Source organism: Sphaerisporangium sp. NPDC049457, assembly GCF_055586705.1.
This window is the reverse complement of the sequence record NZ_JBVJHR010000031.1, coordinates 1-57010: the sequence shown is the minus strand read 5'-3', so window position 1 is coordinate 57010 and position 57010 is coordinate 1. Positions and strand designations below refer to the sequence as shown.

Below are 57010 nucleotides of genomic sequence, written 5' to 3'. Positions count from 1 at the left end.
ACACGCTGGGGTGGGTTGGGTAGTCCGCGCCCGAGCGTCCCGCTGGGGTGGCAGAAGCCGCAGTCGGGCCGGGGCCTGCTGAGGATATGGTCGCGTTCTCCGGCACGGGGGCGGTGGAGGATCCAGGCCGGCGGGCCAATGGATTCGTCGTGAAGGCCGGTCACGGAGTTCATGAAGTGGTTGACGGCTTCGGCGGCGGTGAGGGTGTTGAGGCCGATGACGCTGGCCGCCGGGACTTCGGCGACGTAGCGGGCTACCTGTCGTTCGTGTTCAGGGTGCAAGTCGATGGCCAGGTCGGTCGAGTTGATGAAGCCGGTGCACCACAGGCAGCCCTGTCCGGGCAGGAGGGGTCGGGTCACGGCGTGAATCTGGCCGACGTCTCCGGTGTCGGGGTTCACGGGGATCTTCACACCCATCTGGGTGACGGGGATGAGGTACCGGCTGCCGATCTCGGTGGCGATGTCGCGGGCAGCGGGTCCGTCGGCGGCCAGGAAGATCCAGTCGACGAGAGCGAGCTCGTTCTTCGCGGACGGGCGTTCGACGCGCTCGTTGATGACGGTGAGCTGGATGTCGGGGTTGGCCCTGCGGGCGTTGCGGATGGCCGGTTCAGTCTTGGGCTTTCCGATGTCGGCGAACTCGGCGGCGATCAGGCGGGGCAGGTTCGTCTCGTCGACGAGGTCGTTGTCGATCAGGACGAGGTGGCCGACGCCCAGGCGGGACAGGAGCTCGACGACGACGCTGCCGACCCCGCCGAGGCCCACGACCGCGACCCGCAGACGATTCAGGGTCTCCTGCCCGGCGTCTCCGAACAGCCGGGCCTGCCGGTCGAAGCGGCTGTTCTCGTGTCCGGCGGACTGTCCCGCAGGGTGAGGCCGCAGCCTCAGCAGATTGGAGGTCAAGACGTTGACCTCCGCGAGGGCGGCCCGGGTACCGTCGGGGAACCACAGGTCTCCGGCGGCCGCGTGCGGGGTGAAGACGAGCCCGCCGACGGCCCGCCCGGTGAGCTGGGCGAGAGCGGGATAGCCGCGTTCGTGGGAGTTCAGGTCGACCTCGGAGAAGCCGACCCGGTTCCCGGGGCGATGGTTGTGGACCGAGAGGTACACGAGCCCTTCCCGCTGAGCGCGGTCGGCGGCGTCGCGGACGAACGTCGCGGTGAGGGTGTGGCCTCCCCGGGGGCCGGCCATGTAGTGCTTGCCGTCCCCGGCCAGGAGCAGCTCTCGGACGAGGAGACGCTGTCCGCGGGGGCCGGGCGCGGTTCCCGCCAGGAGGACCGCGCCGTGCCCGCAGCCGTCGGAGAAGAGATGCTCGGACAGGGTGACCCACTGGCGGTGGGTCATGGTGACGGTCCACCCGCTCGCGGGCGGGTTCATCGGTCGCGAAGCCACTTGATGATCCGTTCTGCCTTGTTGGCGGCGTTGTCGACGTCCGGGTTCCAACTGTTCGACCTGCGAGACAGCTGGAGGGCCGGACGCCCCTGGAAATTGCACACGGTGATCGCGTCGCCGAGGTCCGCACCGTCGGAGCGGGTCAGCCGCCCGACGTAGTGCGGGTAGACGTCGGCGCGCGGGTAGGCGGAGCCGATCTGGAAGCCCAGCCAGGTGATGTCGGGCATGTAGAGAGGACCGACCTCGATCTCCTCGACGATGACGTGGGCACCCCCGACGCCGTCCGGGACCACCTCGACCGGCTTGCCGGTGAAGTGCGCCCGAACGGCGTCAATGGCCTCGATGACCTCGGGATTCATCGAGGTCAGGAGTTGTCGTCCGGAGCGACGGCGAGGAACTCCTCGTCGCGGTGGACTCGGATCACCTCGTTGTCGTCGACCTGGACGTAGTGGTTGCCCTGCCGGACCGACAGCGGGAAGTTCGCCTGGATGAGAACCCCCTGCTCGATCGCCTTGAGCTTGACGCCCATGCCGGTCGTCTCGCGGTCCGGCAGCACGACGGCCTGCCCGTTCACCTTGATGTGCACCGGCTCCGGCCGACGGGCGGCCACCTTCTCGACCAACTCGGTCATGTCTTTCCTTTCGAAAACGCTGATGACGCCGGCGTCCGTAGACCCCGAGGCCGGTGTCCTCTCCGGACCCACTTCCCACTCTAGCACCAACCTCATCACCCTAAGGGTGATGAGGTGTTGCGCATGTAGAATTCCGTTCGCGGGACCTGAGGGGAAGGGGCCTTGTAGCATCCACTCGAAGCGGGGGGCGAGCGCGTCATCAGCCGATGGGTGATGGAGAACAGATACGTGGACCGGGAGTACATCGATGAGGAGCTTCGTCGCCTGGCCACTGATCTCGCGTTCCAGCCGGCGGGCTGGAGCGCCCAAGAGGTCTCGGACTTTCGAATCCTGGTCCAGTGCGCGAGGGCGGCTCAGGTCGATACCGACCTACGAAACTCCCGCATGCTCCGCATTCAGCACGATGGCGCCCGTGACTCGAACAAGGCGCGGGCGACTCTAAGCTCCGGACGCGTTATCAACCTGACGTTCAAGAACGCGGAGAGCTACGGCGCCGTGGTCTTCGAGCTCTTGACTCCAGAGATGGAAACCTCGCGATGAGTAACCGTCCACATGACCCGCTACCGATAGCTCAAGTTCCGGTTGGCGAAATTCTCGCGATGGAGCTTGAAGCGAGAGATTGGTCCCAAGCTGATTTTGCTGCGGTTCTAGACCGCCCTACTCAGTTTGTCTCTGAAATCGTCACGGGGAAGAAAGAGATCACCAGGGAGTCGGCGGCTCAAATTGGTGCTGCCCTCGGCCATACGGCAGAGTATTGGCTCAACCTCCAGGACCAGTACCTGCTAGCCGAACAATCTAAGAACGAAAAGACCAGGGTCAAATTGGACGAAGTGCGTCGCCGTGCTCGCCTAAACGAAAAAGGACCCATCCAGCTACTTAGGAAGCGAGGGATTCTGGCTGGAGCGACCCTGGATGAACTTGAGGCTGAGGTCAAGGAACTATTCGAACTAGACTCTCTTGACGATGAGCCTGGATTCGCTGCGGCGGCAAGGCGCACCAATCTTGTCGAGGACATCAGCCTGGTTCAGCGAGCATGGGTCGCCTGTGTAAGGAGAGAAGCTCGCAAGAACCCTCCGAGGAAAAACTACTCGGAAAAGGGTCTGAGGGGCCTCGCTGCTACACTCACGCGAACACTAAAATCGGCCGCTGATTTTGAAGGCTTGCCCGAGCGGTTCGGCTCTGTCGGCGTGCGGTTGGTCTATGTTGAGGCCCTTCCCGGGGCCAAGATGGACGGGTGCGCCATGTTCGTCGATGGTTATCCGGTCATTGGATTGTCCGGTCGAGGAAAGCGGCTCGACAAGGTCCTCTTCACGCTATTGCATGAAATTGCACATATTCTGCTCGAGCATGTCGATTCCGACAGGCTTATCGTCGAAGAGCTTGATGGTGCTCAGGAAGACGAAACGGGCCGGGAGGAAAGCGCTAATAGGGAGGCTGCCAGCTTTGCCTTCCCGGGCGGCTTCCCCAGTATTCCGCCCCGTATCAGTGCGCCGTGGGTCAGCCAGACAGCCGCCGCGCTTGGGGTAGCACGCATTGTGGTCATCGGCCACCTTCAACACCGCCGCCGTCTCGACTGGAGAACAGCGATGGCAAAGAACGCTCCATCAGTGACCGACGTCTTGGAAGGGTGGGACTAGCGATTGGCCTCCTGTCCAGTTTCTCCCGCGCGCTTGATTCTGGCGGCCCCCTCGGGTGGCCGCCGATCATGGCTGGGCGAACGAACTGGACCTTTCGGAGGAGCGGGGGCGGAACGTCCTGGAAGAGTCTGGTCTGGCGTTCCCAGGCGGCGGCGAGGTCCATGAGGAAGAAGTCGTCGTGGTCAGGGGCGATGACTTGGAGGCCGATGGGGAGACCGTCGGAGAAGCCTGCGGGATGGCGAGGGTGGGGGCGTTGATCAGGGCGCCGATGTGGCGACCTCCATCTCTCGATGCCTTCGATGGTCGTGGGCCACTGGGTGGTGGCGTCGAAGGGCATGACCTGGGCGGTGGGGAGGACGACGTAGTCGTAGGTCTGGGAACAGGACGCGGAAGGCCTCATAGAGGCCGCTGCGTTTGAGCGAGTTGGTGTAGACGTCGACGTCGCTGATGGGGCCGTTGCCGTCGGTGCCCTTGGTGAGGCCTTCGTACTCGTAGATCCTTCGGGCTTGATCAGGGCGCGCAGGGGTGAGTCGTAGGCGGTCTTGACCGACATAACGGCGAGCCGGTGGCGGTAGGTGAGCCAGGTCGGCCGAGGTCGGTGTTGCCGTTGAAGCCGTCGGCGGTGGGGAGCGCGTCGAGGGTGGTGACGGTCATGCCGAGGGCGGTGAAGTGCCGAAGCGCGGCCTTGGTGGTGGTCAGGACGGCGGGCTGCATGGGGCGGTAGCCACCGGGGTTGCCGAGCCAGGCGATCTTCTTGCCGCGCAGGCGGGTGTCGCTCAGGTCGGTGAGTTCGGCGGGGTCGTCGGTGTGGGATCGGGGGGCGCGATCGTCGTAGCCGGACATGGTGCGCAGCAGGAGGGCGAGGTCGAGGGCGGTGCAGGCGATGGGGCCGTTGACGCCGCCCTGGTCGACGAAGACCTCGCCGCCTGCGGGGACGCGGCCGAAGGAGGGGCGCAGGCCGAAGACGTTCTTCCAGCTGGGCGGGTTGCGCAGGGAGCCCATGAAGTCCGAGCTGTCGGCGACGGGCACCATGCGCAGGGCGACGGCGACGGCGGCGGCTGGTTCAGCTGCGCGCCCTACCTCGCCAACGAACCCACCCACCACCTCCTCGACATGCTCAACAGCAGCTCCCCGCGCACGCGGGGATGGTCCCGAGTGGCTCAACGGTTCGGTCACCGCGGTCCGGTGCTCCCCGCGCACGCGGGGATGGTCCCACGTCGGGGGCGTGGCAGACGGCCGCCGGGTTGTGCTCCCCGCGCACGCGGGGATGGTCCCAACGCTCGTGAGGGCATCAACACCGTCGCTCAGTGCTCCCCGCGCACGCGGGGATGGTCCCGACCCGCAACTGCACATCCACAACGCGATCCTGTGCTCCCCGCGCACGCGGGATGGTCCCGCCAACATGGGCGCCCGCCGCGTCCGGGAGATGTGCTCCCCGCGCACGCGGGGTGGTCCCACCGCGAGCCACGCCAACGAGGGGTGGCCGGCGTGCTCCCCGCGCACGCGGGGATGGTCCCAGCTTCGCGCCGGGCACGGACAGCCGGGCGAGGTGCTCCTCGCGCACGCGGGGATGGTCCCCTCGAGTGGCTGGTCTGGTCGTTCCGGATGCCGTGCTCTCCGCGCACGCGGGCATGGTCCCGCGATCAAGCAGGGTCTGGGCTACGTCCCGCCGTGCTCCCGCGCACGCGGGGATGGTCCCCGCGACATGGTGACCTGCCCGAAAGCCGGAGCGTGCTCCCCGCGCACGCGGGGATGGTCCCGAAGACGGCGAGGCGAACCTGGACCCTGTCCGGTGCTCCCCGCGCACGCGGGGATGGTCCCGCCGTGACCCCGCCGGTGGCCGAGCTGCTCGTGTGCTCCCCGCGCACGCGGGGATGGTCCCGGTCTCAGTCAATTCGGGATTGACGTCAGGAAGTGCTCCCCGCGCACGCGGGGATGGTCCCGCGACCAAGGAGGTTGCCCTATGAGAAGCATCGTGCTCCCCGCGCACGCGGGGATGGTCCCCGCCGACCGCCGCGACGGCGGTCGGCGTCATGGTGCTCCACGCGCACGCGGGGATGGTCCCGGGTCGGGTGTGTGCCGGGCCTGCATCAGGTCGTGCTCCCCGCGCACGCGGGGATGGTCCCGCCCGGCAGGTCACCGACGCCGAGAACGCGCTGTGCTCCCCGTGCACGCGGGGATGGTCCCTGGCCAAAGCGATCGGCTGCGCCGAAAGCCTCGTGCTCCCCGCGCACGCGGGGATGGTCCCCAGGACTACACCCAGCGAATGCGTGACGACATGTGCTCCCCGCGCACGCGGGGATGGTCCCGACGCGAGCGGAAGGGGACGTGATGGAGGCTGGTGCTCCCCGCGCACGCGGGGATGGTCCCAGTTCGCGCAGTTAGGCGCGGACGCCGTCGTCGTGCTCCCCGTGCACGCGGGGATGGTCCCGATGCCGACAACCGGCCACATCGCCCCACGAAGTGCTCTCCGCGCACGCGGGGATGGTCCCGCTGAGGTGAACCTGTGAACCCTGAGGACTACGTGCTCCCCGCGCACGCGGGGATGGTCCCCGCGGCGTTCAAGACGTCGCCGGCGATGTAGACGGCGGCGGCGTACTCGGTGGTGCGGCTGGTGAGGATCACCTGGTCGCGGCGGGTCAGTGAGTGGTTCAGCGCGGTGATGACCTGAGCACGGGCTGGGGCGGGCAATTCGTCTAAGCCGTCCATGGCGGGCAGGATGTGCCCGTGAGTGGCCAGGGCCATAGGGGTGGCGATGCCGCCGCATTCCTCGGTGCGCAGGGCCAGGTAGTCGGTGGCCAGCCAGGCCGCGAAGAGCTGAGAACGCTGAACGCCCGCTCTCCCCGTGTGGAAGGGTGGTCGCTTGTGTGCGTCTGCGGCCTACGGTACGTCTTCCGTGTTGCCCAGCGTCTCCTGCTCCTTGAAGCGCAGGAGCGCGACATTGGCGATGGAGTGCCGGTTCCTGATGCTGCCGTAGAGGGTAAGAAATGCGTCCTGCTGAGCGAGGGACAGGGGGGATTGTGCGAGCGCCTGCTCCACGGGGTCGGCCGCGTCTGACAGCTCGGAAAGCGCTGTTGCGTGCGTGATGCCGAAGGTTTTCGCGAGGTCTCCTAGCTTGGTGAGGTAGGACTCGCCGTTCTCCCAGAGCGATACCTTCTTCTGGTTCACGCCAACTTTGGCCGCTAACTCCGCTTGAGTCCATCCCTGCTCGGCGCGCTTCATCCTGAGCCACAGGGCTAAATCTTTCACAGGTCCTCCTCGCGAGATGTGGTGGAAGGAGGGACGCTGGCGGTAGGCCGCGGGTTGTCCTCCAGGGGCACTTGTTCGTCGTACCACTCCGGCCGGATCGTCTGGCCGACGCCGGAGGTCCACTCCACGTCCCGCTCCAGGTCGATGTCCATGCCGCACATGCTTGCGTGCCCGGCCGGTCACCCGCCGGAGGACGGCGACTTTTGGTGATCCGCGAGAGATGCGACCTCTACCAGGTCCGTCAGATCCACGTGCCGCATCAGCGCGGCCACGCTCAAGCAGTACGCCAGGACGACTCCGATCGCAACGCCCGGATTCTGTCGGTGGGGACGGCTATGCTGGTGCCGCATTCAGGCCCGATGCCTGATCCACTTCCTGACTCCCAATGGCGGTCTTCCGCCGGGGGTGTCCGCGATGCTCGCTCTAGCCCCGCTTGTTGGGGACGGTGCGGGCGCGGCGACGGAGGTCGGTGACGGACGGGATCCGACACGCGTGCCATCGGTTGATGGGGCGTCGCCGGGAGCTGGAAGCCTCCGAGAGCCGACGGAGGTCCGGGCCTCGCTGTCCTGCCCGGACCAGACCTGGTCCGGCAGCCCGACCCTCGTCGGCGACTGCCGACGTCTTACTCGGAGGTCCCCCTGACCAGCACGAGCCTGCCCCCCGACGACAACCCGTTCCCGGGCGCCGACAAACGCGAGTGGACCAATCACCTGTCGACCGCCCTCGCCGCGGAGATGAACCTGCCGCTGCACATCACCAACGCCATAGCGGCGTACTTCGTCCGCCCCAAGGACATCCTGATCAAGCCGCGAGGTGACAGCCAGCATCGGCTGAGGCCCGAGGCTATTACTTACGAGGGTGGCCTCAAGATCCTTCACGGGGTTGTGCACGGGTTCGCCGGCAGTCCGAGCGAATACAACGAGCGGATCCGCTCGGCCTTCCACTCGCCCGTGCGCCCGGACGCCGACCCCTTCTTGATGCTGCCTGCTCTGGAGACCGGCCACCTCGCTGGGCAGCCCGCTCCGTTCCTCACCACCAGCCCGGTCACGCCGAACCACCTGGCTAGCCTGTTGGAGACGATGGAGAGCGCGCTAGACGAGGCCGACGGAGACCGCGGCTACCGGCTGGCCGAAGATGTCGCCGCTCATGGCCAGCAGACTGTGACGCTGCACGTGACGCTGGTTCGCCGGATCCGCGAGGAGGGTTCCGGCGGTGTGGGAGAGCGGTGGGTCGTGGATCTGATGGCGATCAAGGGAGCGAATCGGTCTCGCGCCCGTCTCATGCTCCACGGCCTCAAAGCCCGGAACAACGTGTTCGGGATCCGGCCGCAGGAGGTGTTGCGCGACAAGAAGGAGCGGAACGAAGCATGGCGCGATGATCCAATCAGCGCCGACCCGTACTACTGGGTTCCGATCTTCGCTGACCTCCTGCGGATGATCTACGCCGACCCTAACCACTCTGAGCACGAGGCCGTGCGGCGGGCCGCGAAGGTGGCCACCGTCCCGTTCCAGCTCGTCATCGGCGCCGACGACCTGACCAGCTTCCACAACACGGTGTTCGACCTCAACCGCATCGACCACCGCCGGCCGCCCCTGGACTACGGCCTCGCAGACAAGGCGGCCTCGGACGTGCGCGCGCTACTGCGCGAGCTGACCGCAGCCGGACGCTTCACCGAAGCCGACCGTGCCTGGCTCGCTGGCGAAGGTCCCGATCCCTCTCCTCGCCCCGGCGAGTCCCTGGTCGACGTCCGGGACCGCCGCGATGTCGCGATCTTCAACGCGGTGTTCCCGGCGGACACCGCCGACCGGATCCGGGTCCGCGAGGTGATCGGCGAGCCTGCGCCGTACGCCACCGGGAGGCGCCACGTTGAGACTCGCACCCGCATGATCTCCGCAGTGATCAGCGACGGCTACGGCCAGCGGTGGAACCCGCGCGTGCTCGACGGGCTGCTGCCCGCCAGCGCCATTAAGAACGGCGGCTTCCACGCCTCCCCGGACAGCTGGTCCACACTGCTGGACCGGGCGGAGAAAGGTGACAGCGACGCCCTGGGCACCTTCCTGGTGACGCGCGGCATCCATTGGCTCGCGGAACACAAGATCGTCGAGGCGGACCGCGGATCCATGGGAGCGCAGACCCATGACGGTGCAAAGGGCGAGGAGCATGCTCCACGGATCCGGCGCGGGGCCGCCAACGTCCGTGCGGCCCTGCTGCTCGCCCCCGTCCGCGCTATCGCCTTCATGCGGGAATTAGCCCACGCTACCAACGCCGGCACCCATCCCCGCCAGATCGACGAGCATGGATACCCGGTCCCGGGCACGGCCGCGACCCGCACCTGGTTCGACGAGGTCTTTCCCAAGACCGCCACGCGGCGTCCCAAAAAGCTCACACCGTCCCCCGACCCAGGCGACACCCCCACTCAGCCCGATCCCACTCCCCAGCAGCTCGGGATCTGGGCACTCACTAACTTCCAGGCGGCCATGACCGAGAGCTTGCCAACGCAGGTCGCCAGGGCCTTCCAGGCAGCCCAGGAGTTGCACGACACGGCGATCGGCGCAGGCCTGCCAGCTTTCCCGGCGAACGTCGCCGACACCGTCATCCCCGCGCTGACCAACGCCCTGAACGCGCTGCGCACCGACGTCAAGAGCCTGAGCACGCTCCTGATTGCCCTGCAGGGAGGCACGGCCGACACCGACGACTTCAACTCCGCTTGCGAGGCTTACCTCAACCAGAAGGCCGACCAGTGACCCCGATCACCTCGCTGCCCGCCGGCCCCGTCCTGACCCGGCCCAAGCTCGCCGCCCTCCCCCTGGCGGCGGGTCGTCACCTCATCGCCCCGCACTTGGCGCTCACCCGCTTCAGCGACTACGAGGTGTTCACCGAGCTCGGCATCATCACCGCCATCTATCTGATCACCGACTCCGACGGCCGTATCCGCTGGCTGGGCCAGGCCAGTCGCGATGACGGCCTCGCCGCCCGCCTCGCCGAACATCACCGCGACCCCGGCAAGCGCGCGGTGTTCGCCACCATCCGCGCGCTGCACCTGCACGACCACACCCCGCCCCGCGTCCTCGACACCATCGAGGGACGCTGTGCCGACCAGCTGCAGCTGCGATCGGTGATGGCGCCCCGCCGCTGGCCAACCTCCCGCGCCTGGCAGCACGAGGTCGCCTGACCCTCGGACATCACCGTGGCCCGCTCAGACCGCCACGAGACGGTCTGAGCGGGGCCCATAGCGGCGTGGGTGCCCCGCTCTCGGTCTGGCCGGCGTCGCCCGCGTGCGCCGGGGGGCGGCGACGAACAAGGGCGTCAGCGTCGTCGGCCTGGTGCTCGGTCTCGTGGCCACGGCGCTGTCAATCTGGGGCGCGGTGACTTCTTCACCGCCATGAGCGACCTTCCCGACAACCTTGACAAGATCGGCACGAAGGCGTCGCAGGACGCCGCGCAGTTCTCCAAGTGCCTGGAGGACGCGAAGGGGGACGTCGAGGCCATGGGAAGTGCAAGCCATAGCCTCGATCCTGGATAGCACTCGGTCCCGTGCAGCGTCACCTGCGCGTGGCCGAGGCGCGCCAGGTGGCTCTACCTGATCAATAGCGGGATGGCGACGCCCGAGACGCGAGATCACGGCAATCGCAAGCGCCGTGACCTGAAGTCGTGTCGCAGTGCGATCAAGCTGCTTGACCGTGGCTTCCAGGTTCCGCGTTGCCAGGATCAGGCAGGCGGCTTGAGCCATCTGCCCGTTTGAGCTGTCCCAGTTGGTTCCGTTCTCGTGCAGGCGGTTGGCGATCGCCTCGACGCTCTCGAGGTCGAGGTAGTACTTCATGTTCATGCTGGACATCTTTGACCAGGCTGTAGCGAAGTGCTCCCCGCGCACGCGGGGATGGTCCCGCGCGGATGCGGTCGGTTTCGCTGTCGACGGTGTGCTCCCCGCGCACGCGGGGATTGTCCCAGGATGGCGATGAGCAGAATCCACAGCATGGCGTGCTCCCCGCGCACGCGGGGATGGTCCCGCGACGCCGAGCGCAAGGCCGCCGAGCGGGACGTGCTCCCCGCACACGCGGGGATGGTCCCGCGGGAAGGTCGGGCTCCGGGCCTTAGAACCGGTGCTCCCCGCGCACGCGGGGATGGTCCCAACACGCCGAACTTCATCACTGGCAGATTGGAGTGCTCCCCGCGCACGCGGGGATGGTCCCGCGACGCCGAGCGCAGGGCCGCCGAGCGAGACGTGCTCCCCGCGCACGCGGGGATGGTCCCTCCTGGAGGCCCGCGAGCGCGCGCAGCTCGACGTGCTCCCCGCGCACGCGGGGATGGTCCCGGTCCTCAGCGGGTTCAGGCCATCCCGAGACCGTGCTCCCCGCGCACGCGGGGATGGTCCCACCGACACCGCGCCGGGCGTCGGCGGCGGCCAGTTCTCCCCGCGCACGCGGGGATGGTCCCTGTCAGGAAACCAGGCTGGTTCTGACCGGCAAGTGCTCCCCGCGCACGCGGGGATGGTCCCGCGCTGGGCTCGCTCGACCGCGGGGGTGACACGCGCACCCGCGGTCGATAGGCAAGATCCTTCCTCCAGGGGGAAGGATCTTGCCTCTCTGGTGTCCGTGTTGGGACATGTTCTCCGGCTCTCGACGTATTGCCGTGAGCTTTGCCCTTTAATGGCCCCCATGCTCAATGACGAGCCGATGTTCGAGCAGTTCGGTGAGGGGTTGTCGTCGGAGGCGTGTTCGGCGTGGGCCAAGCACGATCGGGACTCGGGTGGCTGGTTGCCCCTGTGGCGGCACATGGCCGACAGCGGGGCGGTTGCCGCGTTGCTATGGGATCGATGGCTGCCTTCCCAAGTGCACCGGGTGATCGCCGCGGATCTTCCCGATGGGGTGGAAGACGCGCGTCGGCTTGCGATCTGGCTGGCGACCACTCACGACATCGGCAAGGCCACACCGGCATTCGCCTGTCAGGTGGACGTGCTCGCTGATGGCATGCGAGCGGTGGGGCTGGACATGCCGTCGTACAAGCAGATGCCGGACCGTAAGCTCGGGCCACACGGCCTGGCCGGTCAGGTGCTGCTTCAACAGTGGCTGGTCGAGCGATATGGCTGGGCACGGCCCGCCACGGTGCAGCTCGCGATCATTGCCGGGGGCCACCACGGTGTCCCGCCCGCTTATGAGGACATTCGGCAGCTCAATGTTCACCCAGAGCTGGTGCGTACGCCGAGTTGTGCGTCGCTGTGGCAGTCGGTGCAGTGGGAGATCCTCGACCGCTGCGCGCATGCGTGCGGGGTTCGCGATCGCCTCGCCGATTGGCAGAAGGTCAAGCTCTCACAGCCGGCGCAGGTGCTGCTGACCGGCCTGGTGATCGTCGCCGACTGGATCGCAAGCAATTCGGACCTGTTCCCGTACTTTCCGGATGCTCCCCGTCATGGACACAAGGAACGGGTGGAAGCGGCTTGGCTCGGTCTCGACCTGCCATTGCCCTGGAGAGCGTCGGAGTTTGCGGGGGATGCTTCCGCTCTGTTCGCGTCCCGTTTCTCGTTGCCGCCTGGTGCGCGGATCCGTCCCGTTCAGGAACGGGCGGTGGAGATGGCACGGGTGATGGCTTCTCCGGGCCTGATGGTCATCGAGGCGCCGATGGGCGAGGGGAAGACCGAGGCGGCTCTGGCGGTCGCCGAGATTTTCGCGGCTCGTTCGGGAGCGGGTGGGTGCTTTGTCGCGCTGCCTACGATGGCGACGGGAAATGCGATGTTCCCTCGCATGCTGGGCTGGTTGCGTCGGGTTCTCGACGTCCAGGGCGAGCGTGGGACGAGGTCGGTGTTGCTGGCGCACTCCAAGGCGGCGCTGAATGAGGACTACGCCGGCTTGATACGCGCAGGCCGGCGGGTCGTACGGGGCGTGGAGTCCGACGGCGTGGAGGATCGGTGGGGTCACCGCGGTGACCGCCGGGTCTCGTCGGCCGAGCTTGTGGCGCATCAGTGGCTGCGGGGCAAGAAGAAGGGGATGCTGGCCTCCTTCGTGGTCGGCACGATCGACCAGTTGCTGTTCATGGGGTTGAAGAGCAGGCATCTGGCGCTGCGTCATCTGGCTCTGGCAGGCAAGGTCGTCGTCATCGACGAGGCGCACGCCTACGACACGTACATGAATTCCTACCTGGACCGGGTGCTGTCGTGGCTGGGTGCCTACCGCGTGCCGGTCGTAGTGCTTTCTGCCACGTTGCCGGCGCGACGCCGGCGTGAGCTGGCCGAGGCGTACGCGCGCGCGTCGGCAGAGGACGTGCACTTCGACGATGTGGAACGTGCCGACGGTTATCCGTTGTTGACAGTTGTCGAGCCGGGTCGCCAACCGGTCACCGAGACGGTCAAGTCGTCGGGCCGTGGTGTGGAGGTGCATCTTGAGCAGATACAGGACGACCTGAACGTCCTGGGTGATCGCCTAGCAGAGGAACTCGCGGAAGGCGGGTGCGCACTGGTCGTGCGCAACACCGTGGACCGCGTTCTGGAGACGGCCGAATATCTGCGCGAACGTTTCGGCACCCAGCGGGTCACCGTGGCACACGCTCGCTTTCTCGATTTGGATCGTGTGGAGAAGGACGACGACCTGCTGCGGCGGTTCGGCCCGCCGGACAAGAGTCATGGCGACAGGCCGACGGATCTGCACATCGTCGTGGCCAGTCAGGTGGCCGAGCAGTCCCTCGATATCGACTTTGATCTGCTGGTTTCCGATCTGTGTCCTGTCGATTTGCTGTTGCAGCGGATGGGGCGGCTGCATCGGCATCTGCGAGGGGACGGGCAGTGTGAGCGGCCGCTACGGCTGCGTACGGCTCGCTGTCTGTTGACCGGTGCCGATTGGGAGGCGATCCCGGTTGAGCCGGTACGCGGATCGCGTCGGATCTACCGGATGCACTCATTGCTGCGGTCGGCGGCCGTGCTGGAGCCGTACCTGTCGGGAACGGCCGAGACGGGGCACGCGGTCCGGCTTCCTGAGGACATCAGCCCGCTCGTCCAGCGCGCATACGGGTACGAGCGCATTGGTCCAGAGGAGTGGCAGGAGGCGATGGACCGAGCGTGGGCCGAGCAGGAACGGCACCACGCCGATCAGGTGGATAGGGCCGAGAGGTTCCAGCTCAACGGCGTCGGTAAGGCCGGCCGAGCGCTCGTCGGCTGGCTCGACGCGGGTGTGGGCGACGCCGACGACAGCCGCAAGGGACGAGCGCAAGTTCGCGACAGCATCGAGACCTTGGAGGTGCTGGTCGTCCAGCGACGGGCCGATGGGACGTTGGTGACCATGCCGCACCTGAGCAAGGGACGCGGCGGGCTGCCGCTGCCTACAGACGCGGCGCCGGAACCGCGTCTGGCGAGCATCGTGGCGGCGTCCGGCCTGCGGTTGCCGTTCCAGTTCTCGATTCCGCAGGTCATGGACCGGGCCATTGACGAACTGGAGGCCGAATGCGTTGTGGCCTGGCAGGGCAAGGAGAGTCACTGGCTGGCCGGAGAGTTGATCTTGATGTTCGACGAAAACTGTCGTACTCGGCTGGCAGGCTACGGGCTGTATTACACCGAGCACGATGGGCTGAGGGTGACTCATGTCGAGTGAACCGAACGGGTCCTTCGACCTGACCAGCGTCAAGTGGCTACCGGTGCTGCGCGAGGACGGAACCGGGGATGTACTTTCCTTGAGAGAGGTCTTCGAGCAGGCCGGCAGCCTGCGACGGCTGGTGGGGGACGTCCCCACCCAGGAGTTCGCGCTGTTGAGGTTGCTGCTGGCCGTCCTGCACGATGCGCTCGACGGGCCGGAGGACGTCGAGGCGTGGCAGGAGCTCTGGGATGGTGGGCTGTCTGTCGCGCGCGTCATGGAGTACCTGGACGAGCATCGAGAACGCTTTGATCTGCTCCACCCGCAGACGCCCTTCTTTCAGACTCCTGACCTGCGTACAGCTACGGGGGAGTACACCTCCCTGGATCGCATCGTCGCTGATGTGCCCAACGGGGCAAGGTTCTTCACCATGCGGGCCCACGGCGCCCCGCGGCTCCCCTTTGCCGAGGCCGCCCGCTGGCTGGTGCACGCGCATGCCTTTGACACCTCCGGCATCAAGACCGGTGCTGTGGGCGACCCGCGGGTCAAGGGCGGCAAGGTGTATCCGCAGGGGGTCGCTTGGGCCGGCAACCTCGGCGGAGTGTGCGTCGAGGGCCAGAACCTACGCCAGACGTTGCTGCTCAACCTGATCGCCTTCGACACCGACACCCTTCGTGTCGGTCCTGGTCCTGATCTACCGGCTTGGCGGCGGCCACCGACTGGTGCTGAGCAGATGGACCCGGTTGCCTTGAGCCGCCGTCCGGCCGGGGTGCGTGATCTGTACACCTGGCAATCTCGGCGGGTGCGTTACGTGCACGATGCCGACGGCGTGTACGGGGTCATCCTCGCCTATGGCGATCCTCTGGCACCGTCCAACCGGCATGACCGCGAGCCGATGACCGGCTGGCGGCGCAGCGAGGCGCAGGAGAAGAAACTCGGCCAGGCGCAGGTGTACATGCCGCGCGAGCACGATCCGAGCCGCAGCGCTTGGCGCGGGCTGGGAGCGTTGGTCGCCGGACGTACTCAGTGGAGCGAGCAGCGTGGCGAGGCGGCGCGCATCGTGCGTCCCCGCATCCTGGACTGGGTCGCCCGCACGACCATCGAAGGCGGCCTGCCTGCGGACTTCCTGGTCAGGGCTCGGCTGTTCGGTGCGGTGTACGGCACCCAGCAGTCGGTCATCGATGAGGTGATCGATGATGGGGTGACGATGCCCGTGGTGCTGTTGCATCACCGTGACACCGGCCTGGGGGAAGCCGCGATCGGCGCGGTCAGAGATGCCGAGGACGCGGTGACCGTACTCGGTGATCTCGCCGCCGACCTCGCGCGCGCCGCTGGAACCGAGCCCGGTCCGGTTAAGGACACCGCCCGCCACGTCGGGTTCGCCACCCTCGATGAGCCTTTCCGTCTCTGGCTGGCCGCGCTGCGCTCCAACGATGACCCGCAGGAGCAGCGCGCCAGTTGGCAGATGCAGGTTCGCCACATCGTCCGCCGGTTGGGTGACGACCTCCTACGGGACGCCGGTGATGCCGCCTGGGCAGGCCGGATCGTTGAGACCCGTGACGGCCGGAAGGTGTGGATGAACGACGCACAGGCCAATCGAAGCTTCGGCGCCCGGCTGAACAAAGCCCTGCCCTCGGCCGCGATGAACGGAACCTCGGACGAGCCGCAGCACGACGAGAAGGAACAGCATCAGGTGGAGGTACGGGCATGACGTCGATCCCTCCGGCGACTGAACGCCGGCCGGTCGCCGAGGTGATCGGCGAGATCACCGGGGCGTACATCACCGAGCTGCAGCGCGGCTACCTTCAAGACCGATCGGCTGCGGTCGCGGCACTGGCTCAGCTCAGGCGGGGAGCCGGCAGGATTCCCGAGGACATGCCCGAGCTTTGGGGCGTGACCGGGACCGAGCACCTGTTCACCAGTGATGAGGTGCCCGAGCGTGAGCGGGAAAGGGCCGAGGCGGCTCACTTCCTGGCGGTGACGCTCTATGCACTGCACCAGCAGTCACGGCCCGAGAAGGCCATGCACCGGCGGCACCGTGACGCCCAACTCGGGGCCGCGGTGCGCCAGTTGATGCCCAATGACGCGATCGACGAGGCGATCCGGCGCCGGTTCGTACGTGTGGGAACCGCCTCTACCCACGACGCGCTCGCTGGTCGTCTGCGCGAGATCGTCTCACTGCTCCGAGGCAAGTCGATTCCGCTCGACTACGCGCTCCTGGCAGGACAGCTCTACCAAGCTCAACTCCCGGATGGAATGCACAAGGTACGCCAGAGCTGGGGCCGCAGCTTCCACGCGTACCGACCCAATACCCCCGCCACAGCCGGTGACGCCGGATCTCCCGATAAGGACGTGTGATGACCCGTACTCGTACGATCCTCGAAATCCACGCGCTGCAGACCGTCCCACCCAGCTGCCTGAACCGCGACGACACCGGTTCCCCGAAGAGCGCCACCTACGGCGGCGTGCCGCGAGCGCGCGTCTCCAGCCAGGCATGGAAGCGAGCTACACGGCGTGACTTTCATGACCTGCTGGATCCGAGTGAACTCGGCGTCCGCACCCGCAAGGTCGCCGAGCTGCTGGCCGAGCGCATCACCCGCTTGGACGGCTCGATCGAGCAAGCGCAGGCCTGGGCGCTGGCCGCCGAAACGATCCAGACCGCGACCGGCTCCAAGATCGAGCCGCCCAAGCGCAAGGCGGACACCGCCAAGGACAAGTCGGCCCCGGCGCCGGAGTCCAAGTACCTCATGTTCCTGAGCGCCCACCAGCTGGACGGGTTGGCCGAGCTCGCCGTCAAGGCTCACGGCTCCGGCAAGGACTTCTATAAGGACAAGGCCACCAAAGACCTGGCCAAGCAACTCGCCAACAGCCGCCACTCGGTCGACATCGCCCTGTTCGGACGCATGGTCGCGGACGGCGCGGACATCAACGTCGACGCCGCCGCGCAGGTCGCCCACGCCATCAGCGTGCACCGGGCGGAGAACGAGTCCGACTACTACACCGCCGTGGACGACTACAAGACGCGCGAGACCGACGACCTGGGCGCCGGCATGATCGGCACTGTCGACTTCAACTCCGCCACCCTTTACCGCTACGCGGCCGTGGACATCGACCTGCTCCGCCGGAACCTTGGCAAAGGCCTCCGCGAGGACGAGCCGCTCACTGAGCCCGTCCGGCGAGCCGCCGAGGCGTTCGTCCAGTGCTTTCTGACCTCGCTGCCCACCGGAAAGATCAACACCTTCGGCAACCACACACTTCCGGAAGCGGTGGTGGTGAAGCTGCGGTCCACGCGGCCGATCAACATCGTAGGAGCGTTCGAGGAGCCATGCCGCACCGACCCGCACGTCGGCGGGTACATGCGTGAGGCCTGCGAACGACTGGCCGATTACATTCCCGACATCGAGCGGGCGTACGGCGTCTCTACGGACACGCCCTGCTGGGTTTTGCGAGTAGGCAAGAACACTGGGGCGCTGTCCGGCATCGGGACCGAGCTGCCGTTGCGAGAGTTGGTGACGGCCATCGGTGAGGAGATCGCGCGGCGGCAGGAGGGCGCATGAGCGTCCTGATGCTTCAGCTCGCCGGGCCGTTGCAATCTTGGGGGGCATCATCACGCTTCGCCCGACGCACCACCGAGCCGGTTCCCACCAAGAGCGGAGTGATCGGGCTGCTGGCCGCCGCTCAGGGACGCCCCCGCACGGACGACCTGTGTGGTCTGCTCGATCTGCGTTTCGGTGTCCGGGTCGACCAGCCCGGTACGCCGCTGCGCGACTTCCAGACCGCCCACCGGTTCACCACCGATGAGGCGATGCCGGTGTCAGAGCGCTACTATCTGGCCGACGCCGTCTTCGTGGCCGCCGTCGAAAGCCCTGACAGCGATCTGATCCAGGATCTGCATCGGGCTGTGCGTGAGCCGCGTTTCCTGCCATACCTAGGCCGCCGATCCTGCCCGCCCGCGCGGCCAGTGGATCTCGGCGTTCACCACGACCGCACTCTGAGCGAGGCACTGCAGCAGGAGCCGTGGCGGGCGGCCCCCTGGTACCAGCGCCGTCGCCGCCACGAGGCCGCGGTCAACCTGACGATCGTCGAAGAGGCCACACCGGCAACCGGGCCAGTGGACACCGTGCGAGACCAGCCCATCAGCTTCGACCCGCAGCACCGCCGGTACGCGCTGCGCGGCGTACACACCAGACCATGGACCGTGGACAACCCCGCATACCGTGCCGCACGAGTTGCGGTCCCCGACCACGACCCGACGTCAGTCCTGGGAGACGCGTGATGCACCTGACCCGATTCCGGTTCAACACCGCGCGCATCGGCGCCCGTCGAGTGCTGTCCTCCCCTCAGATACTGCACGCCGCGGTGATGTCCTCCTTCGCTGAGATTCCCCAGCCTGGTGAGGACGGTGCGCGCGTCCTGTGGCGGATAGACCGCAACAGCAAGGCTGAGACCTACCTCTACCTGGTCAGCCCGGACAAACCCGATCTCACTCACCTGGTGGAGCAAGCCGGCTGGCCTCAGACAGGCGGCTGGCAAACATACGACTACGAGTCGTTTCTGTCGCGGCTGACCACTGGGCAGCAGTGGACATTCCGGCTCACCGCCAATCCTGTGCATACCGCGCGACGCAAAGATGACGAGCCCACCAAGCTGACCGCACACGTCGGCTTGCGCCATCAACGCGACTGGCTGCTGAAGCGTCAGGAACTGGCCGGCTTCGAAGTGGTGGAGAAACCGCTGGACCGGCGCCTAGCCCCACACGATGAGCACGAGCTCATCGTGCACGATCGGCGCCAGCTCACCTTCGGCAAGAGCGGTCAGCAGCAGCGGGTGACCCTGGTCACGGTGACCTACGACGGGCGCCTGAAGATCACCGATGCTGACGCGTTCCGACGTACCCTCGTCTGCGGCCTGGGCAAGGCCAAAGCATACGGCTGTGGGCTCATGACCTTGGCCGAGGCGTGAGTCCCTTGAGTACCGTCGGCCGGCGCGGCGCGTCTTCACCGCGTGAACTCACCCGCATGGGTGACCGGATCTCCTTCATCTACTTGGAACGATGCACTCTGCATCGTGACGACAACGCCATCACCGCAGAAGATGCCAACGGTGTCACCCACATCCCCTCAGCCACCATTGGCACCCTCCTGCTCGGCCCCGGAACCCGGGTCACCCATCAAGCGATGACCGTGCTCGGCGACAGCGGGGCAGGCGTGGTGTGGGTAGGGGAACATGGCGTGCGCTTCTACTCCGGCGGAAGATCCCTCAACCGCTCCTCAGCCTTGGTGGAAGCCCAGGCCACCAAGTGGGCCAACCGCCGCGGCCGACTCGAAGTGGCCCGCGAGATGTACCGGATGCGCTTCCCAGGCGAGGAAGTGACCGGCCTGACCCGGCAGGAACTTCTGGGCCGGGAGGGCCGCCGAGTCAAAGCCTGTTACCGTGCTCAAGCCGAACGCGTCGGCCTTACCTGGAACGGCCGCCTCTACCAGCCCGGCGACTTCAACTCCGGCGATCCGGCCAACCAGGCGGTGACCGCAGCCGCCCAGTGCATGTACGGCATTGCTCAGACCACCGTCACCGCGCTCGGCTGCGCTCCTGGACTCGGCTTCATCCATTCCGGACACGAGTTGGCCTTCGTGCTCGACATCGCAGACCTGTACAAGACAGAGATCGCATTGCCGATCGCCTTCGACATGGCCGCCGAGAGCCCTGAGGATGTCGGCTCGCGCACCCGTCGGGCTATCCGTGACCACGTCAACAAGGTCGGACTACTGCGCCGATGCGTGCAAGACATCAAACATCTCATCCTCGCCGAGGATGCCATCGCTGATTTCCCTGCTGACGAGGACATTGACCGCGTCACTTTGCAGAGCGACCACGGCGCTGAGGTCGACTCCGGCCGCAACTATGGCGACGACCAAGTGTACGAGGTGGACTGGTGACGATCGTCGTCCTCACCCGCTGCCCGACCGGATTGCGCGGCTTCTTGACCCGCTGGCTGATGGAGATCTCTCCCGGCGTCTTCATCGGTGGACCTTCCGCCCGTATCCGCGAGGCGCTTTGGGCCGAGGTGCAGCAGTACGCGGACACCGGACGGGCGCTGCTGGCCTACACCACCAACAACGAACAAGGCTTCACCTTCGAGACCCATGACCACAAATGGCAGCCGGTAGACCACGAAGGACTCATCCTGATTCGCCGGCCGAAACAGAAACCCACAGTGACCGCCGCGCCCCCTCCCAGTGGCTGGAGCAACGCTTCCAAGCGCCGTCGGTACCGACAACGCTGAGCACTCACCCTGCTATGCAGCCATATCCCCGTGCGAGCTCACCGCGGTGCGTTAAGAGGGGATCTTGTGTCGCACCATGAGGCTTGCGTGAAGCTTTCCGTCGAATGGTCAGTAAGTCCGACTCTTGATAAGTGGTGAAAATCAACGCCTGGGCATGGAAGAGGTGCAGGTCAGCAAGTGTGCTCCCCGCGCACGCGGGGATGGTTCCGCCCAAAGGTCAGAGACAGTCACGGGGTCACCGTGCTCCCCGCGCACGCGGGGATGGTTCCATCGGCGGTGGCTCAGCGCGTGGGGCAAGGCCGTGCTCCCCGCGCACGCGGGGATGGTTCCGTGAGCGGCGCCGCGATGACCGGCGTGGCGGTGTGCTCCCCGCGCACGCGGGGATGGTTCCGGATTCCAGGTCTCCGAGAGGGGCCGGATTCCGTGCTCCCCGCGCACGCGGGGATGGTTCCGGCCACATGGACGGCAACGGCTGGATGGACATGTGCTCCCCGCGCACGCGGGGATGGTTCCTACCCGGTGCGCCGCTGGCAGACCGAGGACGCGTGCTCCCCGCGCACGCGGGGATGGTTCCTCACACCGGTCCGGACGAGCTGGTCGCGTGGTGTGCTCCCCGCGCACGCGGGGATGGTTCCAGCATCGTCACGCCCGGCCGGCACCGCCGCGAGTGCTCCCCGCGCACGCGGGGATGGTTCCGGGTAGTTGGGCTGTGGCGCGATGTCCACCCCCGTGCTCCCCGCGCACGCGGGGATGGTTCCTCGGCGGCCGCGCTGCAGCCGACGGCCGTGCAGTGCTCCCCGCGCACGCGGGGATGGTTCCCCGTTCCTCCTCACGCCTCTCCTTCCTGATCTGTGCTCCCCGCGCACGCGGGGATGGTCCCGACGCGATCATCCGCATCGGCCTCCAGCACCTGTGCTCCCCGCGCACGCGGGGATGGTCCCAGGCGCGCGGTGTCAGGGGCGGTGGCCAGGTAGTGCTCCCCGCGCACGCGGGGATGGTCCCATGTCGAACATGCGTTTGATGTCGCCGTTGCCGTGCTCCCCGCGCACGCGGGGATGGTCCCGCCCCGCCCAGGCTGACCGCTCCCGCTGCGATGTGCTCCCCGCGCACGCGGGGATGGTCCCCGGACGAGCGCGGCATCTACCGTGGCGACATCGTGCTCCCCGCGCACGCGGGGATGGTCCCACCTGCACGATGCTCCGCGGGTCGGCCGGAATGTGCTCCCCGCGCACGCGGGGATGGTCCCACCGCAGGCACGCCCAGGCCGGTGTAGACACGGTGCTCCCCGCGCACGCGGGGATGGTCCCGGCGACAGCGACCGGCCGATGCGGTAGGAGTAGTGCTCCCCGCGCACGCGGGGATGGTCCCTCTTCCATGATCGCCCGCTCGGAGAGGAGATAGTGCTCCCCGCGCCCGCGGGGATGATCCCGGACCCGGGCTGAACACCGGCCATTACGCGGTGTGCTCCCCGTGCACACGGGGATGATCCCCCGGCCGACGGCACCACCGTGGCCACGGTCGTGTGCTCCCCGCGGCCGGCGGGGATGATCCCCGCCGGCGTCTTCGACTCCTCTGGCTCCGCCTGTGCTCCCCGGGCACGCGGGGATGATCCCTCGGCATGTCCTGGCCCCGGCACAGACGACGACGTGCTCCCCGCGCACACGGGGATGATCCCGATCTCCCAATAAGGATCTGCGCTCACCCGCTGTGCTCCCCGCGCACGCGGGAATGATCCCAGCGAGCCGCGCTGGGGGTCGTAGTTCAGCGAGTGCTCCCCGCGCACGCGGGGATGGTCCCAAGACCAGGCGTGTCCCCGCGCCGATGGAAGCGTGCTCCCCGCGGACGCGGGGATGGTCCCGTCTGACCAGCAGAACGGAGCCCCCGATGCCCGTGCTCGCCACGCACGCGGGAATGATCCCCGGAAGCTGACCTGGCCGGGGCGTATGTGGAGAGTGCTCCCCGCGCACGCGGGGGGCCATGCTCGGCGTCTACATCAAGCAGTCCCTCGAGTGCTTCTCGTACGCGGGGATGGTCCACTTTTTAGTGCACCGACTCGCCGCCCGGATTTGACTGATCAGCTAGTCCAGACTGGCGCATTACACCGATACCAGACGATGTCGCCGAAGGCGCGGTGACCGGCACATAGCTTGAATACCTGGATCCAGCTCACCCAGGTGCGGTCGCTCGCGCATCCGTTCGGCGGTGCCACCACGGTATGGACGGCCGGTCCCACTGGGTTGTCCGTGGCGTAGTCGACCTTGTAGCGCAGCGAGGCGTCCGGATCGTGGTCGCACACGGTGATGCTTCGGCGGTGGGCGTCGACCGTGGCGGTAGCCGCGCCAGATGGGAAGCGGTCGGTCCACGGGCCGGTGGCCGCGATGGCGGCCGGCGTGGTGGACGAGGTGCTGAGGAAGGCGATAGTGGCTACGAGAAGTATCCGGCGGAGCATTGCGAACCCCCTTACAGCGAAGCGAACTCGTTGTGTCACTCAAGGTAAACGATCGGCTACCATACGTGAAAGGGTTGGCGTACCAGCCCGTATGCTCGTTTGGCTAAGGTCTTAGTGTCGCTGAGCAGGGAGTACTTCGTTGCCGATCCGCACCACCCCTCCTCCTCCCGAGGAAAGCCCTGCGGCCGTCGGCGGGGAGCAGCGTGGGTTGTTGTCCGAGCCGACGGTGCGCAGGCTGCCGGTCGTGGCTCGTCGTCGTAGGTCAGGGTTGGCGGCGCTCGCTCTCTTGCTCATCGTCGGCGGTGCGCTGACCACGACTCTGCTGGTCATGCGCAGTGGCCACCGTGTAGCGGCGATCCGGGTCGCCAAGCACATCGGCGCCGGGCAACCGCTCGATGTGGCCGCGCTGGAGGAGGCGCAGGTTCCCGACGCCGGGCTCGACTACCTGCCCTGGTCTGAAAGGGGGGCGTACTCTCGCCGCTTCGCCCAGGTGACTCTGGTGCCGGGGACGTTGCTCACCGAGGCGATGACCGTCGCTGCCAACCCTGAGTTCGGTGCCGGTGCGGCCCGGGTCGGCCTGGCGCTCAAGCCTGGCCAATACCCTGGCGGTCTGCGGGTGGGTTACCGGGTTCAGGTTGTCCATGCCTCCGTGCAAGGCGGCCCTGGAGGGCGATATCGGGTGCTGGCGCCGAGTGCCCGCATCGACAGCGTGGAGAACTCCGTCGCGGGCGCGCCGTCCGGCATGGTCACCGTGATCGTCGACAGCACGGTCGCGCCGGCTGTCGCCGCCTATGCCTCCGCCGGTGAGATCGTCCTGGCGGAACTCCCCGCGGCACGCTGACTTCATCACCAACACCGGGCCGGAATGGCCAGTGGTGGCAGTGTGATCGCCCTGAGGTGGTCGTCCCGTGTGGGTTCGGGATAGGCCTATCGGGACTAGAGATTCGTAACGGAGAGTATTACAGTGACTACTCCACGCGGTCGCCCCCACACGAACTGCGAGGAGCATCATGCTGCGGTGGTGTACGTCCTGTGGCCTCCTAGCGGTGGCGGCCCTCCTCCTATGGGCTCTCAGCGCGTGCCAGTCTGACTCTGGTCGCACCAGCACGCCGACTCGGCCCTCGCCCTCTCTGAATACAAGCCTGCCAGCCGATCCTCAGAGGTCGGTGAAGCAGGCCGTGCTGACCTCTTATCGAGGTATGTGGCAGGACTTCATCTCCGCCGCGCGGACGGCGGACTGGAGTGCCGCTCGGCTCCGCGAACATGCCACCGGTGACGCACTGATCATCCTCCGGCACGGTCTCTGGCTCGCTCATCGGAAGCAGCAGGTGATCAAGGGTGAACCCGTTCTCCACCCCAAGGTCACCTCACTCGCCCCCGCGTTGAAGCCGACCAAGGCGAAGATCACCGACTGTGTGGACGACACCAGGTTCCTCGTCCACGAAAGGTCGGGAGGCCCCGCGAAAGATACACCGTCGGCAGGTCGGCACAAGACCATGGCGAAACTCATCCTCCGCGACGACACCTGGTACGTCACCGAGTTCGTACTGCGGGAGGTCGGGACATGTTGACGCGCTTCCCGCCCGTGCTTGTGATGGCCTGCACCGCCGTCGTGGGCACTGCGCATGCCGTCGCTGCCGCAGGTGGTGACGATGGAGGCGGCAGCGGGTTCATCACATGCGGTTCGCAAGGTGGCCCCGGCTGCGCAGCCGAGGCTCGGCGCTGGTGGAACACGCCTCCCGCCTTAGGCGGGCCACGGCGCGGCGGCGGGGGTGACAGCGCATTACGGGCCGGGTCAGCGCCCAGGTGCACTTCGACACCTACGAGTGCTCCCGCCGGTGCGACGGGCAGCGGACGCTGGATGCTGGTCACCTGTGCGGGCCAGCCTGGGATGGTGGTCCGCGACGGTGGCCCAGAGGACGCCCCCGACAGCGAGAGCACCGATGGCCCCTCCATCTCCCCTCTGGCAGTGGCCCTGATCGCGAGAAGTCGTTTCACGCTCCCCGCCCCAAGGATCGAGTCGTCTCCCCGCCCGGTGGATGCGCAACTGGTGCGACTCCCCGTTTGGCTGGCTGTCTCGCGCACCACGTGGCACCCGTATACAGTCACCGCCGCCGCGGGAGGAATCACCGCGACCGCCACGGCGACGCCTACCCGCGTCACCTGGACCATGGGCGACGGGACGACGGTCATCTGCCGAGGGCCAGGCACGAGGTACCGCGACGGCAAGGATGATCCGCGACGGCCGTCGCCTACGTGTGGCCACACCTACCTGGAATCGAGCGCACAGGCCATCCGCGCCAGGTACCGGGTGACCGCCACGGTCACGTGGGGGATCACATGGACCGCCACGGGGCGGAGCGGCACGCTCCCGGCTCTGACCACCACCGCGGCCACGAACTTCCGCGTCGCCGAGTCGCAAGCGATCGTCACGTCTTGAACGGGAGAACGAGTGACCATGACAGCGGTCAAGCCGGTACGGCCGGCGACCGGGACACCCAAGAGGCGGCGTAGCGCGGGTCGAGTGCTCCTCGGCGGCATCCTCGTCATGGGATGCGCGTTCGCGTCAGCGGCCGTCACATTACGGACCGAGAATCCGGAAGGGGCGATCGCCGTGCAGACCGATCTGCCGGCGGGCCACGTGCTCACGGCCGCGGACCTGCGTCCCGTCAAGGGCTCCGTGGACGCGAGGGTGATCCCGGCCGAACAGACCAAGAGCGTGGTCGGTAGGACGCTCCGGATGCCCGTGGTCGCCGGTGCCTTGCTGACCAAAGGGAATGTCGGCGAGCCGGCCTATCCCCAGCCCGGTCAGGCGGTAATCGGAGTCGCGGTCAAGGCGGGGCAATACCCGCCGGACCTTGCCGCCGGTGACCGTGTCGCGGTGGCCGTGGTCCCCGGGGATCCGATCGCTACGAATGTGAAGGGCAGCACGACTCTCGTCGTTGCGGTGGTGACGCGGGTACGCCAGCCGGAACAGCCGCAGAATCCCGCCGTGGTGACGCTCCTGCTCGGGAAGGGTGACGCCGAGAAGATCACTGCTCCGGCAGCTCAGGGCCTCGTCAGCCTGTTGCAGATCTCGCCGGAGGAGCCATGACCGTGATCGGTGTGGCCTCGATGAAGAACTCGCCGGGTGTGACCACCTTCGCGCTCGCATTGGCGGCCGCCTGGCCCGATGGCGCGGTCGTCCTCGCCGAGCTCGACGCTTCGGGCGGCGAGCTGGCCGGCCACTTCCAGCTCGAACCGGATCCCGGCATCGCGTCACTGGCCACCGAACTGCGCCGCAACCGGGAGCCCGAAGTGCTGTTCAAGCATAGCCAAGCTTTGCCCAGAGGCCTTCGCGTCATCGCCGCTCCAGCACGCCAGGACCAGGCGCACGCGGCCATCAACGCCCTGACCGTGACGCTTCCCGACGTGCTACGAAACCTGTCCCCGGACACCACCGTCGTCGCCGATTTGGGGCGGCTGGCCGGTCCTTCGACGGAGCTCGCGGCAGTCGCGGACCGTGTTCTCGTTCTGGCGCGTCCCAGACTCACCGAACTCGCCCACCTCCAGGGTCTGGCGGACGCCATACCCCATGCCGAGGTCGTTCTGGTCGGCCGAGGCGCGTATCCCCCTGCGGAGGTGGCCGAGGCCGTCGGCCTGCCCATCCGCGCCCACATCGCTAACGACCCGGCCGCCCAGGCGTTCCTCGAAGGACGCCGGCAAAGAACCCGCCTGGTCAGGGCCGCTCGCCGGGTCGGCATGACGCTGTCAGCGGCCGCACCGCTGGAGGCGTCCAAATGAAGGAGATCATCCGGCAGTTACGCGCCGAGGTGGCCGACAAGCTCGCGGCGCGCAGCCAAGCAGACGAAGAGAGCGGCCGCCCGCCGATGGCTTTGAATGACCGGAAGGAGTACGGCAGAGCCCTGCTCATCGAGGCTCTGGACGCCTACACCCGCCAGGCCATCGAAGCCGGTCGGCCACCGCTGGACGCCGGTACCGAGGCACTCGTCGCACGTGCCGTCGAGAACGCGTTGTTCGGCCTGGGCGGGTTCCAGCCACTGCTGGACGACCCCGAGATCGAGAACATCAACGCCAACGCCTTCAACGACGTGCACGTCACCTACGCCGATGGCCGGGAAGAACAGGTCGACCCGGTTGCCGAGTCCGACGAGGAGTTGGCCGAACTCATCCGCACGGCTGCGGCACTGCTGGGCGTAGGGGAGCGGCGATTCGATCCCGGCTCTCCCATCCTCTCCATGGAATTGCCCGACGGCTCGCGCCTGTTCGCGGTGATGTCGGTCTCCCGTCAGCCGGCCGTGTCGATCCGCCGTCACCGGCATCCTAGGGCGACGCTGCCAGAGCTGCGCAAGAACGGCAGCTTCGACGAGCGCACTGAAGGCCTCCTGCGGGCGATCGTCCGCGCCCGCAAGAACATCGTCATCGTGGGGGCCACCGGCAGCGGAAAGACCACGCTGCTGCGCGGACTGGCCTCGGAGATCCCGCGCACCGAGCGGCTCGTCACCATCGAGGAGCACTTCGAACTCGGCCTGGACCGCGACAGGGACGCACATAGCAACGTCCTGGCCCTGCAGGCCAGGCACGCCAACGTTGAAGGCCAGGGGCGGGTCACACTCGCGGACCTGGTTCGCACGGCCCTCGGGATGTCCCCAGGACGGGTGATCGTCGGCGAGGTTCGCGGCGATGAGGTCATCCCGATGCTCAACGCGATGAGCCAGGGCAACGACGGCTCCATGTGCACCCTGCACGCCAGCTCCAGCAAGGGCGCATTCTCGAAGCTCGCCTCCTACGCCGCTCAGTCCGCAGAGCGACTGCCGATGGAGGCCAGCGCCGTGCTGGTCTCCGAGGCCGTGCACTTCGTGATCCACATGGCCTTCGCCCTGGACGGCACCCGTGTCCTGTCCAGCATCCGGGAGGTCGTGGGGTGCGAGGGCATCTCCGTCGTCTCCAACGAGATCTGCCGGCCGGGTCCAGATCGTCACGCGGTACGGGCCCATCCGCTCCGCGGCGAGACCCTCGATGAGCTGGAGGCCGTGGGTTTCGACGTAGAGGAGTGGTACACCTCATGACCGAGAAGGCGCTCCTCGCCGCGCTGATCGGAGTCGGAGCCGGCATCGGCATCCTCGTCATCGTGTCCGGCTTACAACGGCGCCAGGTCGAGGACAAGCACCGGTTCCACCTGAATCCCCGAACGCTCGTGCACGCTGCCACGTGTGTCGGCGTCGCTGTCATGGCAGGGACGATCACGCGCTGGCCCGTTGGTGCCGCGCTCGCCGGGTTCGCCGCCTGGTACCTGCCGAAACTGCTGGGCCCTGACCGCGAACACGCACGATCCGTGGCGAAGATCGAGTCCATCGCCGTCTGGGCCGAGATGCTCCGCGACATCCTGGCCGCCTCGGCCGGTCTCCACCAGGCGATCAGCGCCACCGCACCGATCGCCCCCGAACCCATACGGCCTCAGGTCGCCGAGCTCGCCGCGCGGGTCGACCGCGGCGTGCGGCTGACTTCGGCGTTGAAGCAGTTGTCCGACGAGCTGGCCGATCCGACCGGTGACCTGGTGTGCGCCGCGCTGATTCTGGCCGCGGGGCGCCAGGCCGGTCAGCTCGGTGAGCTGCTCGGTAGCCTGGCATCCGCCGCGCGAGCCCAGGCCGTCATGCGGTTGCGCGTAGCCGCCGGCCGTGCCCAGACCAGGTCGTCGGTGCGGACGATCGTCACCGCCACGATCGCCATGGTGGGCGCGTTGATGCTGTTCAACCGCCGGTTCCTCGATCCCTACGACCCTGCGCAGGGGCAGCTCATCCTGCTCGCCGCCGGGCTCATCTTCGCGGGGTCGTTCTTCTTGCTCCACCGGTTCAGCCAGGTGGGTGAGCCGGCGCGAATCCTCACCGCTTTCGACGGGGGCGATGACTGATGGCGCTCGCGATGTTGCTGGGGGCAGGAGCCGGCCTAGGGCTCCTCTCCATCGTCTTCGGCCTCTGGCCAGGGCGCCTCACGCTCGCTCAGGAGCTTCAGCGGCTACGTCATGGCACCCCGCAGAGAACGATGGGCGACCCGGACGCCGGATGGAGCGGGCGTCTCGGCCGCCCCCTCATGCAGCCCTTGGCAGCACGCGGCCTGCCCGGAGCTCGTACTCGCCATGATCTGGCCATCTGCGGCAAGTCCGTGGAGCGCTACCTGAGCGAGAAGGTGACGTCGGCTCTGATCTTCGCTTTGCTCGGCCCCTCCGTGTGTGCCCTCATCGCCTTGGGTGGCCTCACCGTGCTGTGGCATATACCCGTCTGGTCCGTCGCCCTGCTCGGCACCTTCGGTTTCCTCGTTCCCGACCTCGCGGTGAGATCCCAGGCCGGCGAGCGGCGAGCCGAGTTCCGCCACGCACTCTCCGCTTTCCTGGACCTGGTCGTCATCTCCCTCGCTGGAGGCCGCGGCGTCGACGGCGCCCTGGCCGACGCCGCACAGGGCGGTGATGGGTGGGCATTCACGCGGCTCCGCGGTGCCCTACAGGCTGCCGGGGCGGCCCGTCGTACGCCGTGGGCGGCGCTCGGGCGGATGGGCGAGGAGTACGGCGTGCGGGAACTGTCCGAACTGGCGGCCGCCGTCGGCCTGGCCGGCACCGAGGGGGCGCGAGTACGGGAGTCGCTCGCGGCCAAGGCCGCATCACTACGAGCCCATCAGCTCACGGAGATCGAAATCGTGGCCCAGCGGGCGACGGAGCGGATGAGCCTCCCCGTGGTCGGCCTGTTCTCCGGCTTCCTGCTCTTCATCGGCTACCCGGCCGTCGCCTCCGTACTGGCCGGCTTCTGACCCGAAGGAGGAATCGTGATCCGACTCATGTCCCTCTACACCGCGATGAAGGAGCGCCCGCAGCAGTGCCGACACATTGCTCAAGACCAGCCGGACCGGGGCAGCTTCACGACCGAGAGCGTGATCGTCACTGCGGTGCTCGTCGGCATCGCGATCGCGGCCGGTGCCATTCTGCTGGCCAAGGTCCTCGCGAAGGTGAAGTCCATCGATCTGGGATAGAGCGCGGGTCGGTGACCGCCGAGACGGCCGTGGCCTTTCCGTTCGTCCTGGTGCTCATCTTGCTGATCGCGCAGTTCGGCATCTGGCAGCACGCCGTGCACGTGGCGCAGGTGACGGCCATGGAGGCCCTGGCGTCCACCCGCGTGTACGGCGCCAGTGCCGCCGCAGGCCGGGCGAAGGCATCGACGCTGCTCACCCAGCTTGGACGCTCGACTCTGCGTGACGTCCGCGTCTCGGTGTCGCGATCGACGGACGCGGCCCGGGTCGAGGTCAGCGGCGTGGCGCAGGCCGTCGTGCCCTTCCTACGCCTTCCAGTGCGTTCGGTGGCATACGGACCGGTCGAGCGATTCCGCGGAATCGGAGACAGCTGATGGGGTGCGCACAGAACGACCGAGGAGCGACAGCCGTCGAACTGGTACTGCTCACGCCGATGTTGATGCTCCTGGCGCTCCTGACCGTCGCCATGGGACGGCTGGTGTCCGCACGACTCGACGTGAACAACGCCGCCCACCAAGCCGCGCGAGCGGCGTCCCTGGCGCGTACCCCGGCTTCGGCCACGGCCGCCGCCCGTTCAGCGACGGAGGCCGCTCTGGCCGCCAGGCGGATCACCTGCGCCGGCCGCACGGTCAACGTGGCTCTCGGTTCCTTCCGCCCCGGCGGCAACGTCACCGTCAACGTGACGTGCCGGGTGCGACTGGCCGATGTGGCGATGGTCCGCATCCCCGGCGCTACCGCTCTCACCGCGAGGTTCGTCGTTCCGGTCGATTACTGGAGGTCACGGTGACCGCATTCGTGGCAGGAATCGTCGGCGGGGTGCTCCTGCTCGCCGGCCTCGTCCTGGACGGCGGCCTGGCGCTCGCCGCCAGAGTGCGAGCCCTCAACGAGGCACAGGAAGCGGCGCGTGCGGGAGCCCAGCACCTCGACCTCGCGGCGTACCGGCGTACCGGCACCATCCGCCTGGACCGGGCACGTGCCCGTGCTGCAGCACTTGCGTACGTCGCCACGACACCCGACACCGCGACCGTTGAGGTCTCCGGTGACGCGGTGACGGTCGTGGTCCACGCCGTCCAGTCCGCACAGATCCTGCGCCTCGCCGGAGTAGGCGTTTTCCGAGTGTCCGGCCGGGCGACCGCGGTGGCTCAGCGCGGTGTGACAGGGGTGCTGAGATGAGACATGCGCTAGGTCTCCTTGGCGTAGCGATCCGGATGCTCGCCGTGGTGACTGTGCTCGTGATGACGGAAGCCGGCCTTCCTATCATGCTCGTCCGGTTCGCCGGTTGGCCTCTACCGGAGCGAATTCCGTCCTGGGATGACATCGAGCACACGCTCGTGAGCCCGATACCCGACGAGGCCCTGCTCAAGATCCTCGCCTGCCCGCTGTGGCTGCTCTGGGCAGCGTTCACGGTCGCGTTGATCGTCGAGGTCGTCGCCAGCGTTCAAGGCGTGGAGATCCACGTCCCCTTGCTCGGGCCGATGCAGGCTATGGCGGCGGGACTCATCGGCTCGCTGGTCATCGCTGTAGTGCCGATCGATGGCAGCGTCCTCCTCAGTCCACCGAAGCCGGCCACGGGTTCGTTGGCCATCGATGTGCAGGAGCCGTCGAACGCGATCTCGATCAGATACACCTCGCAGAGTGCACCGGTTCACTCGACGGGTGCGAACCCAGTACACGTGGTCAAGCGTGGTGACACACTCTCCAAGATCGCGGCCGACAAGCTCGGAAGCCCGCGCAAATGGAACCGCATCTGGAGACTGAACGCGCACAAGGTGCAGGCCGACGGACGGGTCTTCACCAACCCGGACCGCATCATCCCGGGCTGGCGCCTCCGCCTACCCACAGCCTCCACCCGCGACCACGAAGCCCCGAATGGCAAGGCCGCACCTGCCGACCCGAGCCCACCAGCACAAGAAAGGCAGGCGCCACCTACACCAGCATCTCCGTCGACGGCCGTCTCTCAAGCCACCACCTCTGACACTGTGCGGCCATCGGAAAGTTCACCGACCGCACCGCGGGCCCTCGCGCCACACTCGACACCGCAAGTAGTGGTCGCTATAGAGCTTCCCTCCGGTGGAGTGGTGTCCATGGCGTTCGCCGCCGGTATCAGCGCCGCCTACGCGGCCTCTCGCTTTCACCGCCGCCGGCGCCGGCTCCCGCCACCCGCTGAAGCGGGGACCACGGCCGCACTGTCAGCAGAGCCAGAACCCGCCCCGGCCGTCAAAGCGCTCCGTCGCGCTCATCTACGCACATACGCTGCAGAGGATCGGGAACCGCCCTCAGACACCGACCTCATGCGCGCCGGCTTCTCCATCGACGTCCCAGACAAGCTGCTCGTCGGACGTCGCGCAGACCAGCTTGGCGTCGAAATCCAGCCGGCAGGACTGAGCCTCGGGCTCGTCGGACCAGGAGCGAAGGATGCGGCTCGTGTAGTCGTTCTCGACGTGCTGCGCCAAGCGGACCGGTTCCGGTGTGAGGTGATCATCAGCGCCCGCGATGTCCAGGCACTCTTCGGAGCATTCTTAAGCGATGTTGAAGACGCGGCGAAGACGGTACCGGGACTGACCGTCGTCGAAACGGTCGGCGTGGCCATCGACCGCTTCACCGAGACCCACTTCACCAGAAGCCGCATGCTGATCGAGCGGGGCGCGGACGACATTGACGAACTCCGCCGGAATGATCCTGGAGAAGTGCTGCCCGCGATTCTGCTTGTCGCTTCGCTGACCGACGAGATCTTCGACCGAGGCATAGGCGCCATCCTGATGTCCGCTGACCGTACCGGTAGTGGAGCACTGCTCCTCGGTGACTGGCCTGCGGGAACGACGTGCGAGGTGGAGGAGGACGGCACGGTCGGCAAGGCGGAGGGGCCGAAGGCGGCCGACCTTCTCGGGACACGCCTCTTCCGCCTTCCCCTTCAGGACGCGGCCGACTGCCTCGCCCAGCTCGCCGCCGCGAACGACCAGCCCTCCGGCCCTCAGATTTCAGAGGCCGCACCGAGCGAGCCAGGCCCGGACGTCTGGAACGGACCCGAACTCATCCGGGTTTCCGTCCTCGGCCGACCTGAAATCCGTGTCAAGGGCCGACCAGGGACGGTGCCACTGACCGGTCTGCAACTCCAACTGCTCGTCTTTCTCACTCTGCACCCCGATGGTGCCTCTCGGGACGAGATCTGTGCCGCGTTGTGGCCGGACAAGGTGGTGGACGTGGGGGTGCACAACACGCTCCGCCATCTGCGCGACGCACTCAGGTCGGCGAGCGGTTACGTGGACAAGGGGCACCGAGATGCCCCGTTCGTCAGCGCACACGGGCGCACCTATCGCCTCGACGCCGCCATGGTGAGCGTCGACCTATGGGACTTAACGGCCGCCCTTAGCGAGGCCCGCACCACCAAAGATCGCCCATACAGAGTCGCCGTCCTCACCCGCGCAGCGGACCTCTGCCGTGGCGTACTAGCCGAGGGCCTGACCTGCGAGTGGATCGACGAGAACCGCAACTTCCAGACCCGCATCCAGGTCGACGCACTGAGCCAACTCGCCGACCTCTATGAGGCAGAGAACCCCGAGGCGGCTCTCGATGTCCTCGAACGCATCATCATCCTCGACCCAGACCCAGAGGAGACGTGGCGCCGCATCATCTGCCTCCAACTCCACCTCAACCGCCGCAGCCAGGCACGAAGCACCGCCGCACTGCTGCAGAGACGCCTGCAAGAGATAGGTGTGAGCCCTACTGGCGAGACAGAGAAGTTGATTGCTGAGCTCTGAGGCAGAGAAGTTCCTAGATGGCCCCGTCTGCCCTCAGTATGGTGCATTTGCAGATTGCTGGAAACGACCTGGGCCTCTGCCATGTTACGCCGCATCGAGAGTAGGCGCGGCATGCAACACCGTCAAGGGCCGTGAGCTAGGGCGCAGGTTTAAGGTCGCTCGGGTCTCGGCAACCGTCCGACTCCAGCGGGCTTGAGGAGGAGAAACGTCATTATCAGGTGAAAACATACGATTACCAGCAAAGGCCCACTCAGCCAGAACGATGGAGCAGGCCCCACCGTCGACTGGGTGGCCCGGTTCCCGCCCATTTGGCCCCACGGGAAGAACTCAACCTGCAGATTCCCCTGCTTGTCCTGCACAATCCACTGGAATTCGCCCGCTAAGAGAAGGAGGGCTGCAAGCAGGAGGCCCGCGAAGGAAAACGTTGCCGCCCGGGCGAGGATCTTCGCTCCTCGCCCATGCATGGTCAGTGTCACCACCAGAATCGTTCCGGCAATACAGGTGCCCTCTTTTGCGCTGATCTCCAGTAGTGTAAGAATGGTATCGACGTAGGGCGGCGGTGAGTCGCCTTTCCGATAGAAAATGACCACCAATGGACTCGCAACCACGGACGCTACGCCGAACCCGGCCACATATCCGATGGAAATCGCCGTTGGCCTCGTTATCATGGCCCCAAACGGGACAGGATTGGGAGCGTATGCCGAGAGCGCCACGCGTCCATCCGCGACGAAGGCCGCCCGACCTGCGGCCCAGGCCACAGGTATAGGCATCACGACACCCCACAGCGGAACCTTCGCAGCTGAGACGAAGAGCAGAAATCCGGCGCTAAGATAGCCAATCGCCAGAGCCAGGAGCCCAACGCGTACGAGTACGGTTGGAGACGGCAAGAAGGCGAGCAGAAGAATCAGCGCCACTGTGAACCCGTCCAACGGGCTGAGACCGAACGGTAGACCAGGCGCCGCCAGAAAGTGCAGCAGAGGCCCGTGGCTCGAAGTCCATGAGACGCCACGGATGGTGAGAGCGCTGGCTACCTCCTGGAAATAGGGTATCCATCGTGGGAGCATCCACACCGTCAGGCACATCCCGATTGCGAGCGATGCGGCAGGAACGGTTGAGCCCGGACAGTCTCCGCGGCGGTGCGAGCGCGAATTGAGGGCACCATACTGGGGATACGAGCGTGAGTCGTGGTCTATCTGCCAACGTAACTCTTCGAATGTAGCCTGCCATCGCTTACGTTCAGCGAAGATCCTGCCGAGGAACACATCAAGAATGAAAGTGCAAATCTCCTGCACCTCGGAGACCAGCCACTCGTCGAATGATCGTCGCCTGATGAACGGTTTGGCGGATCCGATGATCGTCCGACTCAAGGTTACGGCAGGAGAACCGACGATCACACGCATCGGCTGCTTTCGTGCGTCATTGTAATCCCTGCGTCCCAGCCAGAACAAGATGGGAAGTGCTGCGACGGGTAGATATATGACCGGCACCGTCAGGTCAACCGGAATCCAATCAATCTTGTTGAGGTCCAATTCATGCTTCTGGTCAACATAGAATTTGAGCAGCACATAGACAGCCCCCCCGAACAGCGCGAGATCTCCAAGGATTCGACTCGGCCGCAACCGAAAAATCCGTTCCTCGCCGAGACCCAGCAGCAGTCCTGCCGTTCTTGCCGTTCCGATGGCCGAGATTATCGCTAGGCCCCCGAAGGGGGCGGCGGCAATGTCATGCAGAAACCCCAAGTCACCGCGCCTCTCATCCGCATTCATAGAGCGACGATGGTTCAAGCTAGAGGGCCGATCGATAAGGGTCGGTATGGGCGACGAAGTCGTGACTTCTTCGTTACGGCATCGCATTGCGGGCGGCGGTGTGCAGGAGCGCGTCCGTGCAGGCCCTGCCAAACTTCACCATAAATTCACGCGATTCTTTCTGTGCAGTCGCGGTGCATGGATCAGACGATACAGACACACAGCACCCATGTAGTAAGCTCATCACAACCTGCTGTCGCAGGTCGCCGGCTCATACGAGGCGCGGGTTTTGATGCAAGGCAGACAACCCTCTAGTGGAAGTATGTCCATCACGATCATCCGTGGCCAAAGACTTCGGTTGGGTCTACGGTAGCGCGATCATGGTGATGGCACCCGTGGTGGCGTGACGAGCGGTCAACCCCGCCCCGAGTCGTCGACCTCGATCACGTAAGCATTAAGGGCGACGCCGACCACCACGCTGGTGCGATGCTGTACGTGGACGCGATCGTCAAGGTCCCGCAGAATCTCCGTCGGCGTCCGCGGCCGGATCTTTGACCTCGCCATCGCCCTGCGTCCCGCCGGTCAACTGGCCGTGGTCACGGTCTCGACCCACGGCGGTGCCAGGTGATGCGGACCTTCTCTCCGTCGGCCTCGGTGAAACTGATCCGACCCGTAGAGCCGAAGGTCAGCGGCGACCTTGCGGCATGTCGCCGTCGAAATGACCGGGATGAGCACCCGGGGATTAGGTACTGGATGCCGACCGGCGCTTCGGGCGAGCTGGGCGTCATCGGGCAGCTTCAGGAACACCGGTGTCGGCCGCTGAAGCCGATCAGAGCGCTCGCCTCGGTTCGAGCAGAGACGGTGTCCTGGATCTCTTCGTCGGTGGCTAGGAACTCCAGCAGACCGCACACACCGGCGCCAGCGGCGGTGGCCATGATTGCTTTGCCGATGACGGTGGCATGCGTGACCGCGGCCAGGCCGTCTTCGGTGACCGTTAGTGGGCCGACGGAATGCTCGTCGTAAGCCCGGAGAGCCGGGCGAGCGGGCTTCGCCGGTGAGGATGATGCGCCAGCCGAGTGCAGTGCAGTCCACGCCAGTGCGGGTGAGCGTGCGCAACTGGTTGAGCACGTACCCCGGTTCCAAGCCGAAGACCAACCCCAAATGAGTCACGGTCTCAGCAGCTTGATCAGCCGCTCAGCTTGACGTCTGAGGGTGCCATGTGGGTTGCGAGAGAAGGCGAGACCACCGGGGGCGAGGAGGCACAGCCAGGAGAAGGCGAGGATGCGTCGAAAGGCCAGTAGCCGGGCGGCTTCGTCCGCTGTGAGGGTGATGTGGGGCAGCAAGGCCGCGCCGTCGAAGGTGCCGTCGACTTGTGAGATGTGTTCGATGAGTTCGGCGAGTTCGAAGGCGCGGTCGCTGCGGCCGGAGTCTTCCCAGTCGACCAACCGCACTTTCTTGCCGTCCCACAGATAGTTGGCCAGATTGCCGTCAGAGAGACCCAGGACGGGTCTCGCCGGCGCCGCGGCCAGCTCCTCCAGGCGGGAGCTGTCGATCCACCGTGCTCCCGCCGCAAAGGCCTCCGCCACCATGGAGTCGGAGCCGAGATCCGGTCGGTCCGCTCGCAGTCTTAGTGCCTTCGCCACGGCTGCTCGTGGATTCCATGGGGAGGGTGCCATATCGGCCAGGACTGCTGGAGGAACGGCTTCGTGGAGGGTATTGATCGCTTCGGCGACTGCCTCCAACTGCTCTGGGGTGACGACTTGACCGCGGAGTGGCTCGCCGTCCAGGCGGGACATCACCACCTTGGGTGGCTCTGCCTGCAGGTCGGCTTGCAGGGGGAGGGGCGCCAGGTCCGGGGCGTATTCGGCGAGGAGGGTCAGTGCTCGCCATTCCTGCTCGTGCTCGCCCCGGCCCCACGACGTGTAGGTCTTGACCACCCGGTCCGGGTGCATCTCGATGCCGTGGGTGCTCGATTGGCCGGCCATGTCTTCCCTCCTGCCGCTCGGGTTCGCCTGAACGCCGGGCAAGGTTCAGGTCGACGGGGTCATCGAGGTTATCCCAGCGTAGGGGCGCACCAGTGTTCATCGGCCTGTTGCGGAGCCCGTCCCTGCTGCTGGTTTCAGCTCACCGGTGTGCGACCTGCTCGTACAGCTCTTCGTAGCGGTCGGCCACGGTGGTCCAGCTGTAGGAGCGGTGAGCATGTTGAACGGCGTTGGCGGCTCGTCGTGCTCGCTCGGTCGGATCGGCGAGGATCGCCGACAGGGTTGCCGCCAGGTCCTCCACATCATCGGGTCTTACCGTCCAGCCGTTGGCGTCAGTACCGCGGGTGGTGATGATGCTCGCTGGACCGCCCGTATTCGTGGCAACCGGCGGGGTGCCGCATGCTTGGGCTTCGACGTAGACCATGCCGAAGCTCTCGTTGACCGCCGGGGCCACCATGGCGTCGGCGCAGTTGAGCCCGTCGGGAAGCTCGTCGTGGCCGCGCCATCCGATGAAGTAGACGTGCTGCTCGATACCGAGCAGCTGGGCGGTGCGCAGGGGGTGCTCACCCTCTGCCTCGCCTGGATAGCCGCCCCACAGGATCAGGGCGGGCGCGGGATCCGCGGTCTTCAGGACCTGTGCGAAGGCTCGAAGCAAGAAGTCCAGCCGCTTCACCTTCTGAAACCTGCCGACCCAGAGCAGGAGGGGTCGAAGCCTGCCACTTGCGTCTATCAGCCGGTCCAGGTCGTCGGAGATGTAGCGGATGCTGCCTGGTTCCCGGCCCGGGGCCCACCCACGCGGATCGTCAGCGAGCCACCGGCGCAGGAGAGCCAAGCGCTGGTCGTCGTTGAGGCGCTGGGGGACGAAGTGGGTGGTGTCCACTCCGTTGGGCACCACGGTGATGTCGTCTGCGGGGATGCCCAACAGCCGGCCGGCCTCGGCCCGGTCGCTGTCGGAGACCACGACGATGCGACCCGCCTGACGGGCGTACCGCTTCATCTGAACGCTCCACAGGTCGGCGTACGGCCACAGTCGCCAGTCGATCGCACGAGCACGAGCACGGTCCTCATCGGTGAGGCCGGCGATGTCGTGCAGGTGCCGGTCCAGGAGCTCTGAGTCGTCGGACGCCTCGCTGAGCGTGGTGAGTGGCGTGCCGAGGCGGGCCGCGAACCGGGTGATCTGCTGAGCCTGGTCGAGAAGTTTGAGATCCGTGCCGTGGAGGGTCGTGACGACCAGATGTCCAGGGTAGGCGCGACGGACGGCGGTCTGCATGTGGCTCAGGTGATGCAGATGGACGACGTCCGGCCCGGGGCTGCGGTGGCGGGTTAGGTGCTCCACCCACGCGTAGATGAGGTGTTGGGTGGTCCGCGGGGACACGGCGGTGAACATGCGGTCCGGTGCGCCAGGTCCGCGGTCCTCGTAGGAGGGGTGGAAAGGGGCCTTCTCCCCATCCATACCGCTCGCGCCGCTCGCGTAAGCGGCAGCAGCGGGGTTGTAATCCATGGCCTGCACATTCAGCCCGGCATAGAAGCTGGGTGCGTGACCGAAGTCCCCGCTGTCACCGAGGGACCCGCACAGGATTCGGACGGTGTGTCCTCGCCCGCTGAGTTCCTGGCCGAGGTAGCGGATGACCTGTGCCGATCCGCCTCTGGGAAAGAACTGTACGACGGTGTCCACATTGAGCATGGGATGTCCTGAAGTCGGGAGTGGAACGGAACCTGTCAGCGTTGGGCGACGGTGACAGGGGTCACCTCGATGCCGGTACGGGCCGCGGTGAGGATCGCTTCGGTGGCCGCGACGGCGGCGGCGCCCTCGCGCAGGGTGACGATGTCGTTGGGCAGACCGAGCAGCGCGTTGCGGAACGCCTCGTGCTGCACCCGGAAGGGCTCCGCCCCCGCGACCTCGTACGTCCTCGTCTTCCCTGTGGATACGCCAGGGAAGGAGTCGCTTGGCGTCGTCTCCGGGTCGAGCTCACCGTTGGCGTGATGGGTGATCGTGCGGGTCAGGGCGTCGGCTGCCACGCATCCCTTGGCGGTGTGGACGACGACGGTGCGCTCCTTGTGCGGTGAGATACGGCTGACCTGGAGGTTGGCGACCGTGCCGCCGCTGAGGCGCAGGACGGCTGCGGCGAGATCCTCATGCGCACCGCCGCTGACGTGACCGAGCTGCGCCACGACGGAGATGACGTCCTGGCCGGTGAGCCAGGTCGCCAGGTCGACGTCGTGAATGGCCATGTCGGTGACCACGCCGACGTCGCGGACGCGAGCGGGGAAGGGGCTGTGCCGACGGGTCGCCACCTGGTAGACGGTCCCGAAGTCTCCAGCGCTCAGGCGGTCGCCCAGTTCGCGCACTGCGGGATTGCGCCGTTCCGTATGTCCCACCGTCCCGATCAGGCCGGCTCGCTCGAAGGCATCCACCAGCCGTAGCGCCGCGGGCAGCGACGACGCCAAGGGCTTCTCGATGAGGGCATGGACGCCCGCCGCCGCCAGCTCGGCACCCACTCGCTCATGCTCGGCGGTCGGTGTGGCCACCACGCAGTAGTCCACGCCGAGGCGCAGGATGTCGCTGACGTCGACAACCATGCGGAGACCGTCGAACGCGGCGCGCCGTACCGGGTCTATGTCGGCGACCGCGACCAGCCGCACGCCGTCGAGGGAGCTCAGGACTCTGGCGTGGACGCTTCCAGCCCAACCCAGGCCGATGACCGCGGCCCTGAGGGGTTTCGTCATAACTGCACCGCCGGATGGGTGAGGAGGAAAGGTGCGCAGGACCAGGCGTCAGGTCAGGGGCGGTCGCGGTCCGCGTTCCAGTTCGCGACGCGGTCACCCTCGGCACGGAGCCAGCCAGGCACCGTCTCCGGTCCCGCGCGCACCCAGTCCGCGTAGCGAGCGACGCCCTCCTCCACGCTGATCTGGGGTTGCCACGCCAGTACGTCCGTCATGCGAGTGATGTCGGCGCATCCGCCGAGGGGATCCTGGGCAGGCCGTGGCGCGTCCCGCAGTTCCGCATCGGGGAAGTGGTCGCGAACGAGCTCCGCGACCCGGCGCACGGAAGTCGTCCGGCCGGTTCCCAAATTGAAGGTCGTCCTGCTCGCGGCCTTGGTCACCAGAGCCAGGCAGATGCCTGTGGCGGTGTCGTCGACATGGATGAAGTCCCGCACTTGACGACCGCCGTTGTTGAGCGGCAGCGGGTCGCCGATCGCGGCGTACATCGAGAACTGGGCCACCACCCATGAGTACGCGCCAGGCTTGGGGATCTGCCGCTCGCCATAGACGCTGAAGGGGCGGACCACGGTGAAGTCGACGCCGGCCGCGTCCAGGAGGAATCTGGTCTGCCACTCTCCCCACGCCTTCGCCGCGGCGTACACGTTGAGCGGGCTCATCGGCTGGTCCTCGGTGAAGGTCTGGACCGCGTCGCCTCCTTGTGATCCGTGCCCGTAGACCTGCGCGGAGGAGATGAACAGGAAGCGCCGTACCTCGCCTACCTGGGCGACCGTCCGGAGCACCGTCTCGGTCCCCGCGATGTTGGATCGAAAGGCGATCTCGGGTTCACGAGTGCATCCGGCAACGGTGGAATACGCAGCGGCGTGGACGACGTGGTCGCTGTCGCGGACCAGATCCCGGAGGAGGTCCTCGTCGCAGATGTCACCGATCCGCAGGCACGGGTCGTCCTCGTCCACGCCGAGCAGGTCCAGTGTCTCCCGGTCGTAGCCGCTGAGGTCGTCCAGGATGGTGACGTGCGCGCCGGCCCTTTCCAGCGTCCGACGAATGGCCGTGCCGATCAGTCCCGCACCGCCGGTGATCAGTACCTGCCGGCCTTCGAGCTCGAAAAGCCGGTGGTCCATGGTGACCTCCTCGGTCGTCGATGTGGCACACGCGCGTAGAGCCCGCGCCGGGGACGAGCGTGTTCAAAAGCAGATGAAGGACCCGGTGAACTTAGTGAGTGCGAAGTGGCCGTTGCGGGCGATGACCGCGCCGACCTGGTCCTGTGCGCGCTCGCGAAGCTCGATGAAGAAGGAGTCGTCCAGGTCACCCGGCTGAGAGGCGGCGCAGCAGTAGTTGTGCGCCGAGTAGAAGGCCATGAACGCCTCCACGGCCGCGAAGCGCAGCTGGTCCTGCCAAGTCCGCAGTTCGACGTGCGCGAAGTGCCGCTCGAGATACTCCCGGCCGTTCACGATGGAGATCCGCGCCTTCGGTGTCGCCTTGAACAGGCGCTTCGGCGCGCCCATGTCCCGGAGAACGGCGAAGTGCATCTCGTACATCTCCACCGTCGAGTCCGGGCGGTCGGTGGTGAGCACGAACCTCCCGCCCGGCCGCAACACGCGCCGTACCTCGGCAAGGCAGCGGTCGATGTCTGGGACGTAGTGCATCATGTACGTCGCGATCACCCGGTCGAAGCTCTCGTCCTCGAAACAGGACAGGTCGTCCGCGCTGCCTTCCACCCACTCGCACGGGGTGGCCACGCCGGCCAGCCGCGCTTCGGCGGCACGGAGAACGCCGGGCGCGATGTCCAAGCCGACGATGCGTCCATCGGCCACGTGGGGGCGAAGGTGCTCGAGGACGAAGCCGTTGCCGCATCCCAGGTCGAGCAGCGTTTCGGTGCCGGTCAGCTCCAACTGCTCCGCGAGATGGTCGACGAGAGTGCGGGGGTTGGTGCGGTAGCGGTTGTGCGCCAGTTGCTTGCCGTCGAGCATCCGGGTGTCGGCGAAGTACACGTCCCGGGCGTCCTGGGAGGACAGCTCGAAGAACTCCTCCGGGATTATCTCGGCTGCCAGTTGGTCGACTTTGGGGGTACGGAAGTCCATGGTTGTCCTCTCACATCGTGTTGACGAGTTCGTCTGTGGGCCATTTGGTGCCGACGTACTTGTGCGGCAGCAGTTCCGCGAGCGGGACGCATCGGGCGACACCTTCGACGGTGACCACCGCCGACAAGGCGGGAGCGTGATCGAGTAGGAGTTCGCGGCACAGCCCGCACGGGGGGACGATGCGGGCGGGGCTCTCCTCGGTGGGCTTGGGGAAGCGCACGGCGGCGATCGCGACCAGCGGGGCGCGTGTGGCCATTCGAGCGGTGCCCAACGCGACGGCCTCCGCGCAGACCGCGGCGCGGCCGACCATGGCGTCCAGATGCAGACCGAGATGAACGGCGCCGTTGACGTCCAGCAGCGCCGCGGCGATCTGATGCCGGGCGAGGACGTATCGCGTGGCGATCGCCGCGTAGGCGGCGGTCACCAAGCGGCGACTGGTCTCGTCCTGGCACATGGTGCCTGGATGGAGAGTCCGCTCGGCGGTCATGTGCCTGCTCGCGCAGAGGCGAGGAAGTCACGGTGGATTTGCGACTCCTGCGGGCCTCGCGTTCCCTGGTACTTGCCGGAGTAGAGGACGACGTCGCCCTGCGGCGTCCAGAAGGTGACCTGGCCGATGAGCAGACCGGGGTAGACGCGGACGGGTTGTACGGCGTGGAGCTGGAGCGTCCACTGGTTGACCGAGCCGATGTCGATCAAGTCGGCGGTGACGTGCACGAACAGTCCGAGGCGCGCGATTCCGGAGCGCGCCCGGATGATCGGCACGTAGTGGTCACTGCCCATGACCTCGACCGTGCTGCCGAGGTAGATCCGATCGGGAGCCAGGACGATGCCCGTCTCTGGAATGGCGAGTTCCTCGACGGGATTGGGTCGGCGCACGTCGAGCACCGCCTCGGTGTAGACCTTCAGCGTCTCGCCCAGCCGGAAGTTGTAGCTGTTCGGGTTGACCTGCTCTCCGGAGAACGGGTCCAGGGTGATGCGTCCGGCTTCGCGCTGGCGGACTATTTCCGGCCCGGTCAGGATCATCGCCGAGCTCCTCGGGGGTGCGAACCTGTGATGAGCAGGTCGGGGTAGGGGGTGACGGCCTCAGAGAACCGCCCGAAATGGCCGTCGTACGGACGCCGGTCGCCAGCGGGCACCCAAAAGGAGACCTGACCGACGACCATGCCTGCGTAGAGCCGGATGGCCTGGCAGACGACGATTTCCAGCGTCCACCGGTGAACCGCGCCGAGGTTGCCGAGATCCGCGGAGACCTGGAGGTAGACGCCTAGCCGCCCGAGAGAGGAACGGCCGATGAGCGACGGGACGTAGTCTCCACTGCCGATTCGCTCCACCGTGGTGCCCAGGTACACGCGGCCCGGCCGCAGCACCAACCCTTCGTCGGGGATGGCGACCTCGCTCACGAGCTGTTGGCCGAGCGCGTCGATCACCATGCCGTGGTGGGTCCGCAGGGTCGGCCCCAGCCGATAGTTGTAGCTGTTCGGATTGACCTGCTCGGCCGAGAAGGGCTCCAACGTGATGCGCCCGGCCTCGCGTTGCCGAACTATCTCGGGCCCGGTGAGGATCACGCGAGGACCTTCCGGGCCAGTTCCGCCGCGCGGATCCGCAGGTGTTCCAGGTCGCCGTCGTTGACCACCCGATGGCACGGTTCGCAGGTTGGCGGCACCTCTGTCGGATGGTCATCGGCACCAGACGAGAGATCACCGCGACCACGTTTGCGGGCTCGCCGGATCTCCTCCGGCGCCCACACCTCCACGAGCGTGAAGTCGAGACTGACCAGCGCATCGACGTCCGGTGCCCGCATGTCGTCGCAAACCACCACGCTCTCGGGGTGTTGCTCGGCGACCTGGGCGACGCGTCGGGCGAAGACGTCGGTCAAGGCCGTCGGGTTGAGGCGGCGCATGTGGGATGCGAGGTCGTTGAGCAGTAGGCCGTCCTGCCGGCCGGGCTCGGGAAGGGACTGTCCCGCGAAAACGTGGATGAGCCCTTGGAGCGCATACAGCGGGGCCGCCAGTTTGATGGACACGGCGGGCACGCCGGCGGCCGTGAACTCCTGATCGAGCAGTTCGGCGAACGTGGACTTGCCCGCTCCCGGCCTGCCGTAGAGCGCGATCTTGCGCATGGTGTACTCCTCACCGGATCGGGGCCCGATCTGGATGGGAAGGGATTGACGGTCGTCGGCTAGACCTACCGGCCGACTTCGGCGAGGACACGTTCGATGCGGTCGGCCGCGGCCATGACGTCGCCGATGGGGCCGATTCGCTCAGGCCATGGGAAGAAGAAGCAGCACTGGCCGTCCGTGTCGGCCGCCACGTACACCGTCTCCGACATGACCGTGGCGATGAGATTGATGACATACAGGGATGGAGGTCTGCGGTCCTTCAGACGCACCCGTGCCGAGAAGCCGCGGCTCGCCAGCTCGGTGCCCAACTGCTGGAGCCACACGACGGCCTTCTCCTCGTCGATGGTCACGTCGGCTCGGTCGGTGGGCAGACGCGCGCCGGGTATCGGATGGCACATCGGGATCGCGAACCAGACCGCCTTGCCCTGTAGACCTTCGTGGGTGGTGTAGCGGGCGTCCCCGTAACCACACCGGCCCTTGGCCAGTTCGGTGACGATGGCCAGCCCGCGTCCGTGCTCTGCCTCGGTGCCGGCCGCACGCATGACCGGGCTGGTAAGGCTGCCGTCGACGACCTCGGCGTAGAACTCGTCCTGCCCCGCGCGCAGGACCAGCTCAAAGGGGGCCCGGCCGTACGTCACCGCGTTGCCGACCAGCTCGCTCACCATCAGCACCGCGTCCTCCACCAGATCCGGCAATATCCGCAGGCCGTTGAGCGCGTCGCCGATCAGCAGTCTTGCCTGGGCCGCGGCCCGCGGGTCGTCGCGCAATGGCCATGCCGCGATGACCGTCGACTCCTGCCGCAGAAGGGTCGTCACGAGACGCCTCCTTCACTGGTCTGATCTCTGAGGGCCTCCACGATCCCGAATTCCCGACATCGGCAGTAGCGAGAGATCACCGCGCGCCGGTGCGGCGGATCCACATGCCGGGTGCGGCGAATTCACACCTCAGATGGCCCCCGCCGACCGGCTTCGCTGCTTTACCGTCGGTATATGCCTGCTCACGATGTGAGTTGCGCCAGGAGGATCCGGGCGGAGCGGCCTGGCGCGTCCATCAACGTGCTCGCCGAGGCCATACGCGCCTGCTGCGGCTGCTCCCCTCTCAAGGCGTATCGACTGGCCAGAGGGTGGACCATCGAGAAGGCCGTCGAGTCCTTCCACGAGATGTGCGCGCGCGACAGCCTCGGCTCCCGCGGTCTGACCGTCCGATCATGGATCGAATGGGAGCAGGAACATCTGCCCAGCGCCGACTACCAGGACCTTCTGTGCCGCCTGTTCCTCACCGGGCCCGTACACCTGGGGTTCGCGCGCTCGTACCGACCACCCGGCGAACCGCCCCCGCCACCCGTCGACCGACGAACGCTCATCGCGGATGTGGCACGCGAGTCACTGGCCCACGCAGCCACCGCACAGCTCACGAACGTGAGCGCGGTCAGCCTCGAACATGCCGATCACGAGATCCGCCGCCTGGCGGGCGAATATGTGCACGCCGATCCACTGCCGCTCTTCCACCGGATGCTCCAGCTCCGCGGCCAGATCTTCATGCTGCTGAACGGTCGCGCGCGTCCTGGAGAAGCCGCTCAGCTCATGCTCTACGCCGGCCAGATCTGCGGGCTGCTGGCCAACGCGAGTCTCGACCTCGGTAGTCCTGCGGCGGCGGCCACCCAGGCGAAGGCGGCCTGGACCTACGCCTCCATCATCGACCATCACGCGCTGCGAGCCTGGGTACGCGGGCTGCAGGCGATGATCACCTACTGGGCCGGATCTCCTGGTACGGCGGTGGAACTCGTGCGCGACGGTCAGCGCTACGCGCCGGGGGGCACCGCGTTCGCCCGTCTCGCGAGCATCGAGGCACTCGCCTCGGCGGCCGTCGGCGCGGAGCCGGAAGCGCTGCGAGCACTGGGCCGCGCCTGGGAACAGAAGGATGTTCAGGACGAGATTCACGATGGCGTGGGTGGGGAGTTCGGGTTCGACCTCGCCAAGCACTCCTATCTCGCCGCCGGCACCTATATCCATCTCGGCCATCCCGACCGCGCGATCGTCTTCGCCGAGCAGGCCATCGAGCGGTACCAGTCGGGACCGCCGCACCTGCGCGCCTACGGGAACGAGGCGATCGCGTACTCGGATCTGGTGGTGGGGCACCTGCTCAACGGTGACGTGGATGCTGCGGCGAGTGTGCTGAGCACCATCCTCGAACTGCCTGAGCACCAGCGCATCGATGGGCTCGCCCAGCGCCTCGACGGCGTGCGCCGCCAGGTGGTCGGCCAATCTCGGTACCGCGGCTGCCCGCAAGCGCGCGCCATCGTGGAGCGCATCGAGCAGTTCCATCTACCGTCCGCCCCGCGAGAGCTGCCACGATGAAGGCTGTGTCAGCGGGCGACTCCACCCTGCACCGGCTCTGCCAGGCAGCCGGGCTCGACGGCCGGGGAGCCCGGCTGATCAGGATCTGCGCCAACGTCGTCTACCACCTTCCCCACTCCGGTGCGGTGGCCCGGGTGTCCTCGGCGGACACCATTGCGCGGGCTCGGCGGACGGTGAGAGTGGCGCGCTGGCTCGACCGCATCCAATTCCCCGCTGTACGCATCCATCCCGACGTCCCTGAAGCGGTTGCCGTGGACGGGCAGGTCGCCACCTTCTGGGAGTACCTTCCGCAGCCCGAACACGCCCCGGCGGCCGTTCAGCTCGTGCCGCTCCTGCGCAGACTGCACGACGAGGCGCCTCCGTTCCCACTGCCGCCATGGAATCCCGTGGCCGACGCTCGGAACAGCCTCCAGATATCCGGCGAGGTGTTGCGCGATGAGGATCGCGAATTCCTGCTTGAGTGGTGCGACCGGTTGGAGCGAAAGCTGCCGGCGACCCCGTACACGCTGCCGTACGGGCTGATCCACGGCGACGCGTGGGCGGGCAATCTGCTCTGGCACGGTGACGAAGTCGTGCTCTGTGACCTCGACCAGGTGTGCCATGGGCCACGGGAATGGGACCTGGTGCCCACCGCGGTGAACGCGCTGCGTTTCGGCCACCCGCCGCCTGATGGATTCATGGCGGCTTACGGCTTCGACGTGACCGCCGCCGCGGGGTTCCCGTTACTCCGACAGGCACGCGAGCTGGTCATGCTGACCGGCGCCCTGCCCGCCTTGATGAGCCGGCCGTCCATCGCCGGAGAGCTCCGCAGCAGGATCGCCAGCTTGCGTGAAGGTGGCCCAGACCTGTGGACGCCGTACAGATAGCTGTCGGCTCACCTCTGATGACGTAGCGTTGTATCCCGCCGCCTTACTGGAGCGTGAGATGGCCAAGTCCGGACACGAGGTCGACTGTGCCCAGCGCATCCGCATGCTCCGCCTGGCCTCGGTGGCGGACCCGCCACCGATTACCGTGGTCCACACGATCGCAGCCGAGATCGGCCAGTGCTGCGGTCACCACCCGCTGAAGTGCTTCCGGCTGGCCAGTGGGTGGAGCAGCGCGGAGAAAGCCGTCCAGGCGATGCGCCACATGTGCGAGGAGCAGGGCCTCGGCTCGCGAGGTCTGACCAAGCGATCATGGCTCGACTGGGAGGGCGGGCATCGCCCGGGCGCCGACTACCTGGACCTGCTGTGCAGGCTCTTTCAGACCGGTCCGGTGGAGCTGGGTTTCGCCGCCGACTACACGCCGAGCCTGCGGGCCCCGGTTCCCGCGTTGGAACGAGAATTGATCATGAGTGCTGCCGGGGAATCGAGCGACCACGCCGCCGAGACAGAAGCCGCCGCCGTCGGACCGAATGCCTTGGAACAACTCGGCGACGACGTCATCAGGCTGGCTCGCGCGTACGTGCACGCGCCACCGCTACCTCTCTTCGTGGAGCTCATGCAGGTTCGCAACCGTGTCTACCGCCTGATCGACCGGACTCGCCGCCCCGGACAGCAGCGGGACCTCTACTTGGTGGCCGGCCAGGTGTGCGGTCTCCTGGGGAGCGCGAGCTTCGACCTGGGCCATCCGTACGCGGCGGCGGAGCAGTCACGGGCGGCACGTGTCTATGGCGAGGTGATCGGCCATCACGAGCTGGCCGCCTGGGCGGATGGATTGCTCGCCTGCGTGGAGTTCTGGGCGGGACGGCCTGAACAGGCACTGGAACTGGTGAAGCGTGGTCTCACCATCGCCCCTGAGGGCACCACACGAGTGAGACTCTTGAGCATCGCCGCCCGGGCCTCCGCCCTGCTGGGTGACGTGGACGGCACCCGTCAGGCGGTCCTGGGCGCTCAGCAGGCCAGGGGACCGGTGACCGAACTACACGACGGTGTGGCTGGAGAATTCTCCTTCGACGAGCCCCGACAGGCATTCTGTGCCGGCTCTGCGTACCTGAGCGCGCACCTCGGGCCAGAGGCCGCGGCAGAGTGTGAACAAGCTCTTGCCTTGTACCGCGTCGCCTCCGCTGAGCGCCGCTGGTACGCCGCCGAGGCCGGCACGTCGGTTGATCTCGCGCTTTCCCGGCTACTCACACGCGACATCGAAGGAGCGGCCGAGGCTCTGTCGCCGGTCTTCGAGCTTCCAGCAGACAAGCGAGTGCAAGGGCTGATGAAGCGAGTCGGCAGGGTCCGTGCAGCTCTCGCCTTGACCGAGTCCCAGGAGACGGCTCCACTGCTAGAGCGCATCGACTGCTTCGTCACTGAGGACGCTGCACGGATTCTTCCGGCATCTCTCTGAGCCGGAGAGCGGTGAAGGTCGATCTCCCGGCCTTGTCGCCCATTGGTCTGTTCCGCCGAGCCGACTCGGCCGAACATATTCCTCAACTGGTTGTACTATCGAACCATCTGGTTGTACGGTCGAACCATGTCGTCGGACGCACATGATCTGCAGGATGCCGTCGGCCGATTCGTCAGGTCCTTCGGCCTGCTCCAGCCCGATCAGACGCCGTGCGGGCAGCCGATACCGGCCTCGGAAGCGCACGCTCTGGCAGAACTGTCGCGAGAGGGCGAACTGCGACAGGTGGACCTCACCCGCCGGCTCCGCCTGGAGAAGAGCACCACGAGCAGGCTGGTCGGCCAGCTCGCCCGCCGTGGCTGGGCGGAACGGCTGCAGGCCCCGGACGACGGCCGTGGCGTCCTGGTCAAGCTGACCCCGGCCGGTGAGCAGGCGGCCGAACGCCTGGCCCAAGCCCGCCGGGCTCTGTTCCAGACCATGGTGGAACGCATCCCCGAGCAAGAACGGGCTGCGGTCCTGCATGCGTTGTCCCTATTGATCGGAGCTCTCGATGAAAAGTGACAAGCTCCGTCGGCGCTTGGTGATCGGGGTGGTCTTAACCGTCGTAGCCGCAGGAACCGCCGCCGCGGTGACGATGACTAACCTCGCCCCTGGCACAGGCGCGGACAAGGCCGCCACGGCGGCGCGCCAGGCCGACGTCGCCGTGAAGGGCCAGGAGGTCATGCCCTTCGATCTGGACCGCACCACGCACCGTTTCGACAAGAGCATCCAAGGGGGCGTCCAGACGGTCCTCGCCGACGACCCCGGCGATCAGACGCAGATCCGGCTGATCCGCGAGCATCTGGACGAGGAACTCCGCCGGTTCCGCGCGGGCGACTTCGGCGATCCCGCCACCATCCACGGCGCCGAAATGCCAGGCCTGGCCCAGCTCAGCGGTGGGCACACTCGTATCCAGATGACCTACAAGCACATGCCCGCCGGAGGGCAGATCACCTTCACGACGGAAGATGACGGCTTGGTCGGCGCGCTACATGCCTGGTTCGACGCGCAGGTCAGCGACCACGGAGAACACGCCGAGCCCAGCTGACCCCTGAGAACCGCTGGGCTGGTCATCGGCTCCGCAGCACTGGTTCGACCGGGCTCAAGACGCATGTCTGCTGCTCCACGCTTCGAGAAGTGCTTGCTCCTTGTTCGTGGATAGCCCGTGGTGGGATTGTCGCTCGTAGCCAGAGGAGCCCCCACTTCGGGCGAGAGAATCATGAGTGTCTCGTACTGTTCGCCCTATCGGCCTGCAGATGAGTCCGGCCCGTATGGCCTTGGTGGCGTCGACCAGCCAGGTGCCGGGAGGGGTTCGCCATAGGGGGATCTCCGTCCACTGCCGTACGTTGTGCGCGATCAGGAAGTCATCGTCGACCCACACGAGTTCGCCTTCTGAGCCGGTTTCGGTCCTGCACGCCTCGAGCATGGAGCCGAAGGTGGCCTGCCCTTGGGGTGCCGCGACGTTGAAGGTGCCCGCCGTTTCGTTCTCCAGGCATCTCAGGGTGAAGTCGGCCAGGTCGCGAACGTCGATGGGTTGAATCGGCTTCTCTGGATCACCAGGGGCGAGGACTCTGCCGCCTTGCTGGATGCGCTTGAGCCACCAGGTCAGGCGGCCGACGTTCTCGTGCGGGCCCAAGATCACGCCAGGGCGGAGGATCGTTACCTGCCCTTCGAAGGCTTCCAGCACGGCGCGTTCGCAGCCGGCTTTGTACGTGCCGTACTGCTCGGCGGTCCAGTTGGCCTCGTCTTCGGCGGTGCCGCTCGTATCCGGTGCGCAGTCGTAGACGCGACTGTCCTCACTGACCGCTTGTTCGGGCCAACTCGGGTAGACCGAGACCGTGGACATGAAGACGTAGGCGTTGGCCTTGCCCGACAGAAGGCGGGCGGAGTTTCCCGCGACCTGGGGCACGTAGCCGCTGGTGTCGATTACCCAGTCCCATTCAGCGCCGGCTGCCAGAGTGCGAAGGGCGACCTCGTTCTCCCGGTCGCCTCGTACGATTCCTACACCAGGCATGTCGATGCCGGTGAGGCCGCGGTTGAACGTCGTCACCTGATGGCCGAGGGAGAGGGCCTGTTCCACCAAAACCCTGCCTACGAACCGCGTGCCGCCGAGCACTAGGACTCTCATCCCGCCATCATCCAACACAGGAACCCAGAGCCCTGCCGATGGCGATCGACCTCGCCATCACCCTTCCCGGTGGCCTTCCTGTTGTCCCACGCCTGCCCTTCCCTTCTAATCGGGACCGCGTGTTGTCGTATCGCCGCAGGTAGAAGGGCTTCGGCAGGGGCGTAGGTGACCCCGACTCCTGAGGGGTGTAATCACTTCCAGAAGGGCGGACACGTAAGGCTTTTCTGCTGAACCAAATTATTAAGTCCTCGGTTTGATTTGCATCCCCCTTTCCTTGGTCTGTCATTTGTGTCTCGCGTCGGCCTTTGGTTGCGCCGGAATGGCGACCAACGAGCGATGTCTGTTTCTTGCGAGCACCCCTGCTGGCCTGGTAAAACTTCCCGGGAATGCATCCGAATCCGTTGAATCGATCTCTGTTTAGCGGTTCAATTGAATTGACCAGGAAAACGGTGGCACGCAAATCGGATGCGTGTTGCGAGCGATCGGAGAAAGCTCATGTCGGGCTGGATCTTCGGAAAGTACGTTCCATCCAACGTCCCCGGTGGGAACCTCACCCCTGAGGACATGGCGCGCGTCACTGCGGATGACTGGGAGGACATTCGCAAGCTGGCGCGCGGTTATTGCCGGACGGTCGATTCCACGCGTTCCCGGAAGCGGATGGACGGGAGCGCCACCATCGTCAAGGAGGGGCACGCTCCCTACGGCACCGATGACGTCTCGGATGACGTCACTCAGGATGCCGTTCTGCTCTTCGCCCAGCGTCTTCGCGACGTTCTCTCCTCCTGCGAGTCGGCTCCCGAGAGCGGACCCACTCGCGACGCTCAGGCATGGGTCTACGTCCGCCGCGACGGGGCGGAGATGACCATCACGCGCGTCACCCTTCAGAGGTGGGCCGTGCGGGACGCCGCCGCGCGGAACGGCTACCGGCTGGACGTCCCGCCGGATCAGATCGACGCCACCCCCGGTGCCCAGGTCATGCGCGGACTTCCCCACGTGGAGAACGCCACGCGTGCCGCCGTGGCCTTCTGCGTCTCACAGCACAGCGCCGAGATCTTCCGCACGGCGTTCGGGGACGGTCAGGACTTCCCCGTCCTGCGGGACGCCCTCACCATCGCGACGCAAGCGGAGGACTTGGGGCGTGCGGGCATCCTCGCGCGCATGGCTCAGGCGCAGCACGGGGGAGCGTACGGCTCCCGCCGTGCCGTCATCCGCACTCGCGACGCCGCGCGCGCCGAGTGGCGAGAGCTCACGGAGCGCCTCGACGAAGCGCGAGACGCGATGGTGTACGGGAGCACACTCCCCGCCGGGACAGACTGACGCAGCTTCACAGAGCGCCTCGGAGCCACGCGGCTCCGGGGCGCTCTGCTGTATGCCCCGGGCCGGCCGAGAAATCTTGATAGTCCCGGACGCTTGGACGGTCTGGGTGCCCGTATTTATGTGAGAGCGAAAACGCCGCGCGACACGCGTCGCACGGCTCATTCCGCTGTGCCGAACGGGTCAGTGACCCATGCTTACGCATCTATGAGACGCGTGAGCGGCGGGCACATCGGAACGGATCGACTGTCAACGCGGAACGGCGACGGAAAAATCCTTGCCGGTCGCGGACGGTCGGGCCGTTCCGCGCCCCGTATTTAAGTGAGAGCGAAGTCGCTCCCGAGGTCATTCTCGTGCGGCTCGCTCCGCTATGCCGGACAGCTCAGTCACCGACGCTCACGCATCGATGCATGCGTGAGCGCCGGAACGGCTCACCGTCTCATGCGCACCGCAACCGAAGTTCCTGCGGCTCGCGGACGGTTGGGCCGTTCCGGGTCCCGTATTCAAGTGCGGCAAGAAACCGCGCTGCTGCGATGTGCGCGGCACGCACGGCGCTCCGGCACCGTGTGTGGATCGTCGTCGGAGAGACTCGCGTTCCGCTCTCCGCATCCGCAACTAAGGGAACAGTTTCATATCCGGCATTGGAAGGCCCGCCGGCTGAGCCGTGAACCGTGGACGGCGACTCGACACGCCACCTCGCTGTGGCTTGGGCAAAGGGCTCAGGCCATGCCGTACACGGGAGTGCTCATGGACATCAGCCAGGGGCTAGTGAACATGATCAAGTCGGAGTTGCTGCCGAAAGACTTCTCCACGGGGTCCAAGGGTTTCTACGGCGCCGCCAAGATCACCGTCAATGGAGTTCGCTACCAGTGCCAGGCTCAGGCGGTGCTTGTCGGCTCCAAGCACGACCCGGCTGCCGTCGTGGAGGCGACGGCGGAGGAGATGGGCGCCGCACTCGCGGGCGTGCTGGAGGACCTCAAGCCGCGCGCCTTCAAGAGCGGCCGGACCGGCTTCCGCGCCGCTGCCAAGGTAGAGGTGCACGGGCAGCGCTTCCAATCCAGCATCCAGGCGGTACGCCTGGTCTGACCTGCACAGCTCGCCGGGATCTCGCGTGTCTCCCGGTCCGCCGGTCGCAGGACTGCCCTGCCCATCCCATCCAGCCGCCCGGGCAATACGGCGGGCATGCCCGGGCGGCTGTCATGCCATGAACCGGCTATGGCACTGAACCGGAGGGTGGCCGGCTCACCAGTTACGAAAGGAGGACGACCATGGTCGTGCTGGATCAGGTGGTGCTGCCTGCGGGGTGGAGGATCTCCTCCAGACTGCTCGCGGCCTGGCCGATCGACGACGCCCACATGTTGGAACTCTGGCCGTGTGGTCGTACCGCTGACGGTCGGATGCGGTGGTACTACCGCCTCTCACGGGGCGCCCGGACCATCTTCGCCGCGTCCGACATCAACTCTGCGGTCGGCGCCACGCTGACGACCGACGAACTGGCTCGGACCGCCCGGACAGTGCTGTCCTACCTCACGCTGCTGCCCGGAGACACCGACCGGGAGTACTTCGACGGCTACACCAAGACCCAACTGGCATGGCGCGACTCCCACGCGGAGGAGCTGTCCATCTACACCTTGGAGGACGTCTGCGGCTACTGCGGTGGCGTGGACCACCCCTCGCCGGGCTGCTCGAACCGGTGCCCACTCTGAGATTCCGCGGCCGTAGGACCACCTTCAACCTCAGGTCCTCCTGACGCCACCGGACGGGATCATTCCGGATGTCGCTGGACCGCGCTCCCAACTCGACTCGTCCTGTGGCGCGTCCCCCACCTGCCCTCGGCACCGCCGAGGGCTTTCGCGTTTTCGGAGGTTCTCATGACCCGATCGATCCGTCTCTCCAGCCCCACCGACCTTGCCGCAGTGGTGCCGTACATGCTGGGCTTCCACCCGAGTCTCAGCATGGTCGTGATCATGCTCCAGCCCGGGGCGAACCTCGTGCTGGGCGCGATGCGCTTCGATCTGCCGGAACAGGGTGCCCCGTCGATCAGCCAGGAGCTGTGCCGGGCGCTCACCCGTAACGACGTCACGCACGTCCTGCTGGCCGGGTATGGTCCGGGGTCTCGTGTGACGCCGGTCATGGACGTCGTCCGGGAGGCTCTTCCCGATCACGGGATCATGGTCCTGGAGGCGCTCCGGGTGGAGGACGGCCGCTGCTGGTCGTACCTGTGCTCCGACGCGACCTGCTGCCCGCCGGAGGGACTGCCGGTAGAGACCTGCAGCGAGATCGCTGCGCACGCGGTCCTGGCCGGGCTGGTCGCGTTCCCGGACCGCGAGGCGATAGAGGCGACGCTCGCCCCCGTCGACGGCGCCGATCGCGCGGCGATGCGGACCGCGACGCTGGCCGCGCACGTCCGGGCGCGGTCCCTGCTCGCCTCCACCACATCGACCGGCGCCTTCTGGTACGCCGAGGGCCTCTCCCGGGTCAAGGAGGCTCTCAAGCAGGTGGACCAGGGCATGAAGCTCTCCGATGAGCAGGTGGCATGGCTCGGCGTCCTGCTGACGATGATCCCTGTCCGAGACGCGTCGATGACCGTCATGGAGTACTCCGACCACACGCACCTGAAGCTCTGGGCGGAGATCACCCGCCGGGTGGAGCCGGCGTACCTCCCCGCGCCCGCCTGCCTGGCGGCGGTGATGGCTCTGACGATGGGCGACGGTGTCACCGCTCTCATCGCCGCCGACCGCGCACTCTCGGCCGACCCGGACTACCGCTTCGCCGGGATGCTCCGGCTCGCGCTCAGCATCGGCCTCCCGCCGACCACCGTGACGGAGTTCCGCACGGCGGAGATGGCGCAGGCCATCGCGGCCACGGTCGCCCAGAACCCCGATGCCGTCCGACCGGTCCTGCACGACATCGAGTCTGAGGGGCGGTGAGGGACGTGGGATTCGCACGGGTCCACGCCGCCATGGTCGTCGGCGTGACCGGTCACGTGCTACAGGTCGAGGCTGACGTGGCCGACGGCTTGCCGGGGCTTCATCTGATGGGCCTGGAGGAGGCGAGGGCCTGGGACGTTCGCGACCGGGTCCGCGCGGCGGTACTCAACAGCGGACTGACCTGGCCGGAGTCGCGCGCAACGGTGAACGTGCTCCCGGCTGAGTTGCCCAAGCGCGGCTCCAGTGGTGACCTCGCGATCGCGACGGCCCTGCTCGCCGCGTCAGGCGTCGTCCCCGTCACCGAGCTGGACCGCTGGCTCTTGCTCGGCGAGTTGGGACTGGACGGAACAGTCCGCCCGATCCGGGGCGTTCTGCCGATGCTCCGCGCAGCCGCTGCGGCCGATCTGCGCCGTGCTGTCGTGCCGGTGGAGAACGCGAGTGAGGCGTCGCAGATCACCGGTGTGGCGGTGGTCCCGGTGCGAAATCTCGCGCAACTGGTGGATTGGCTCCGCGCCGGAGGGCCGGAGGAGCACGCCGGTTCGTCCCCGCCGATCAGGCAGTGCCCGCCTTGCCGGCCCTTGGATCTGATCGACGTGGTCGGAAACGCGGCCGCGCGCCGGGCGCTGGAGGTCGCGGCAGCGGGCGGGCATCACCTGTTCCTGGAAGGGCCGGCAGGAAGTCCGACCGCGATGCTCGCCGAGCGGTTGCCCACGATCCTGCCGCCGCTCGATGAGGAGGAGTCCCGCGAGGTCACCGAAATCTACTCCGTGGCTGGTCGTTTGGAGACGGACGAGCCGTTCATCACCAGGCCGCCTCTGGTCAGCCCGCACCACACGTGCACCTCGGCGGCGATGTTCGGCGCACGTCTCCCAGGGGCCGTCTCGCTGGCACATCGCGGCGTACTGTACCTGGAGGACGCCGCCGAGTTCCCCGCCACGGTCCTTCACGGCCTACGACGTCCGCTGGAGGCGGGCGCGGTGGTCATCGCTCAGGGCTGCTCGACGATCCGTTACCCGGCCCGGTTCACTCTGGCGATCGCCTCTACGCCGTGCCCGTGCGGTCTGGTGGTGTGCTCCTGCACGCCCTTGGTCAGACGGCGATACCTGGCCCGCCTGGCCGGGCTGCTGGACCGGGTCGAGATCCGTACCCAGGTGGTACGGCTGAGCCGTCCCGGCCTCCTGGACGACTCGCAAGGCGAGTCCAGCGCGGCTGTCGCGGAGCGGGTCGGGGGGGGGGGGGGGGGGGGGGGGGGGGGGGGGGGGGGGGGGGGGGGGGGGGGGGGGGGGGGGGGGGGGGGGGGGGGGGGGGGGGGGGGGGGG

The 57010-nt window shown here is 67.1% G+C and carries 54 protein-coding genes and 4 CRISPR repeat arrays (1 of these 58 cut by a window edge); of the genes, 34 read left to right on the top strand and 20 right to left on the bottom strand.

Annotation, left to right across the window (positions count from 1 at the left end):
• The 3 genes in view from ACZ6QO_RS35915 to ACZ6QO_RS35905 are tightly spaced (at most 5 nt apart) and all read right to left on the bottom strand, a layout consistent with a single transcriptional unit that may run on beyond the window.
• Positions 1-1385 carry the 5' portion of a ThiF family adenylyltransferase gene (locus tag ACZ6QO_RS35915; protein ID WP_465857663.1) on the bottom strand. The gene continues 10 nt to the left of window position 1, outside the view, so only the first 1385 of its 1395 coding nucleotides appear in the window; it begins with the start codon at positions 1383-1385; the stop codon falls past the left edge of the window.
• On the bottom strand, positions 1367-1744 hold the full coding sequence (locus ACZ6QO_RS35910) for a hypothetical protein (protein WP_465857661.1): 378 nt from the start codon (positions 1742-1744) through the stop codon (positions 1367-1369). The genes ACZ6QO_RS35915 and ACZ6QO_RS35910 overlap by 19 nt, the downstream gene beginning before the upstream one ends.
• Before the next feature lie 5 nt (positions 1745-1749).
• Positions 1750-2016, bottom strand: coding sequence for a hypothetical protein (locus ACZ6QO_RS35905; RefSeq protein ID WP_465857659.1), 267 nt, complete (start codon positions 2014-2016; stop codon positions 1750-1752).
• Positions 2017-2244: 228 nt separating this feature from the next.
• Here ACZ6QO_RS35905 and ACZ6QO_RS35900 point away from each other — a divergent pair, with 228 nt between their 5' ends.
• Both ACZ6QO_RS35900 and ACZ6QO_RS35895 read left to right on the top strand, forming a co-directional pair.
• Positions 2245-2556 (top strand): hypothetical protein, encoded by a 312-nt coding sequence (locus ACZ6QO_RS35900; RefSeq protein WP_465857658.1) that lies wholly within the window; start codon positions 2245-2247, stop codon positions 2554-2556.
• 59 nt (positions 2557-2615) lie between these two features.
• Positions 2616-3653: a hypothetical protein gene (locus ACZ6QO_RS35895; RefSeq protein ID WP_465857656.1), complete on the top strand. Its 1038-nt coding sequence runs from the start codon at positions 2616-2618 to the stop codon at positions 3651-3653.
• A 510-nt stretch (positions 3654-4163) separates the two neighbouring features.
• On the opposite strand, the gene ACZ6QO_RS35890 is transcribed toward ACZ6QO_RS35895, so the two are convergent.
• The 3 genes from ACZ6QO_RS35890 to ACZ6QO_RS35880 form a co-directional block, all read right to left on the bottom strand.
• A complete protein-coding gene (locus ACZ6QO_RS35890; protein ID WP_465857654.1) occupies positions 4164-4754 on the bottom strand; it encodes an amidase family protein in 591 nt (196 codons plus the stop codon).
• 629 nt (positions 4755-5383) lie between these two features.
• Positions 5384-6206: a CRISPR direct-repeat array (repeat unit 29 nt; unit sequence GTGCTCCCCGCGCACGCGGGGATGGTCCC).
• Between the two features lie 327 nt (positions 6207-6533).
• Positions 6534-6902, bottom strand: a complete 369-nt coding sequence (locus ACZ6QO_RS35885) for a helix-turn-helix transcriptional regulator (RefSeq protein ID WP_465857652.1) — start codon at positions 6900-6902, stop codon at positions 6534-6536.
• Positions 6899-7054 carry a hypothetical protein gene (locus ACZ6QO_RS35880; RefSeq protein WP_465857650.1) on the bottom strand — a complete coding sequence of 52 codons (156 nt, stop codon included), beginning with the start codon at positions 7052-7054 and terminating at the stop codon, positions 6899-6901. Before ACZ6QO_RS35880 ends, ACZ6QO_RS35885 begins: the two co-directional genes overlap by 4 nt.
• A gap of 582 nt (positions 7055-7636) precedes the next feature.
• On the opposite strand from ACZ6QO_RS35880, the gene ACZ6QO_RS35875 reads away from it, so the two are divergent.
• Positions 7637-9646, top strand: a complete 2010-nt coding sequence (locus ACZ6QO_RS35875; RefSeq protein WP_465857648.1) for a hypothetical protein — start codon at positions 7637-7639, stop codon at positions 9644-9646.
• Positions 9643-10074: a GIY-YIG nuclease family protein gene (locus ACZ6QO_RS35870; protein WP_465857646.1), complete on the top strand. Its 432-nt coding sequence runs from the start codon at positions 9643-9645 to the stop codon at positions 10072-10074. Before ACZ6QO_RS35875 ends, ACZ6QO_RS35870 begins: the two co-directional genes overlap by 4 nt.
• A gap of 24 nt (positions 10075-10098) precedes the next feature.
• Here ACZ6QO_RS35870 and ACZ6QO_RS35865 read toward each other — a convergent pair whose 3' ends face one another.
• Entirely contained in the window at positions 10099-10728 is a 630-nt protein-coding gene (locus ACZ6QO_RS35865; protein ID WP_465857645.1) for a hypothetical protein, read from the bottom strand.
• A gap of 30 nt (positions 10729-10758) precedes the next feature.
• Positions 10759-11397: direct repeats of the CRISPR family, unit length 29 nt; unit sequence GTGCTCCCCGCGCACGCGGGGATGGTCCC.
• Positions 11398-11557: 160 nt separating this feature from the next.
• Between ACZ6QO_RS35865 and cas3 the strand changes: the two genes are divergently transcribed.
• Genes cas3 through cas2e form a run of 8 tightly spaced genes read left to right on the top strand, consistent with a single transcriptional unit; the run spans position 11558 to position 20738 of the window.
• On the top strand, positions 11558-14476 hold the full coding sequence (gene cas3 / locus ACZ6QO_RS35860; protein ID WP_465857643.1) for a CRISPR-associated helicase Cas3': 2919 nt from the start codon (positions 11558-11560) through the stop codon (positions 14474-14476).
• Positions 14466-16166, top strand: a complete 1701-nt coding sequence (gene casA / locus ACZ6QO_RS35855) for a type I-E CRISPR-associated protein Cse1/CasA (RefSeq protein ID WP_465857641.1) — start codon at positions 14466-14468, stop codon at positions 16164-16166. Before cas3 ends, casA begins: the two co-directional genes overlap by 11 nt.
• Complete coding sequence (casB, locus tag ACZ6QO_RS35850) at positions 16163-16813, top strand: type I-E CRISPR-associated protein Cse2/CasB (protein WP_465857640.1); 651 nt, start codon at positions 16163-16165, stop codon at positions 16811-16813. Before casA ends, casB begins: the two co-directional genes overlap by 4 nt.
• Positions 16813-18012, top strand: a complete 1200-nt coding sequence (gene cas7e, locus ACZ6QO_RS35845; protein WP_465857638.1) for a type I-E CRISPR-associated protein Cas7/Cse4/CasC — start codon at positions 16813-16815, stop codon at positions 18010-18012. The genes casB and cas7e overlap by 1 nt, the downstream gene beginning before the upstream one ends.
• Positions 18009-18731, top strand: a complete 723-nt coding sequence (cas5e, locus tag ACZ6QO_RS35840; RefSeq protein WP_465857636.1) for a type I-E CRISPR-associated protein Cas5/CasD — start codon at positions 18009-18011, stop codon at positions 18729-18731. Before cas7e ends, cas5e begins: the two co-directional genes overlap by 4 nt.
• On the top strand, positions 18731-19417 hold the full coding sequence (gene cas6e / locus ACZ6QO_RS35835) for a type I-E CRISPR-associated protein Cas6/Cse3/CasE (protein WP_465857634.1): 687 nt from the start codon (positions 18731-18733) through the stop codon (positions 19415-19417). Before cas5e ends, cas6e begins: the two co-directional genes overlap by 1 nt.
• 5 nt (positions 19418-19422) lie before the next feature.
• Positions 19423-20391: a type I-E CRISPR-associated endonuclease Cas1e gene (gene cas1e / locus ACZ6QO_RS35830; RefSeq protein WP_465857632.1), complete on the top strand. Its 969-nt coding sequence runs from the start codon at positions 19423-19425 to the stop codon at positions 20389-20391.
• The gene (gene cas2e / locus ACZ6QO_RS35825; RefSeq protein WP_465857630.1) at positions 20388-20738 is read left to right on the top strand and encodes a type I-E CRISPR-associated endoribonuclease Cas2e; all 351 of its coding nucleotides are present in this window, start codon (positions 20388-20390) and stop codon (positions 20736-20738) included. The genes cas1e and cas2e overlap by 4 nt, the downstream gene beginning before the upstream one ends.
• A 179-nt stretch (positions 20739-20917) precedes the next feature.
• Positions 20918-22228: direct repeats of the CRISPR family, unit length 29 nt; unit sequence GTGCTCCCCGCGCACGCGGGGATGGTCCC.
• A gap of 93 nt (positions 22229-22321) precedes the next feature.
• Positions 22322-22596: direct repeats of the CRISPR family, unit length 29 nt; unit sequence GTGCTCCCCGCGCACGCGGGGATGGTCCC.
• A 216-nt stretch (positions 22597-22812) separates the two neighbouring features.
• Here cas2e and ACZ6QO_RS35820 read toward each other — a convergent pair.
• Positions 22813-23187, bottom strand: a complete 375-nt coding sequence (locus ACZ6QO_RS35820; RefSeq protein WP_465857628.1) for a hypothetical protein — start codon at positions 23185-23187, stop codon at positions 22813-22815.
• A gap of 139 nt (positions 23188-23326) precedes the next feature.
• On the opposite strand from ACZ6QO_RS35820, the gene ACZ6QO_RS35815 reads away from it, so the two are divergent.
• From ACZ6QO_RS35815 to ACZ6QO_RS35760, 12 genes are all read left to right on the top strand, one after another.
• The gene (locus ACZ6QO_RS35815) at positions 23327-24028 is read left to right on the top strand and encodes a hypothetical protein (protein ID WP_465857626.1); all 702 of its coding nucleotides are present in this window, start codon (positions 23327-23329) and stop codon (positions 24026-24028) included.
• Between the two features lie 358 nt (positions 24029-24386).
• Positions 24387-24758, top strand: coding sequence for a hypothetical protein (locus ACZ6QO_RS35810; protein ID WP_465857624.1), 372 nt, complete (start codon positions 24387-24389; stop codon positions 24756-24758).
• 953 nt (positions 24759-25711) lie between these two features.
• Complete coding sequence (locus ACZ6QO_RS35805; protein WP_465857622.1) at positions 25712-26281, top strand: SAF domain-containing protein; 570 nt, start codon at positions 25712-25714, stop codon at positions 26279-26281.
• A complete protein-coding gene (locus ACZ6QO_RS35800) occupies positions 26278-26970 on the top strand; it encodes a hypothetical protein (RefSeq protein WP_465857620.1) in 693 nt (230 codons plus the stop codon). The genes ACZ6QO_RS35805 and ACZ6QO_RS35800 overlap by 4 nt, the downstream gene beginning before the upstream one ends.
• Complete coding sequence (locus tag ACZ6QO_RS35795) at positions 26967-28256, top strand: CpaF family protein (protein ID WP_465857618.1); 1290 nt, start codon at positions 26967-26969, stop codon at positions 28254-28256. Before ACZ6QO_RS35800 ends, ACZ6QO_RS35795 begins: the two co-directional genes overlap by 4 nt.
• Positions 28253-29098, top strand: coding sequence for a type II secretion system F family protein (locus tag ACZ6QO_RS35790; protein ID WP_465857616.1), 846 nt, complete (start codon positions 28253-28255; stop codon positions 29096-29098). The genes ACZ6QO_RS35795 and ACZ6QO_RS35790 overlap by 4 nt, the downstream gene beginning before the upstream one ends.
• A gap of 188 nt (positions 29099-29286) precedes the next feature.
• Positions 29287-29988, top strand: a complete 702-nt coding sequence (locus ACZ6QO_RS35785; protein WP_465857615.1) for a type II secretion system F family protein — start codon at positions 29287-29289, stop codon at positions 29986-29988.
• Between the two features lie 15 nt (positions 29989-30003).
• Positions 30004-30207: a hypothetical protein gene (locus tag ACZ6QO_RS35780; RefSeq protein ID WP_465857613.1), complete on the top strand. Its 204-nt coding sequence runs from the start codon at positions 30004-30006 to the stop codon at positions 30205-30207.
• Between the two features lie 11 nt (positions 30208-30218).
• Entirely contained in the window at positions 30219-30578 is a 360-nt protein-coding gene (locus ACZ6QO_RS35775; RefSeq protein ID WP_465857611.1) for a pilus assembly protein, read from the top strand.
• Positions 30578-30991, top strand: coding sequence for a TadE family protein (locus tag ACZ6QO_RS35770; RefSeq protein WP_465857609.1), 414 nt, complete (start codon positions 30578-30580; stop codon positions 30989-30991). The genes ACZ6QO_RS35775 and ACZ6QO_RS35770 overlap by 1 nt, the downstream gene beginning before the upstream one ends.
• Positions 30988-31377 (top strand): pilus assembly protein TadG-related protein, encoded by a 390-nt coding sequence (locus ACZ6QO_RS35765; RefSeq protein WP_465857607.1) that lies wholly within the window; start codon positions 30988-30990, stop codon positions 31375-31377. Before ACZ6QO_RS35770 ends, ACZ6QO_RS35765 begins: the two co-directional genes overlap by 4 nt.
• Before the next feature lie 47 nt (positions 31378-31424).
• Positions 31425-33962 carry a BTAD domain-containing putative transcriptional regulator gene (locus ACZ6QO_RS35760; protein ID WP_465857605.1) on the top strand — a complete coding sequence of 846 codons (2538 nt, stop codon included), beginning with the start codon at positions 31425-31427 and terminating at the stop codon, positions 33960-33962.
• A gap of 149 nt (positions 33963-34111) precedes the next feature.
• Here the strand turns inward: ACZ6QO_RS35760 and ACZ6QO_RS35755 are convergent, their stop codons facing one another.
• From ACZ6QO_RS35755 to ACZ6QO_RS35705, 11 genes are all read right to left on the bottom strand, one after another.
• Positions 34112-35728: a hypothetical protein gene (locus ACZ6QO_RS35755; RefSeq protein ID WP_465857603.1), complete on the bottom strand. Its 1617-nt coding sequence runs from the start codon at positions 35726-35728 to the stop codon at positions 34112-34114.
• 1145 nt (positions 35729-36873) lie between these two features.
• On the bottom strand, positions 36874-37692 hold the full coding sequence (locus ACZ6QO_RS35750) for a phosphotransferase family protein (RefSeq protein WP_465857601.1): 819 nt from the start codon (positions 37690-37692) through the stop codon (positions 36874-36876).
• Between the two features lie 139 nt (positions 37693-37831).
• Positions 37832-39373 carry a glycosyltransferase family 4 protein gene (locus tag ACZ6QO_RS35745; RefSeq protein WP_465857599.1) on the bottom strand — a complete coding sequence of 514 codons (1542 nt, stop codon included), beginning with the start codon at positions 39371-39373 and terminating at the stop codon, positions 37832-37834.
• A gap of 35 nt (positions 39374-39408) precedes the next feature.
• Positions 39409-40416: a Gfo/Idh/MocA family protein gene (locus ACZ6QO_RS35740; protein ID WP_465857597.1), complete on the bottom strand. Its 1008-nt coding sequence runs from the start codon at positions 40414-40416 to the stop codon at positions 39409-39411.
• 53 nt (positions 40417-40469) lie between these two features.
• On the bottom strand, positions 40470-41531 hold the full coding sequence (locus ACZ6QO_RS35735; protein ID WP_465857595.1) for an NAD-dependent epimerase/dehydratase family protein: 1062 nt from the start codon (positions 41529-41531) through the stop codon (positions 40470-40472).
• A gap of 63 nt (positions 41532-41594) precedes the next feature.
• Positions 41595-42491 carry a class I SAM-dependent methyltransferase gene (locus ACZ6QO_RS35730; RefSeq protein WP_465857593.1) on the bottom strand — a complete coding sequence of 299 codons (897 nt, stop codon included), beginning with the start codon at positions 42489-42491 and terminating at the stop codon, positions 41595-41597.
• Between the two features lie 10 nt (positions 42492-42501).
• Positions 42502-42978: a cytidine/deoxycytidylate deaminase family protein gene (locus tag ACZ6QO_RS35725; RefSeq protein WP_465857592.1), complete on the bottom strand. Its 477-nt coding sequence runs from the start codon at positions 42976-42978 to the stop codon at positions 42502-42504.
• Entirely contained in the window at positions 42975-43514 is a 540-nt protein-coding gene (locus tag ACZ6QO_RS35720; RefSeq protein WP_465857590.1) for a dCTP deaminase, read from the bottom strand. The genes ACZ6QO_RS35725 and ACZ6QO_RS35720 overlap by 4 nt, the downstream gene beginning before the upstream one ends.
• Complete coding sequence (locus tag ACZ6QO_RS35715) at positions 43511-44056, bottom strand: dCTP deaminase (RefSeq protein WP_465857588.1); 546 nt, start codon at positions 44054-44056, stop codon at positions 43511-43513. Before ACZ6QO_RS35715 ends, ACZ6QO_RS35720 begins: the two co-directional genes overlap by 4 nt.
• Positions 44053-44610 carry a hypothetical protein gene (locus ACZ6QO_RS35710; protein ID WP_465857587.1) on the bottom strand — a complete coding sequence of 186 codons (558 nt, stop codon included), beginning with the start codon at positions 44608-44610 and terminating at the stop codon, positions 44053-44055. The genes ACZ6QO_RS35715 and ACZ6QO_RS35710 overlap by 4 nt, the downstream gene beginning before the upstream one ends.
• Positions 44611-44675: 65 nt before the next feature.
• A complete protein-coding gene (locus tag ACZ6QO_RS35705; RefSeq protein ID WP_465857585.1) occupies positions 44676-45425 on the bottom strand; it encodes an ATP-binding protein in 750 nt (249 codons plus the stop codon).
• 240 nt (positions 45426-45665) lie between these two features.
• Here ACZ6QO_RS35705 and ACZ6QO_RS35700 point away from each other — a divergent pair, with 240 nt between their 5' ends.
• The 5 genes from ACZ6QO_RS35700 to ACZ6QO_RS35680 all read left to right on the top strand — a co-directional run bounded on the left by ACZ6QO_RS35700 (position 45666) and on the right by ACZ6QO_RS35680 (position 50367).
• A complete protein-coding gene (locus tag ACZ6QO_RS35700; protein WP_465857583.1) occupies positions 45666-46967 on the top strand; it encodes a hypothetical protein in 1302 nt (433 codons plus the stop codon).
• A 5-nt stretch (positions 46968-46972) separates the two neighbouring features.
• The gene (locus ACZ6QO_RS35695; RefSeq protein ID WP_465857581.1) at positions 46973-47833 is read left to right on the top strand and encodes a phosphotransferase enzyme family protein; all 861 of its coding nucleotides are present in this window, start codon (positions 46973-46975) and stop codon (positions 47831-47833) included.
• A 58-nt stretch (positions 47834-47891) separates the two neighbouring features.
• On the top strand, positions 47892-49283 hold the full coding sequence (locus ACZ6QO_RS35690) for a hypothetical protein (RefSeq protein ID WP_465857579.1): 1392 nt from the start codon (positions 47892-47894) through the stop codon (positions 49281-49283).
• A 126-nt stretch (positions 49284-49409) separates the two neighbouring features.
• Positions 49410-49841, top strand: a complete 432-nt coding sequence (locus ACZ6QO_RS35685; RefSeq protein WP_465857577.1) for a MarR family winged helix-turn-helix transcriptional regulator — start codon at positions 49410-49412, stop codon at positions 49839-49841.
• 16 nt (positions 49842-49857) lie between these two features.
• Positions 49858-50367, top strand: coding sequence for a hypothetical protein (locus ACZ6QO_RS35680; protein ID WP_465857575.1), 510 nt, complete (start codon positions 49858-49860; stop codon positions 50365-50367).
• 54 nt (positions 50368-50421) lie between these two features.
• Here ACZ6QO_RS35680 and ACZ6QO_RS35675 read toward each other — a convergent pair whose 3' ends face one another.
• Positions 50422-51435 (bottom strand): NAD-dependent epimerase/dehydratase family protein, encoded by a 1014-nt coding sequence (locus tag ACZ6QO_RS35675; protein WP_465857573.1) that lies wholly within the window; start codon positions 51433-51435, stop codon positions 50422-50424.
• Positions 51436-52104: 669 nt separating this feature from the next.
• On the opposite strand from ACZ6QO_RS35675, the gene ACZ6QO_RS35670 reads away from it, so the two are divergent.
• From ACZ6QO_RS35670 to ACZ6QO_RS35650, 5 genes are all read left to right on the top strand, one after another.
• Positions 52105-52764 (top strand): hypothetical protein, encoded by a 660-nt coding sequence (locus ACZ6QO_RS35670; protein WP_465857572.1) that lies wholly within the window; start codon positions 52105-52107, stop codon positions 52762-52764.
• 744 nt (positions 52765-53508) lie between these two features.
• Complete coding sequence (locus ACZ6QO_RS35665) at positions 53509-53847, top strand: hypothetical protein (RefSeq protein ID WP_465857570.1); 339 nt, start codon at positions 53509-53511, stop codon at positions 53845-53847.
• 182 nt (positions 53848-54029) lie between these two features.
• On the top strand, positions 54030-54467 hold the full coding sequence (locus tag ACZ6QO_RS35660) for a hypothetical protein (protein WP_465857568.1): 438 nt from the start codon (positions 54030-54032) through the stop codon (positions 54465-54467).
• 165 nt (positions 54468-54632) lie between these two features.
• A complete protein-coding gene (locus tag ACZ6QO_RS35655; RefSeq protein WP_465857566.1) occupies positions 54633-55691 on the top strand; it encodes a DUF4192 domain-containing protein in 1059 nt (352 codons plus the stop codon).
• Between the two features lie 5 nt (positions 55692-55696).
• On the top strand, positions 55697-57010 hold a 1314-nt coding region (locus ACZ6QO_RS35650; RefSeq protein ID WP_465857564.1), incomplete at its 3' end, for a YifB family Mg chelatase-like AAA ATPase.

Bases quoted from the DNA above. Each gene is read 5' to 3' on its own strand.
- ACZ6QO_RS35910 (WP_465857661.1), bottom strand. From the start codon at position 1,744: ATGAATCCCGAGGTCATCGAGGCCATTGACGCCGTTCGGGCGCACTTC.
- ACZ6QO_RS35905 (WP_465857659.1), bottom strand. From the start codon at position 2,016: ATGACCGAGTTGGTCGAGAAGGTGGCCGCCCGTCGGCCGGAGCCGGTG.
- ACZ6QO_RS35895 (WP_465857656.1), top strand. From the start codon at position 2,616: ATGGAGCTTGAAGCGAGAGATTGGTCCCAAGCTGATTTTGCTGCGGTT.
- ACZ6QO_RS35880 (WP_465857650.1), bottom strand. From the start codon at position 7,054: ATGGACATCGACCTGGAGCGGGACGTGGAGTGGACCTCCGGCGTCGGC.
- ACZ6QO_RS35875 (WP_465857648.1), top strand. From the start codon at position 7,637: ATGAACCTGCCGCTGCACATCACCAACGCCATAGCGGCGTACTTCGTC.
- ACZ6QO_RS35865 (WP_465857645.1), bottom strand. From the start codon at position 10,728: ATGAACATGAAGTACTACCTCGACCTCGAGAGCGTCGAGGCGATCGCC.
- cas3 (WP_465857643.1), top strand. From the start codon at position 11,558: ATGCTCAATGACGAGCCGATGTTCGAGCAGTTCGGTGAGGGGTTGTCG.
- casA (WP_465857641.1), top strand. From the start codon at position 14,466: ATGTCGAGTGAACCGAACGGGTCCTTCGACCTGACCAGCGTCAAGTGG.
- casB (WP_465857640.1), top strand. From the start codon at position 16,163: ATGACGTCGATCCCTCCGGCGACTGAACGCCGGCCGGTCGCCGAGGTG.
- cas7e (WP_465857638.1), top strand. From the start codon at position 16,813: ATGACCCGTACTCGTACGATCCTCGAAATCCACGCGCTGCAGACCGTC.
- cas5e (WP_465857636.1), top strand. From the start codon at position 18,009: ATGAGCGTCCTGATGCTTCAGCTCGCCGGGCCGTTGCAATCTTGGGGG.
- cas6e (WP_465857634.1), top strand. From the start codon at position 18,731: ATGCACCTGACCCGATTCCGGTTCAACACCGCGCGCATCGGCGCCCGT.
- ACZ6QO_RS35820 (WP_465857628.1), bottom strand. From the start codon at position 23,187: ATGCTCCGCCGGATACTTCTCGTAGCCACTATCGCCTTCCTCAGCACC.
- ACZ6QO_RS35810 (WP_465857624.1), top strand. From the start codon at position 24,387: ATGTGGCAGGACTTCATCTCCGCCGCGCGGACGGCGGACTGGAGTGCC.
- ACZ6QO_RS35800 (WP_465857620.1), top strand. From the start codon at position 26,278: ATGACCGTGATCGGTGTGGCCTCGATGAAGAACTCGCCGGGTGTGACC.
- ACZ6QO_RS35795 (WP_465857618.1), top strand. From the start codon at position 26,967: ATGAAGGAGATCATCCGGCAGTTACGCGCCGAGGTGGCCGACAAGCTC.
- ACZ6QO_RS35790 (WP_465857616.1), top strand. From the start codon at position 28,253: ATGACCGAGAAGGCGCTCCTCGCCGCGCTGATCGGAGTCGGAGCCGGC.
- ACZ6QO_RS35770 (WP_465857609.1), top strand. From the start codon at position 30,578: ATGGGGTGCGCACAGAACGACCGAGGAGCGACAGCCGTCGAACTGGTA.
- ACZ6QO_RS35755 (WP_465857603.1), bottom strand. From the start codon at position 35,728: ATGAATGCGGATGAGAGGCGCGGTGACTTGGGGTTTCTGCATGACATT.
- ACZ6QO_RS35750 (WP_465857601.1), bottom strand. From the start codon at position 37,692: ATGGCCGGCCAATCGAGCACCCACGGCATCGAGATGCACCCGGACCGG.
- ACZ6QO_RS35745 (WP_465857599.1), bottom strand. From the start codon at position 39,373: ATGCTCAATGTGGACACCGTCGTACAGTTCTTTCCCAGAGGCGGATCG.
- ACZ6QO_RS35740 (WP_465857597.1), bottom strand. From the start codon at position 40,416: ATGACGAAACCCCTCAGGGCCGCGGTCATCGGCCTGGGTTGGGCTGGA.
- ACZ6QO_RS35735 (WP_465857595.1), bottom strand. From the start codon at position 41,531: ATGGACCACCGGCTTTTCGAGCTCGAAGGCCGGCAGGTACTGATCACC.
- ACZ6QO_RS35730 (WP_465857593.1), bottom strand. From the start codon at position 42,491: ATGGACTTCCGTACCCCCAAAGTCGACCAACTGGCAGCCGAGATAATC.
- ACZ6QO_RS35725 (WP_465857592.1), bottom strand. From the start codon at position 42,978: ATGACCGCCGAGCGGACTCTCCATCCAGGCACCATGTGCCAGGACGAG.
- ACZ6QO_RS35720 (WP_465857590.1), bottom strand. From the start codon at position 43,514: ATGATCCTGACCGGGCCGGAAATAGTCCGCCAGCGCGAAGCCGGACGC.
- ACZ6QO_RS35710 (WP_465857587.1), bottom strand. From the start codon at position 44,610: ATGCGCAAGATCGCGCTCTACGGCAGGCCGGGAGCGGGCAAGTCCACG.
- ACZ6QO_RS35690 (WP_465857579.1), top strand. From the start codon at position 47,892: ATGGCCAAGTCCGGACACGAGGTCGACTGTGCCCAGCGCATCCGCATG.
- ACZ6QO_RS35685 (WP_465857577.1), top strand. From the start codon at position 49,410: ATGTCGTCGGACGCACATGATCTGCAGGATGCCGTCGGCCGATTCGTC.
- ACZ6QO_RS35670 (WP_465857572.1), top strand. From the start codon at position 52,105: ATGGACGGGAGCGCCACCATCGTCAAGGAGGGGCACGCTCCCTACGGC.
- ACZ6QO_RS35665 (WP_465857570.1), top strand. From the start codon at position 53,509: ATGGACATCAGCCAGGGGCTAGTGAACATGATCAAGTCGGAGTTGCTG.
- ACZ6QO_RS35660 (WP_465857568.1), top strand. From the start codon at position 54,030: ATGGTCGTGCTGGATCAGGTGGTGCTGCCTGCGGGGTGGAGGATCTCC.
- ACZ6QO_RS35655 (WP_465857566.1), top strand. From the start codon at position 54,633: ATGACCCGATCGATCCGTCTCTCCAGCCCCACCGACCTTGCCGCAGTG.